General features: G+C 67.7%; 58 protein-coding genes, 1 tRNA gene and 2 pseudogenes (1 of these 61 running past the window's edge). 41 read left to right on the top strand and 20 right to left on the bottom strand.

What is annotated here, in order from left to right; genetic code table 11:
• The first annotated feature begins 236 nt into the window (after positions 1 to 236).
• Positions 237 to 662, top strand: coding sequence for a four-helix bundle copper-binding protein (locus tag Q4F19_RS19110; RefSeq protein ID WP_303546103.1), 426 nt, complete (start codon positions 237 to 239; stop codon positions 660 to 662).
• A 171-nt stretch (positions 663 to 833) separates the two neighbouring features.
• On the opposite strand, the gene def is transcribed toward Q4F19_RS19110, so the two are convergent.
• Positions 834 to 1364, bottom strand: a complete 531-nt coding sequence (gene def / locus Q4F19_RS19115) for a peptide deformylase (protein ID WP_303546105.1) — start codon at positions 1362 to 1364, stop codon at positions 834 to 836.
• Between the two features lie 127 nt (positions 1365 to 1491).
• Between def and Q4F19_RS19120 the strand changes: the two genes are divergently transcribed.
• Positions 1492 to 1911 (top strand): low affinity iron permease family protein, encoded by a 420-nt coding sequence (locus Q4F19_RS19120; RefSeq protein ID WP_303546445.1) that lies wholly within the window; start codon positions 1492 to 1494, stop codon positions 1909 to 1911.
• 85 nt (positions 1912 to 1996) lie between these two features.
• Positions 1997 to 3016, top strand: coding sequence for a thioredoxin-disulfide reductase (gene trxB / locus Q4F19_RS19125; RefSeq protein WP_303546106.1), 1020 nt, complete (start codon positions 1997 to 1999; stop codon positions 3014 to 3016).
• 31 nt (positions 3017 to 3047) lie between these two features.
• Here the strand turns inward: trxB and Q4F19_RS19130 are convergent, their stop codons facing one another.
• Complete coding sequence (locus Q4F19_RS19130) at positions 3048 to 3212, bottom strand: DUF2256 domain-containing protein (RefSeq protein ID WP_303546107.1); 165 nt, start codon at positions 3210 to 3212, stop codon at positions 3048 to 3050.
• 92 nt (positions 3213 to 3304) lie between these two features.
• Between Q4F19_RS19130 and Q4F19_RS19135 the strand changes: the two genes are divergently transcribed.
• Entirely contained in the window at positions 3305 to 3748 is a 444-nt protein-coding gene (locus Q4F19_RS19135; RefSeq protein ID WP_303546108.1) for a DUF3617 domain-containing protein, read from the top strand.
• On the opposite strand, the gene truA is transcribed toward Q4F19_RS19135, so the two are convergent.
• Together truA and fmt are read right to left on the bottom strand one after the other, a co-directional pair.
• A complete protein-coding gene (gene truA, locus Q4F19_RS19140) occupies positions 3745 to 4482 on the bottom strand; it encodes a tRNA pseudouridine(38-40) synthase TruA (RefSeq protein WP_303546110.1) in 738 nt (245 codons plus the stop codon). The two genes, Q4F19_RS19135 and truA, sit on opposite strands and share 4 nt — an antisense overlap.
• A 157-nt stretch (positions 4483 to 4639) precedes the next feature.
• Positions 4640 to 5539 (bottom strand): methionyl-tRNA formyltransferase, encoded by a 900-nt coding sequence (fmt, locus tag Q4F19_RS19145; RefSeq protein ID WP_303546112.1) that lies wholly within the window; start codon positions 5537 to 5539, stop codon positions 4640 to 4642.
• Between the two features lie 33 nt (positions 5540 to 5572).
• On the opposite strand from fmt, the gene Q4F19_RS19150 reads away from it, so the two are divergent.
• From Q4F19_RS19150 to Q4F19_RS19195, 10 genes are all read left to right on the top strand, one after another.
• Entirely contained in the window at positions 5573 to 5968 is a 396-nt protein-coding gene (locus Q4F19_RS19150; RefSeq protein ID WP_303546114.1) for a GIY-YIG nuclease family protein, read from the top strand.
• Positions 5969 to 6089: 121 nt separating this feature from the next.
• Positions 6090 to 6686, top strand: coding sequence for a recombination mediator RecR (gene recR / locus Q4F19_RS19155; RefSeq protein ID WP_303546116.1), 597 nt, complete (start codon positions 6090 to 6092; stop codon positions 6684 to 6686).
• Positions 6687 to 6888: 202 nt separating this feature from the next.
• On the top strand, positions 6889 to 7176 hold the full coding sequence (gene groES / locus Q4F19_RS19160) for a co-chaperone GroES (RefSeq protein ID WP_303546447.1): 288 nt from the start codon (positions 6889 to 6891) through the stop codon (positions 7174 to 7176).
• 85 nt (positions 7177 to 7261) lie between these two features.
• Positions 7262 to 8917, top strand: a complete 1656-nt coding sequence (gene groL / locus Q4F19_RS19165) for a chaperonin GroEL (protein ID WP_303546118.1) — start codon at positions 7262 to 7264, stop codon at positions 8915 to 8917.
• Positions 8918 to 9278: 361 nt separating this feature from the next.
• Complete coding sequence (gene ppc / locus Q4F19_RS19170; RefSeq protein WP_303546120.1) at positions 9279 to 11951, top strand: phosphoenolpyruvate carboxylase; 2673 nt, start codon at positions 9279 to 9281, stop codon at positions 11949 to 11951.
• Between the two features lie 86 nt (positions 11952 to 12037).
• Positions 12038 to 13867 (top strand): sensor domain-containing diguanylate cyclase, encoded by a 1830-nt coding sequence (locus tag Q4F19_RS19175; RefSeq protein WP_303546122.1) that lies wholly within the window; start codon positions 12038 to 12040, stop codon positions 13865 to 13867.
• Between the two features lie 137 nt (positions 13868 to 14004).
• Complete coding sequence (locus Q4F19_RS19180; protein WP_303546124.1) at positions 14005 to 14205, top strand: hypothetical protein; 201 nt, start codon at positions 14005 to 14007, stop codon at positions 14203 to 14205.
• Positions 14206 to 14255: 50 nt separating this feature from the next.
• The gene (locus Q4F19_RS19185; RefSeq protein WP_303546126.1) at positions 14256 to 15140 is read left to right on the top strand and encodes a diacylglycerol/lipid kinase family protein; all 885 of its coding nucleotides are present in this window, start codon (positions 14256 to 14258) and stop codon (positions 15138 to 15140) included.
• Positions 15140 to 15328, top strand: coding sequence for a DUF4169 family protein (locus tag Q4F19_RS19190; protein WP_303546128.1), 189 nt, complete (start codon positions 15140 to 15142; stop codon positions 15326 to 15328). The genes Q4F19_RS19185 and Q4F19_RS19190 overlap by 1 nt, the downstream gene beginning before the upstream one ends.
• A 98-nt stretch (positions 15329 to 15426) precedes the next feature.
• On the top strand, positions 15427 to 15774 hold the full coding sequence (locus Q4F19_RS19195) for an ArsC family reductase (RefSeq protein WP_303546130.1): 348 nt from the start codon (positions 15427 to 15429) through the stop codon (positions 15772 to 15774).
• A 175-nt stretch (positions 15775 to 15949) separates the two neighbouring features.
• On the opposite strand, the gene Q4F19_RS19200 is transcribed toward Q4F19_RS19195, so the two are convergent.
• Entirely contained in the window at positions 15950 to 17245 is a 1296-nt protein-coding gene (locus tag Q4F19_RS19200; protein WP_431312438.1) for a metal-dependent hydrolase family protein, read from the bottom strand.
• 39 nt (positions 17246 to 17284) lie between these two features.
• Between Q4F19_RS19200 and Q4F19_RS19205 the strand changes: the two genes are divergently transcribed.
• Together Q4F19_RS19205 and galE are read left to right on the top strand one after the other, a co-directional pair.
• Positions 17285 to 19465: a penicillin acylase family protein gene (locus Q4F19_RS19205; RefSeq protein WP_303546134.1), complete on the top strand. Its 2181-nt coding sequence runs from the start codon at positions 17285 to 17287 to the stop codon at positions 19463 to 19465.
• Between the two features lie 9 nt (positions 19466 to 19474).
• Positions 19475 to 20482 carry a UDP-glucose 4-epimerase GalE gene (gene galE, locus Q4F19_RS19210; protein ID WP_303546449.1) on the top strand — a complete coding sequence of 336 codons (1008 nt, stop codon included), beginning with the start codon at positions 19475 to 19477 and terminating at the stop codon, positions 20480 to 20482.
• 87 nt (positions 20483 to 20569) lie between these two features.
• On the opposite strand, the gene Q4F19_RS19215 is transcribed toward galE, so the two are convergent.
• Positions 20570 to 21262 (bottom strand): PEPxxWA-CTERM sorting domain-containing protein, encoded by a 693-nt coding sequence (locus Q4F19_RS19215; protein ID WP_303546136.1) that lies wholly within the window; start codon positions 21260 to 21262, stop codon positions 20570 to 20572.
• Positions 21263 to 21942: 680 nt separating this feature from the next.
• On the opposite strand from Q4F19_RS19215, the gene hemB reads away from it, so the two are divergent.
• From hemB to Q4F19_RS19230, 3 genes are read left to right on the top strand one after another with little or no spacing between them, the layout of a single operon-like run.
• The gene (hemB, locus tag Q4F19_RS19220; RefSeq protein ID WP_303546138.1) at positions 21943 to 22941 is read left to right on the top strand and encodes a porphobilinogen synthase; all 999 of its coding nucleotides are present in this window, start codon (positions 21943 to 21945) and stop codon (positions 22939 to 22941) included.
• Entirely contained in the window at positions 22938 to 23471 is a 534-nt protein-coding gene (locus Q4F19_RS19225; RefSeq protein WP_303546140.1) for a GNAT family N-acetyltransferase, read from the top strand. Before hemB ends, Q4F19_RS19225 begins: the two co-directional genes overlap by 4 nt.
• Positions 23468 to 24004, top strand: coding sequence for a GNAT family N-acetyltransferase (locus Q4F19_RS19230; RefSeq protein WP_303546142.1), 537 nt, complete (start codon positions 23468 to 23470; stop codon positions 24002 to 24004). Before Q4F19_RS19225 ends, Q4F19_RS19230 begins: the two co-directional genes overlap by 4 nt.
• On the opposite strand, the gene Q4F19_RS19235 is transcribed toward Q4F19_RS19230, so the two are convergent.
• The gene (locus Q4F19_RS19235; RefSeq protein ID WP_303546144.1) at positions 24001 to 24486 is read right to left on the bottom strand and encodes a hypothetical protein; all 486 of its coding nucleotides are present in this window, start codon (positions 24484 to 24486) and stop codon (positions 24001 to 24003) included. The two genes, Q4F19_RS19230 and Q4F19_RS19235, sit on opposite strands and share 4 nt — an antisense overlap.
• A gap of 99 nt (positions 24487 to 24585) precedes the next feature.
• On the opposite strand from Q4F19_RS19235, the gene Q4F19_RS19240 reads away from it, so the two are divergent.
• The 3 genes from Q4F19_RS19240 to Q4F19_RS19250 all read left to right on the top strand — a co-directional run bounded on the left by Q4F19_RS19240 (position 24586) and on the right by Q4F19_RS19250 (position 26433).
• Positions 24586 to 24662: transfer RNA gene (locus Q4F19_RS19240), tRNA-Arg, on the top strand.
• A 238-nt stretch (positions 24663 to 24900) separates the two neighbouring features.
• Positions 24901 to 25341 carry a response regulator gene (locus tag Q4F19_RS19245; RefSeq protein WP_303546451.1) on the top strand — a complete coding sequence of 147 codons (441 nt, stop codon included), beginning with the start codon at positions 24901 to 24903 and terminating at the stop codon, positions 25339 to 25341.
• 87 nt (positions 25342 to 25428) lie between these two features.
• The gene (locus Q4F19_RS19250) at positions 25429 to 26433 is read left to right on the top strand and encodes a L,D-transpeptidase (protein ID WP_303546146.1); all 1005 of its coding nucleotides are present in this window, start codon (positions 25429 to 25431) and stop codon (positions 26431 to 26433) included.
• Between the two features lie 7 nt (positions 26434 to 26440).
• On the opposite strand, the gene Q4F19_RS19255 is transcribed toward Q4F19_RS19250, so the two are convergent.
• Both Q4F19_RS19255 and Q4F19_RS19260 read right to left on the bottom strand, forming a co-directional pair.
• Positions 26441 to 26905, bottom strand: a complete 465-nt coding sequence (locus Q4F19_RS19255; protein ID WP_303546148.1) for a GreA/GreB family elongation factor — start codon at positions 26903 to 26905, stop codon at positions 26441 to 26443.
• Between the two features lie 32 nt (positions 26906 to 26937).
• A complete protein-coding gene (locus Q4F19_RS19260) occupies positions 26938 to 28182 on the bottom strand; it encodes an aminotransferase class V-fold PLP-dependent enzyme (protein ID WP_303546150.1) in 1245 nt (414 codons plus the stop codon).
• Here Q4F19_RS19260 and Q4F19_RS19265 point away from each other — a divergent pair.
• The gene (locus Q4F19_RS19265) at positions 28181 to 28513 is read left to right on the top strand and encodes a hypothetical protein (RefSeq protein ID WP_341850207.1); all 333 of its coding nucleotides are present in this window, start codon (positions 28181 to 28183) and stop codon (positions 28511 to 28513) included. The two genes, Q4F19_RS19260 and Q4F19_RS19265, sit on opposite strands and share 2 nt — an antisense overlap.
• A 162-nt stretch (positions 28514 to 28675) precedes the next feature.
• Here the strand turns inward: Q4F19_RS19265 and Q4F19_RS21540 are convergent.
• Positions 28676 to 28930: pseudogene (locus Q4F19_RS21540) on the bottom strand (flagellin); the annotation flags it as partial.
• A 1296-nt stretch (positions 28931 to 30226) separates the two neighbouring features.
• A pseudogene (locus tag Q4F19_RS21545) lies at positions 30227 to 30637 on the bottom strand (flagellin N-terminal helical domain-containing protein); the annotation flags it as partial.
• Positions 30638 to 30922: 285 nt separating this feature from the next.
• Here Q4F19_RS21545 and Q4F19_RS19275 point away from each other — a divergent pair.
• The 5 genes from Q4F19_RS19275 to Q4F19_RS19295 are packed head-to-tail and all read left to right on the top strand — an operon-like array spanning position 30923 to position 36051.
• Positions 30923 to 32191 (top strand): sigma-54 interaction domain-containing protein, encoded by a 1269-nt coding sequence (locus Q4F19_RS19275; RefSeq protein ID WP_303546154.1) that lies wholly within the window; start codon positions 30923 to 30925, stop codon positions 32189 to 32191.
• A 10-nt stretch (positions 32192 to 32201) separates the two neighbouring features.
• Positions 32202 to 32561: a flagellar hook-basal body complex protein FliE gene (fliE, locus tag Q4F19_RS19280; protein ID WP_303546156.1), complete on the top strand. Its 360-nt coding sequence runs from the start codon at positions 32202 to 32204 to the stop codon at positions 32559 to 32561.
• 1 nt (position 32562) lies between these two features.
• Positions 32563 to 34368 (top strand): flagellar basal-body MS-ring/collar protein FliF, encoded by a 1806-nt coding sequence (gene fliF / locus Q4F19_RS19285; RefSeq protein ID WP_303546158.1) that lies wholly within the window; start codon positions 32563 to 32565, stop codon positions 34366 to 34368.
• A gap of 5 nt (positions 34369 to 34373) precedes the next feature.
• Positions 34374 to 35399, top strand: a complete 1026-nt coding sequence (fliG, locus tag Q4F19_RS19290) for a flagellar motor switch protein FliG (RefSeq protein ID WP_303546160.1) — start codon at positions 34374 to 34376, stop codon at positions 35397 to 35399.
• Positions 35392 to 36051, top strand: a complete 660-nt coding sequence (locus Q4F19_RS19295) for a FliH/SctL family protein (RefSeq protein WP_303546162.1) — start codon at positions 35392 to 35394, stop codon at positions 36049 to 36051. Before fliG ends, Q4F19_RS19295 begins: the two co-directional genes overlap by 8 nt.
• Before the next feature lie 19 nt (positions 36052 to 36070).
• Here the strand turns inward: Q4F19_RS19295 and Q4F19_RS19300 are convergent, their stop codons facing one another.
• A complete protein-coding gene (locus tag Q4F19_RS19300; protein ID WP_303546163.1) occupies positions 36071 to 36490 on the bottom strand; it encodes a hypothetical protein in 420 nt (139 codons plus the stop codon).
• Positions 36491 to 36676: 186 nt separating this feature from the next.
• Between Q4F19_RS19300 and Q4F19_RS19305 the strand changes: the two genes are divergently transcribed.
• From Q4F19_RS19305 to fliR, 10 genes are all read left to right on the top strand, one after another.
• A complete protein-coding gene (locus tag Q4F19_RS19305) occupies positions 36677 to 38023 on the top strand; it encodes a FliI/YscN family ATPase (RefSeq protein ID WP_303546165.1) in 1347 nt (448 codons plus the stop codon).
• 62 nt (positions 38024 to 38085) lie between these two features.
• Positions 38086 to 38442, top strand: coding sequence for a hypothetical protein (locus Q4F19_RS19310; protein ID WP_303546167.1), 357 nt, complete (start codon positions 38086 to 38088; stop codon positions 38440 to 38442).
• A complete protein-coding gene (locus tag Q4F19_RS19315) occupies positions 38435 to 39946 on the top strand; it encodes a flagellar hook-length control protein FliK (RefSeq protein ID WP_303546170.1) in 1512 nt (503 codons plus the stop codon). The genes Q4F19_RS19310 and Q4F19_RS19315 overlap by 8 nt, the downstream gene beginning before the upstream one ends.
• 11 nt (positions 39947 to 39957) lie before the next feature.
• A complete protein-coding gene (locus Q4F19_RS19320) occupies positions 39958 to 40593 on the top strand; it encodes a flagellar basal body-associated FliL family protein (RefSeq protein WP_303546173.1) in 636 nt (211 codons plus the stop codon).
• Entirely contained in the window at positions 40590 to 41552 is a 963-nt protein-coding gene (locus Q4F19_RS19325) for a flagellar motor switch protein FliM (protein WP_303546174.1), read from the top strand. The genes Q4F19_RS19320 and Q4F19_RS19325 overlap by 4 nt, the downstream gene beginning before the upstream one ends.
• A 4-nt stretch (positions 41553 to 41556) precedes the next feature.
• A complete protein-coding gene (fliN, locus tag Q4F19_RS19330; RefSeq protein WP_303546176.1) occupies positions 41557 to 41877 on the top strand; it encodes a flagellar motor switch protein FliN in 321 nt (106 codons plus the stop codon).
• Positions 41874 to 42155 carry a FliO/MopB family protein gene (locus Q4F19_RS19335; protein ID WP_303546178.1) on the top strand — a complete coding sequence of 94 codons (282 nt, stop codon included), beginning with the start codon at positions 41874 to 41876 and terminating at the stop codon, positions 42153 to 42155. The genes fliN and Q4F19_RS19335 overlap by 4 nt, the downstream gene beginning before the upstream one ends.
• Positions 42145 to 43080 (top strand): flagellar type III secretion system pore protein FliP, encoded by a 936-nt coding sequence (gene fliP, locus Q4F19_RS19340; RefSeq protein WP_431312432.1) that lies wholly within the window; start codon positions 42145 to 42147, stop codon positions 43078 to 43080. The genes Q4F19_RS19335 and fliP overlap by 11 nt, the downstream gene beginning before the upstream one ends.
• Positions 43081 to 43220: 140 nt before the next feature.
• Positions 43221 to 43499, top strand: a complete 279-nt coding sequence (gene fliQ, locus Q4F19_RS19345) for a flagellar biosynthesis protein FliQ (RefSeq protein ID WP_303546180.1) — start codon at positions 43221 to 43223, stop codon at positions 43497 to 43499.
• 10 nt (positions 43500 to 43509) lie between these two features.
• Positions 43510 to 44292: a flagellar biosynthetic protein FliR gene (fliR, locus tag Q4F19_RS19350; protein ID WP_303546182.1), complete on the top strand. Its 783-nt coding sequence runs from the start codon at positions 43510 to 43512 to the stop codon at positions 44290 to 44292.
• 100 nt (positions 44293 to 44392) lie between these two features.
• Here the strand turns inward: fliR and Q4F19_RS19355 are convergent, their stop codons facing one another.
• From Q4F19_RS19355 to hisS, 5 genes are all read right to left on the bottom strand, one after another.
• Positions 44393 to 45229: a DUF4167 domain-containing protein gene (locus tag Q4F19_RS19355; protein ID WP_303546184.1), complete on the bottom strand. Its 837-nt coding sequence runs from the start codon at positions 45227 to 45229 to the stop codon at positions 44393 to 44395.
• Positions 45230 to 45553: 324 nt separating this feature from the next.
• The gene (gene prmC / locus Q4F19_RS19360; RefSeq protein ID WP_303546186.1) at positions 45554 to 46363 is read right to left on the bottom strand and encodes a peptide chain release factor N(5)-glutamine methyltransferase; all 810 of its coding nucleotides are present in this window, start codon (positions 46361 to 46363) and stop codon (positions 45554 to 45556) included.
• Positions 46360 to 46746: a hypothetical protein gene (locus tag Q4F19_RS19365; RefSeq protein ID WP_303546188.1), complete on the bottom strand. Its 387-nt coding sequence runs from the start codon at positions 46744 to 46746 to the stop codon at positions 46360 to 46362. Before Q4F19_RS19365 ends, prmC begins: the two co-directional genes overlap by 4 nt.
• Positions 46747 to 46750: 4 nt before the next feature.
• On the bottom strand, positions 46751 to 47833 hold the full coding sequence (prfA, locus tag Q4F19_RS19370; RefSeq protein WP_303546190.1) for a peptide chain release factor 1: 1083 nt from the start codon (positions 47831 to 47833) through the stop codon (positions 46751 to 46753).
• A complete protein-coding gene (gene hisS / locus Q4F19_RS19375; RefSeq protein ID WP_303546192.1) occupies positions 47830 to 49167 on the bottom strand; it encodes a histidine--tRNA ligase in 1338 nt (445 codons plus the stop codon). The genes prfA and hisS overlap by 4 nt, the downstream gene beginning before the upstream one ends.
• A 104-nt stretch (positions 49168 to 49271) precedes the next feature.
• Here hisS and ppa point away from each other — a divergent pair, with 104 nt between their 5' ends.
• The 3 genes from ppa to Q4F19_RS19390 all read left to right on the top strand — a co-directional run bounded on the left by ppa (position 49272) and on the right by Q4F19_RS19390 (position 52397).
• Complete coding sequence (gene ppa, locus Q4F19_RS19380; protein ID WP_303546194.1) at positions 49272 to 49841, top strand: inorganic diphosphatase; 570 nt, start codon at positions 49272 to 49274, stop codon at positions 49839 to 49841.
• A 69-nt stretch (positions 49842 to 49910) separates the two neighbouring features.
• Entirely contained in the window at positions 49911 to 51413 is a 1503-nt protein-coding gene (locus Q4F19_RS19385) for an amidase (RefSeq protein ID WP_303546196.1), read from the top strand.
• Between the two features lie 147 nt (positions 51414 to 51560).
• A complete protein-coding gene (locus Q4F19_RS19390; protein ID WP_303546198.1) occupies positions 51561 to 52397 on the top strand; it encodes a transglycosylase SLT domain-containing protein in 837 nt (278 codons plus the stop codon).
• Between the two features lie 113 nt (positions 52398 to 52510).
• On the opposite strand, the gene Q4F19_RS19395 is transcribed toward Q4F19_RS19390, so the two are convergent.
• The 3 genes from Q4F19_RS19395 to Q4F19_RS19405 all read right to left on the bottom strand — a co-directional run.
• Positions 52511 to 53467: a flagellar motor protein MotB gene (locus Q4F19_RS19395; RefSeq protein ID WP_303546200.1), complete on the bottom strand. Its 957-nt coding sequence runs from the start codon at positions 53465 to 53467 to the stop codon at positions 52511 to 52513.
• Positions 53468 to 53570: 103 nt separating this feature from the next.
• Positions 53571 to 54434, bottom strand: a complete 864-nt coding sequence (gene motA / locus Q4F19_RS19400; protein ID WP_303546201.1) for a flagellar motor stator protein MotA — start codon at positions 54432 to 54434, stop codon at positions 53571 to 53573.
• A gap of 112 nt (positions 54435 to 54546) precedes the next feature.
• On the bottom strand, positions 54547 to 54854 hold the 3' portion of the coding sequence (locus Q4F19_RS19405) for a flagellin N-terminal helical domain-containing protein (RefSeq protein ID WP_303546202.1). 613 nt of this gene lie beyond the right edge of the window; 308 of the gene's 921 nt are visible here — the last part of the coding sequence; its start codon lies off the right edge, out of view — the gene reads right to left on this strand; the stop codon is at positions 54547 to 54549.

A 54854-nucleotide genomic window follows, 5' to 3' on the forward strand; every position in this document is an offset into this window, starting at 1 on the left:
GGCGACCGCGGCGCGCTCGCCCGCCGCCGCCAGCGCGCCCGCGCGCAGCAGCCAGCCCAGCGCCGCGCCTATGGCGAGCGCCGCCACCACGATCAGGATCACCGAAACCGACATGCCACCTCGTCGAAAGAACAGAGCGCGAACTTGCCTTGGCGGCGGATCAAATGCAAGCTCGTGCGCAGGAACGGTACGCCGCGCCCGCTGTTGGGAAGAGATGCCGTCCGAGGAGAGCGCGTATGTCCGTCCGCAAGATGATTGGCCTTCACCCCAAGGTCGCCGGCCATGTCAACGAGCCGCTCGCGCTCGCCGCCAAGCACGCAATGTATTGCGCGCTTTTCACCACCTCCTGCGCGGACGCCTGCTCGGCCGAGGGCGCCTCCGCGAAGGGCGAAGCCGCAAGCGGCATCGCAGGGGACATGAGCCAGTGCATCCGCACCTGCATGGATTGCTCGGACGTCTGCACCGCCGCCGCCAAGGTCGCCACGCGGATGACCGGCGACGACGACGCGATGGTCCGCGCGACGCTTACCGCCTGCATCGAGGCCTGCATGATCTGCGCCGCCGAATGCGACAAGCACGATCACGAGCATTGCCGGCTGTGCGCGACGATGTGCCGCGAATGCGCCGACGATTGCCGCGAGGCGCTGGCGACGTTGCATTGAGCAGAGGTTGAGGGGGGCGGACAAACATGATGACCCCGCTCATCCTGAGGAGCCATTGAGCGAAGTCGAAATGGCGTCTCGAAGGACACGGACCGTCCTTCGAGACGGGCCTTCGCCAAGCTCAGTCCCTCCTCAGGATGAGCGGATCAAAGTTCCGTGCAAACGATCCGCCTAAGCCGCGCGCCGCATCCTGCGCGCTTTTTCCAACTTCTTCATCACCATGTCGCGCTTCAGCTTGGACAGATGATCGATGAACAGCACGCCTTCGAGATGGTCCATCTCGTGCTGGATCACGGTCGCGAGCATGCCCTCGATCCGCTCGTCATGCTCGGCGCCCTGCTCGTCCAGCCATCGCGCCTGGATCGCGACCGGGCGCTCGACATCGGCATATTGATCGGGGACCGACAGGCAGCCCTCGTTATAGACCGACACGTCGTCGGCGGGCTCGCGCAGTTCGGGATTGATGAACACGCGCGGCGCCTTGATCCGCTCGCCGTCGGGCCCGTCCTCCTGCAGATCGATGACGAGGATGCGCTTGGGCACGTTGATCTGGACGGCCGCCAGCCCGATGCCCGGCGCGTCATACATCGTCTCGAACATGTCGGCGATCAGCGCGCTCACCTCGTCGTCCACCGTCTCGACGGGGGTGGAGATGACGCGCAGGCGCGGATCGGGCGCCTCCAGGATCGGTCTTATGGCCATCCGCGCTATTTATGCGCGTGGCGCAGGCGCTTCAACCCGCCGCATCCGATCAGCGTGATCGGCTTTTCCGTTCGCATCCGGGCGGCGGCGGCGTTACGCCTCCCCAACGAATGAGGGAATGTTCATGCTGGACCGGGCGTTTACGTGGATCGCATCGCGGATCGCCTTCGCCACGGGCCAGCCCGCCGCCTTCGTCATCGCGCTCGCGTCGATCATCATCTGGGGCCTGACCGGGCCGATCTTCCATTATTCGGATACGTGGCAGCTCGTCGTCAACACATCGACGACGATCGTCACCTTCCTGATGGTGTTCCTCGTCCAGAATTCGCAGAATCGCGATGCCGCGGCGATGCAGGCCAAGCTCGACGAGCTGATCCGCGCGGTCGACGATGCCCGCGGCCAGTTCATCGGCATCGAACACAAGACCGAGCGCGAGATCGAGAAGATCCGCTCGGACCTCGAAAAGGAATGCGCGGACGATGAGGAACGCCTGACGGGCAAGCCGAGCAGCGACGAATATCTCGATCGCCTGATCCGCCGCCGCTGATCCGCGCGGTTTTCGTTCGGCGGTTGCCCAAATGGGGGGACGGTCCCTATCTCTGCCGCCACGATCCGCGCTTGATGAGGCCCCGATGACCGCCGTCCACTCCACCCGCATGCTTGTTCTCGGATCAGGCCCGGCCGGGCTGTCCGCCGCCATCTATGGCGCGCGCGCGGGCCTGTCGCCGATCGTCGTCCAGGGGCTCCAGCCCGGCGGCCAGCTGACGATCACCACCGATGTCGAAAATTATCCGGGCTTCCGCGATGTGATCCAGGGCCCGTGGCTGATGGAGGAGATGCAGGCGCAGGCCGAGCATGTCGGCGCGCAGATGATGTGGGACACGATCGTCGAGGTCGATCTGTCCGAGCGCCCGTTCCGTCTCAAGGGCGACGGCGGCACCACCTATGTCTGCGACACGCTCGTCATCGCGACAGGCGCGCAGGCCAAGTGGCTCGGCGCCCCCGGCGAGGCCGAACTCGGCGGCAAGGGCGTCTCGGCCTGCGCGACGTGCGACGGCTTCTTCTATCGCGGCAAGAAGGTCGCGGTCATCGGCGGCGGCAACACCGCGGTCGAGGAGGCGCTCTACCTCACCAACCACAGCCACGACGTGACGCTCATCCACCGCCGCGATTCGCTGCGCGCCGAGAAGATCCTCCAGGAGCGGCTGTTCAAGCATCACGCGATCAGCACGCTCTGGAACAAGGAGGTCGCGCGCTTCGTCGAGGGCGAGGGCGCCGCCGGCCTCGTCGCGATCGAACTGCGCGACACCGTGACGGGCGAGATCAGCCAATTGGAGGTCGACGGCGGCTTCGTCGCGATCGGCCACTCTCCCGCGACCGAGGTGTTCAAGGGCACCGGGCTCGATCTCGACGACGAGGGCTATATCAACGCGCAGCCGGGCACGAGCCTGACCAACATTCCCGGCGTGTTCGCGTGCGGCGACGTCATGGACAAGGTCTATCGCCAGGCGATCACCGCCGCGGGCACGGGCTGCATGGCTGCCCTGGACGCCGAGCGCTTCCTCCAGGCCGCCGATTTCCCGGTGCCCGAGGACGCGATCGCCGGCCATCCGGTCGATCCGCTGATCGAGCATGAGACGGTGGCGGGGTAAGCCGCTTTTCTTCTGTCATCCTGAACTCGTTTCAGGATGCCGGTGTTTTGTCCGTCTCGCCTTTCCCATCCCGCCGGCACCGTTCCGAACAATATTTCACGCTGTCCCAGTCGCGCGCCCACTTCTTGCGCCACGCAAACGGTCGCGCGCACGCGATGCAGGTCTTGGTCGGGAGCGTGAGCTTGTGGTGCGCCATCCGTGCCCAACGCTCGGCGCCGCATCCGGGCCGCGCATTTCCGAATGACGCCGATCCGGCATAGCATCCGACGACTCACATGGGAGATGGCGATGAACCTGCGCGTCTGGGGAGCCTCGCTCCTGCTCGTGGCGAGCGCGGCGCCCGCCGCCTCGCCGATCCAGCCCGGCCTGTGGGAGATGACCACGAAGATTGACACGATCAGCATGCCGGGCGCGCCGCCGGCGATGGCCGCGGCGATGCGCCGGCCGAAGACGATCCGCACCTGCATCACCGCCGAACAGGCGGCGCAGGGCCCCCGCGGGATCCAGCAGGCCGACAAGAGCTGCAAGATCGGCCGCTACGACTGGGCCGGCGGCAAATATGTCGCCGAGATCGTCTGCAGCCGCCCCACCGGCACGATGACGACGCGCTCCACCGGCACCTATACGCCGACCAGCTTCAACTCGAAGAGCCAGATGAGCAGCACCGGCCAGATGAAGATGGCGATGACGATGACCGCATCGGGCCGGCGCGTGGGCCTCTGCAAGCGCTAGTAGAGCGCCTCGACGAAGTAGAGCCCGTCGGGCGGCGCGTTGAAGCCCAAAGCGGCGCGGTCCTGCGCGTCGAGCGCCGCCTGCAGGTCCGCCGCGCTCCACTTGCCCTGGCCGACGAAGGCGAGGCACCCGACCATCGAACGCACCTGATGGTGGAGGAAGGAGCGCGCCGCCGCCTCGACCAGCACGACGTCGCCCTCGCGCCGCACGTCGAGCCGGTCGAGCGTCTTGATCGGACTCGCCGACTGGCAGTGGACCGAGCGGAAGGTCGTGAAATCGTGGCGGCCGACGAGGCGTTGCGCGGCCGCGTGCATCGCCGCGACATCCAGCGCGCGCGGAATACGCCAGGCCTTGCCCTCGTCCAGCGTCAGCGGCGGGCGCCGGTTGACGATCCGGTAGAGATAGGCGCGGCCGAGACACGAGAAGCGCGCATGCCAGTCGTCCGCCACCGTCTCGCAGTCGAGGATCGCGATCGGCTGCGGCCGCAGCAGCGCGTTCAGCCCCTCGCGCAGCCGGAACGGCGCGATCTCCCGATCGATATCGACATGCGCCGCCATCGCCAGCGCATGGACGCCCGCATCGGTGCGCCCGGCCGCATAGACCGTCGCCTGCGCTCCCGTGATCCGCAGCGCCGCCTCCTCGATCGCCTGCTGCACCGAGGGGCCATGCGACTGCCGCTGCCAGCCCATATACGGGCGGCCGTCATATTCGATCGTCAGCCGGAAGCGGGTCATGCCGCACCTCTTCGCCGGCAAATCCCGTTTGCTTCGAGTAGCGATCGAGCTTGTCGAGAGCGCGTATCGAGAAGTCGGTGCCGATGTCTCGATACGGCTTCTCGACTTCGCTCGAACCCTACTCGACACGAACGGATCGGGAGAGACTGGCGCGATTTCACAGCCGCGTCCCCACGGGAATCGCGAACCCGCGCAGCAGCTCGGCCGCGGTCATGATCCCCCGCCCGGCACGCTGGACGCGGATCGGGCGGAGCGCGCCGGTGCCGCACGCGATCGTCAGATGCTCGTCGAGCACCGTGCCCGGCGCGCCTTCGCCCGCGACCGGCTCGGCGGCGAGGATGCGGATGCGGTCGCCCGCCTGCTCGAACCATGCGCCCGGCGCGGGCGAGAAAGCGCGCACCTGCCGCTCGACCGCCTCCGCCGGCGCCGTGAAATCGAGCCGCGATTCGGCCTTGTCGATCTTGGCCGCATAGGTCGCGCCCTCGGGCTGGATCGCGCCCGGAAAGGCGGCAAGATCGCCGAGCACCTCGACCATCATCGCCGCGCCCATCTCGGCCAGCTCGGCGGTCAGCTCGCCCGCATCCTTCCCCGCGACCGACGTCGCGCGCAGCAGCCGCATCGGCCCGGTATCGAGCCCCTTCTCCATCTGCATGATCGTCACGCCCGTCTCGGCATCCCCGGCGAGGATCGCGCGCTGCACTGGCGCGGCGCCGCGCCAGCGCGGCAGCAGCGAGCCGTGGACGTTGAGGCAGCCGTGCCGGGGCGCATCGAGCACCGCCTGCGGCAGGATCAGCCCGTAAGCCGCGACGATCGCGACATCGAGATCCAGCGCCGCAAAGTCCGCCTGAGCCTCGGCGTCGCGCAGCGACACGGGCGAGCGCACCGCCAGCCCCAGCATCTCCGCGCGCCGCTGCACCGCCCCCGGCTGCGGCGCCTTGCCCCGCCCGGCCGGCCGCGGCGGCTGCGTATAGACGGCGATGATATCGTGCCCGGCCGCGACGAGCGCATCGAGCGTCGGCAGGGCGAAATCGGGCGTTCCCATGAAGGCGAGGCGCATGGCGGCCGCTTAGCGCCTCCCTCTCCTCCCGTCATGCTGAACTCGTTTCAGCATCCAAGACCCGCCCTTGCCGCGCACGCGACGAGGCTGCAGCATCCTGCCGTGGAACCCTGCGCCTACATCCTCGCCAGCGGCAAGCGCGGCACGCTCTACATCGGCGTCACCTCCGATCTGCCGAAGCGGCTCCACCAGCACCGCACGCGCGTCACCAAGGGCTTTGCCGATCGCCATAGCGTGAAGCGCCTCGTCCTGATCGAGGTCTGCCCCGACATGGTGACCGCCATCGCGCGCGAGGAGCAGCTCAAGAATTGGCATCGGGACTGGAAGATCGCGCTGATCGAGGCGACCAATCCGGACTGGCGCGATCTCGCGGTCGATCTCGGATTTGCACCGTTTCGCCAGCCGACGAGCGCGGGCCATGGATCCTGAAACAAGTTCAGGATGACGGCGGTAATAATTGTCATGCTGAACTCGTTTCAGCATCCATTACCCGCGCTTAGCCATAAGCGCGCCAGTCGACGAACACCCCCCGCCTCCCTATCTCCCCTCCATGGCCTCGCCCGAAATCGACGCGCTGACGCAAGCGCTCTCGCGCCTCCCCGGCCTCGGCCCCCGCTCCGCGCGCCGCGCCGTGCTCCACCTGATCAAGAAGCGCGAGGTCGCGCTCGCGCCTTTGCTGCGCGCGCTGGAGGCGGTGAACGACAAGCTCGTCACCTGCGCGATCTGCGGCAATGTCGACACCACGAACCCGTGCGCGATCTGCACCGATTCCCGCCGCGACATCCGCATGCTGTGCGTGGTCGAGGAGGTGGCGGATCTGTGGGCGCTCGATCGCACGCGGCTCTTCCCCGGGCGCTTCCACGTGCTCGGCGGGCGGCTCTCCGCGCTGGAGGGGATACGCCCCGAGGATCTCGGCATCGATCGCCTCGTGGGCCGGATCGAGGCGGGCGGGATCGACGAGGTCGTGCTGGCGATGAATGCGACGCTCGAAGGCCAGACCACCGCGCATTATGTCGCCGAACGGATCGAGCGCTTCCCCGTCCGCGTCACCCAGCTCGCGCACGGGCTGCCGGTGGGCGGCGAGCTCGATTATCTCGACGAGGGCACGCTCGCGCAGGCGCTGCGGGCGAGAAGGCCGGTGGGGTGACTCACTCCCCTCCCTCCAGGGAGGGGAAGCGTTGGTCGCGCCCCGGCACCACCTCGCACCACCCTGCTTGACACTCCCGGCAGCCCCACACATATGCGCCTTGGCACTCACGCAAGCGGAGTGCCAACAAGTTCATCGCAAAGGGTGGGAGCCGGGCGGCCAGGTCGCCTTATCCTGCCTTCATTGCAGGAAAGGGACAGATATGGGTTTCCGACCGCTGCACGATCGCGTGCTGGTTCGTCGCATCGAAGCCGAGGCCAAGACGGCCGGCGGCATCATCATCCCGGACACGGCCAAGGAAAAGCCGCAGGAGGGTGAGATCGTCGCCGTCGGCGGCGGCGCCAAGTCCGAGGACGGCAAGGTCACCCCGCTGGACGTCAAGGCCGGCGACAAGATCCTGTTCGGCAAATGGTCCGGCACCGAGGTCAAGCTCGATGGCGAAGACCTGCTGATCATGAAGGAAAGCGACATTTTGGGTATCGTCGGCTGACGCCAACGGGCTCGGGATCGCCGGCTCGGCCGGCGTTCGCAACCCTCAACTTCCTCAACTTCTCTCGTTTTAGAAAGGCAGTCACATGGCAGCCAAGGACGTAAGATTTTCCCGCGACGCGCGTGAGCGCATTCTGCGCGGCGTCGATATTCTCGCCGATGCCGTCAAGGTGACGCTCGGCCCCAAGGGCCGTAACGTCGTCATCGACAAGAGCTTCGGCGCCCCGCGCATCACCAAGGACGGCGTCACCGTCGCCAAGGAGATCGAGCTCAAGGACAAGTTCGAGAATATGGGCGCGCAGATGCTGCGCGAAGTGGCCTCGAAGACCAACGACAATGCCGGTGACGGCACCACCACCGCGACCGTCCTCGCCCAGGCGATCGTTCGCGAGGGCATGAAGTCGGTCGCGGCCGGCATGAACCCGATGGATCTGAAGCGCGGCATCGATCTCGCCGTGATCAAGGTCGTCGAGGACGTGAAGTCGCGCTCGAAGCCCGTCTCGGGCACCAAGGAAGTCGCGCAGGTCGGCATCATCTCGGCCAACGGCGACACCGTCGTCGGCGAGAAGATCGCGGAAGCGATGGAGCGCGTCGGCAAGGAAGGCGTGATCACCGTCGAGGAAGCCAAGGGCCTCGAGTTCGAGCTCGATGTCGTCGAAGGCATGCAGTTCGATCGCGGCTATCTCTCGCCTTACTTCATCACCAATCCCGAGAAGATGACCGTCGAGCTTCAGGATCCCTACATCCTGATCCACGAGAAGAAGCTGTCGAACCTGCAGGCGATCCTTCCGATCCTGGAAGCCGTCGTCCAGTCGGGCCGTCCGCTCCTGATCATCGCCGAGGATATCGAGGGTGAGGCGCTCGCCACGCTCGTCGTCAACAAGCTGCGCGGCGGCCTCAAGGTCGCGGCCGTCAAGGCGCCTGGCTTCGGCGATCGTCGCAAGGCGATGCTTGAGGACATCGCGATCCTGACGAAGGGCGAAGTGATCTCCGAGGATCTCGGCATCAAGCTCGAGAGCGTCACGCTGTCGATGCTCGGCACCGCGAAGCGCGTGACGATCGACAAGGACAATACGACGATCGTCGATGGTGCTGGCGAAGAAGCCAACATCAAGGGCCGCGTCGAGGCGATCCGCAAGCAGATCGAGAACACCACCAGCGACTATGACAAGGAGAAGCTCCAGGAGCGTCTTGCCAAGCTCGCCGGCGGCGTTGCCGTGATCAAGGTCGGCGGCTCGTCCGAGGTCGAGGTCAAGGAGCGCAAGGATCGCGTCGACGACGCGCTCCACGCGACCCGCGCGGCGGTCGAGGAAGGCATCGTCCCCGGCGGCGGCACGGCTCTGCTGTACGCCACGAAGGCCCTCGAAGGCCTTACCGGCGCGAACGACGATCAGACGCGCGGCATCGACATCATCCGCAAGTCGCTGACCGCTCTGGTTCGCCAGATCGCGCAGAATGCGGGCCATGACGGCGCGGTGGTTTCGGGCAAGCTGCTCGAGAGCAACGATCCGACGCTCGGCTTCAACGCGCAGACCGACACGTACGAGAATCTCGTCGAAGCCGGCGTGATCGATCCGACCAAGGTCGTCCGCACCGCGCTGCAGAATGCGGCATCGGTCGCAGGCCTGCTCATCACGACCGAAGCGGCCGTGTCCGATGCGGCCGAGGACAAGCCTGCAGCCGGCGGCATGCCCGGCGGCGGCATGGGTGGCATGGGCGGCATGGGCGGCATGGACTTCTGATTTCGCACCGGCGCAGCGTTTGCTGCGCCGGAGACGAAATCAGAACGGCCGGAGGGCGACTCCGTCGCTCGACCGACGACACGGAGCTTCGCTTCGTGTCCCGTTCCGAACAGACCGACAGAACGGGGCCGGGGGAGCAATCCTCCGGCCCTTTTCTTTTGGCCCTCGCTGTCCGTTGGGTTCGAGCAGCTTCGAGCTTGTCGAGAAGCGTCCGTCGAGAACTTCTCGACTGCGATCTCTACAGGCTCGATCTCCGCTCGAAGCAAACGGATGATGGGAGCGCAGCTCGACCAAAATTCCACCGCATTATGACAAAGCGCGCATTGACCCCGCTTACCTTGCGGCGCAGCATAATCGCATCATGGCTGACGCTCCCCCACCTCCCCCGATCGCCCAGAATCCCGACATCCGCTATCTCGGGCGCCTGCTCGGCGACGTGATCCGGGCTTATGGCGGCGACGCTCTGTTCCGCCGGATCGAATATATCCGCTCGGCCTCGGTCGATCGCGCGCGCGGCGTCTCGGGCGAGGTCGATAGCGGGCTCGACGCGCTCAGCATCGATGACACGCTCGCTTTCACGCGCGGCTTCATGCTCTTCTCGATGCTCGCCAATCTCGCCGAGGATCGCCAGGGCGTCGCGACCGATCCCGATGCCGATCTCGCCGCCGCGCTGGAGCGGCTCGCCGCGCACGGCATCGGCTCCGATCAGGCGCTCGAACTGCTCGATCACGGGCTGATCGTCCCCGTCCTCACCGCGCACCCGACCGAGGTGCGGCGCAAGAGCATGCTCGATCACCGCAACCGCATCGCCAATCTGATGCGCCTGCGCGACGCGGGCATGGCCGAGACGCCCGAGGGCGACGTGATCGAGGAAGCGATCGTCCGCCAGATCGCGCTTCTCTGGCAGACGCGCCCGCTGCGTCGCGAACGGCTGTTCGTCGCCGACGAGATCGAGAGCGCGCTCTCCTACCTGCGCGACGTGTTCCTGCCCGTCCTGCCCGTCCTCTATGCGCGCTGGGAGCGCGTGCTCGGCGCGCGGCCGCGCAGCTTCCTCAAGCCCGGCAGTTGGATCGGCGGCGATCGCGACGGCAACCCCTATGTCACCGCCGAGACGTTGCGCCTCGCGCTCGGCCTCTCGTCGGAGGCCGTGCTCGCCCATTATTGCGATCTGCTCCACAAGCTCGGCGGCGAGCTCTCGATCTCGAACGAGCTGGCGCCCGTCACCGCCGAGGTCGAGGCGCTCGCCGACCTCTCGCACGACGACGGCCCGGCGCGCGCCGACGAGCCCTATCGCCGCGCCGTCACCGGCATCTATGCGCGCGTCGCCGCGACCTACAAGGCGACCACCGGCAAGCTGCCGGCGCGCGCGCCGACGCACGCCGCAGACCCCTATGCGACTCCCGCCGAGCTGCGCCGCGATCTCGTCGATCTCGCGCATGCGCTGGCCGCAGGCGGCGGCGGATCGCTGGGGTCGAGCGGCGGGCTCGGCCGGCTGATCCGCGCGGTCGAGACGTTCGGCTTCCACCTCGCCACGCTCGATCTGCGCCAGAATAGCGACGTCCACGAGCGCGTCGTCGCCGAGCTGCTCAAGGTCGCGGGCGTCGAGGCTGATTATATCGCCTTGGACGAGGCGGCGAAGGTCGCGCTGCTGCGCCGCGAGCTGCGCACCGCCCGCCCGCTGACCGGCGCGCATCTTGCTTATGGCGAGGAGACGGCGGGCGAGCTCGCGATCGTCATCGCCGCCGCCGAGGCGCATGCGCGCTACGGCCCGGCGGCGATCACGACCTACATCATCTCCAAGACCGATTCGGTTTCCGATCTGCTCGAGGTGGATATCCTGCTGAAGGAAGTCGGCCTCTACCGGCCCGACGATCCCGCCTCCTCGACGATCATGGTCGTGCCCCTGTTCGAGACGATCGAGGATCTCGAAAACGGCCCGGCGATCATGAAGGCCTATTTCGATCTGCCCGAAGTCTCCGCCCGCGTCTCGGCGCGCGGCTATCAGGAGGTGATGGTCGGCTATTCGGACAGCAACAAGGACGGCGGCTATCTGACGTCGGTGTGGAGCCTCAACGAGGCGAGCCGCGCGCTGAAGCCGGTGTTCGAGAAGGCCGGCGTGGCGATGCAGCTGTTCCACGGCCGCGGCGGCGCGGTCGGGCGCGGTGGCGGATCGGCGTTCGGCGCGATCCTCGCCCAGCCCGCGGGCACGGTGAAGGGCCGGATCCGCATCACCGAGCAGGGCGAGGTCATCGCCGCCAAATATGGCACCAAGCCCGCCGCCGCGCTCAATCTGGAGGCGATGGCGGCCGCGACCCTGCTGACCAGCCTCGATCCGGGCGAAGTGAAGGGCGAGCAGCGCTTCCACGCGGCGATGCGCGAGATTTCGGGCAATGCGTTCCGCGCCTATCGCGGGCTCGTCTACGAGACCGAGGGGTTCCGCACCTTCTTCCGCCAATTCACGCCGATCAACGAGATTGCCGGGCTCAAGATCGGCTCGCGCCCGGCGAGTCGCACGAAATCGGACCGGATCGAGGATCTGCGCGCGATTCCCTGGGTGTTCAGCTGGGCGCAGGCGCGCGTGATGCTGCCGGGCTGGTACGGCGTCGGCCAGGCGCTCACCGATTTCGAGGACAAGGCGCTGCTGAAGGACATGGCCTCGCGCTGGCCCTTCTTCCAGACGACGCTCGCCAATCTCGAAATGGTGCTCGCCAAATCGGACATGGGCATCGCCGATCGCTATCTCGCGCTCGTCGAGGACAAGGCTGCGGGCGAGGCGATCTTCGCGCAAATCCGCCACGGATGGGACTTGGCCCGCGATGCGGTGCTCGATCTGACCGGCGAGAGCCGCCTGCTGGAGGGCAGCCCCAAATTGGAGGAATCCGTCCGGCTCCGCCTGCCCTATATCGAGCCGCTCAACCTGCTCCAGATCGAGCTGATCAAGCGCCACCGCGCGGGCGAGGACGATCCCCGCATCGCCGAGGGAATTCAGCTTTCTATCAATGCGATCGCGACCGCTTTGCGCAACAGCGGTTGACGCGGCCGGCACCAGGGGTAATGCGCCGTTAAGAGCCTTGCGGCATAATTGCCGCGAGGTGACCGATGCGTTTTTCATGGGGGGCCATGATCGAGGGGGGGATCGCTAGGCGCCGTTGGCGTCTGGCGTGCATCAGCGCATGTTTGTTCTTGCTCGCCGCCTTGGCGAGCGAGCTCGTCGCCTCGCAGGCTTCGGGCCTCACCTCCTTATGGCCTGCGAACGGCATCCTGCTCGGCCTGCTGATCGCCTCGGGCCGGGATGGCAAGGATCGCTTCGCGATCGTGCTCGGCGCGCTCGTCGGCGATCTGATCTCGTCCGTCCTGCGCGATCAGCCGCTCACGATGATGCTGCTCTTTCCGATCGCGAACATGACCGAGGCGGTCGGCGCGGCGCTGCTGATCCGTGTCTTCGGCGGGATCTCCGGCGCATTCGAGCGCACGCGCGACGTGCTGATCTTCGTCGCGGCCTGCACGATCGCCCCGCTCTTCTCGTCGATCATCGGCGCCATCGGGATGCACCTCGCGATCGGCGCGCCATTCCGCGAAGCCCTGATCAACTGGTATGGCGCCGCGGCCCTGAGCCTTGCGATCATCGCCCCCGCGGTGATCGTCATCACGCGCTTTTCCGAGACGATGGAATTGAGCGGGATATCGCGCCAGCGCATCGGCGAGAGTCTTATCCTGCTGGGGCTGGTTGCCGCCGTCGCCATCCTGATCTTCTACACCTCGCACCTGCCCTTGCTGTTCCTGATGCTTCCGGTCGCGTTGCTCGCGACGTTCCGGCTCCGCCAATTCGGCGCGGTCGCCTCGACGATCATCATCGCCGCCATCGCCGCACGCGCCACCGCCGAGGGCCACGGGCCGATCGCCGCGCATGGCGGGCCCCACGCCGCGGGCCACCTGCTGCTGCTGCAGTTCTTCCTCGCGGTGAACTTCCTCTCGTCGCTGCCGGTCGCTGCGGCGCTGACGCAGGGCGATCGCCGCGGCGAGGAGGCGCATCTGCTCGCCGATCACTTCAAGACCGTCGTCGAGAATATCGGCGAGGTCATCTTCCGAACCGATCGCAAGGGGCGCTGGACCTATCTCAACCCGGCCTGGCAGGCGCTGACCGGCTACCCCGTCGCCGAAAGCCAGGGCCGCTCGTGGCTCGACTGGATCGAGGAGGCCGAGGCCGCCGAATTCCGCGACTGGGCGCAGCCGGTGCTGGACGGCGACGTTCACAGCACGCGCCGGCTGCTGCGCTTCCGCATGCTGAACGGCGACATTCGCTGGATGGAGCTTTCGATCCAGACGCTGCGCGACACGAGCGGGCATGTCGTCGGCACCACCGGCACGCTGCGCGACATCGACGATCGCAAGAAGCTGGAAGAGCATGTGATGTCGGCCAAGCGCCGCGCCGAGGAGCAGGCGCGCGAGGCGACCTTGCTCGCCTCGACCGACGAGCTGACCGGCCTCGCCAACCGCCGCGCCTTCCTCCGCCATCTCGAACGGCAGGTGGAGGCCGCCAACGAATTCGGCTGGGCGCTCGCCGTCGCGATCTTCGACGTCGATCACTTCAAGCTGGTCAACGATTCGCACGGCCATGCCGTCGGCGATCAGGTGCTCCAGGTCGTCGCCGATCGCTCGGTCGGGGTCGTGCGCAGCGGCGATCTGGTCGGGCGGCTGGGCGGCGAGGAATTCGCGATCCTGATGCCGGGCGCGAGCCCCGAAGATGCGACCGCCGTCGCCGAACGGCTGCGCGGCATGATCGCGGGGCCGGTCGACATGGACGGGGTCGGACTGCCGCGCGTGACCGTCAGCATCGGCATCGCCGCGCATTGCCGAGAGCAAGGCGCGAGCGACCTGCTCGCCGGGGCGGATCGTGCGCTCTATGCCGCCAAGAGCGCCGGCCGCAACATGGTGAAGCTCGCCGCCTGACAGCCGCCGACCAAAGCGTTCGTTCCGCCGATTTTTCCGTCCGGCCCCGATTGCGTGCGGTGCAGCATTAACGCATCCTTGAGAGGATCGGCGTTAACCATGCGCCGACTCACCACAGCGATCCGGGGGGATCAACGATGCTAGAAGTTGCCGCGCTCTTTTACGGGCTGCTTGCGAGTTTCATCATGGCCAGCGCATCGCGCAACAAGCGCGAGGCACGCGGCCATCCACCGATCCTCACCTTGTTCGGATGGGCGATGCTGTCTTTCTCGGCAGTCATGGGCGCGATGCTGCTCGCTTATGCCGGCTGGCTGCTCCTGACCGGCGCCGTCGGCTGAGGCCGGCCGCGCCGACGCATCCTAAAGCCGCGGGCCGCGTTGAGAGCGGCATGGGCATCACCCCGCCGCGTCAGGCCGCTTTGATCGTCAACGGCAAGTCGCGGAAAGGTCGGGAGGCCTTCCGCGAGGCCTGCCGGCTGCTGAAGGGCGCCGGGATCGATCTCGTCTCGTCGGTCGCGGTGCGCGACCCCTCCAAGCTCGACGACGCGGTCCTTGCCGCGGTCAGATCCGGCGTGCCGATGGTGATCGTCGGCGGCGGCGATGGCTCGATTTCCTGCTCGGTCGATCATGTCGTCGCCGAGAAGACCGTCTTCGCGCTACTCCCGCTCGGCACCGCGAACAGCTTCGCGCGCACGCTCGGCATCCCGCTCGATATCGAGGGCGCGGTCCGCACGATCGTCGACGGACAGGTCCGCCGCATCGATCTCGGCATGATCGACGAGGATTATTTCGCGAATTGCGCCGCGATCGGCATTTCGCCGCTCATCGCCGAGACCGTGCCCCACGGCCTCAAGAAATGGCTCGGGCGGCCCGGTTACCTGACCTGGGCGGCGCTGCAGATGGCGCGCTTCAAGCCCTTCACGCTCACCGTCAGCTGGGATGGCGGGCGCGAGAGCCTGAGCGCGCTGGAGGTTCGCATCGCCAACGGCGCTTATCATGGCGGCACCGAGCTGGTGGAAACCGATGTCGAGAATGGCGAGATCGTGATCCAGGTCGTGACGGGCTCGGTGCGCACCAAATTGCTGTGGAGCTGGGGGCTGAGCCTCATCGGCCCGCAGACCGCGCGCGGCACGTTGCGCGAATTCCGCGGCAAGAGCTTCCGCCTCGAGACCGACACGCCGCTGCCGATCTCGATCGACGGCGAGGTGCTCGCACACACGCCGGTGACGGCGAGCGTCTCGGCCAAAGCGATCCGGATGTTGGTCCCGGCCTGATGGGCGAGATCGTCAACCTGCGCGCGGTGCGCAAGGCGAAGGCGCGGGACAGCGCGAAGGCACAGGCGGAGACCAACCGCGCGGTCCACGGCCGCACCGCCGCCGAGAAGAAGCGCGACCGCGACGAGGCGGCGCGGCTGGCGAAGATCGTCGACGGCGCGAAGCTGGAACGCGACGCGACAGACTAACCGCCCGTTCGTGCTGAGCCTGTCGAAGCACTGTCCTTCACCTAGGCCGCCGAAGTAGGACAGCCCTTCGACAAGCTCAGGGCAAACGGAGGCTGGTTTTGACCGTTACGATGTACGGAATCCCGAACTGCGACACGATCAAGAAGGCGCGTATCTGGCTCGACGATCACGGCATCGCCTTCGCCTTCCACGATTACAAGAAAGCCGGCATCGACCGCGCCACGCTCGCCGGCTGGGTCGCCGAGCAGGGTTGGGAGACGCTCCTCAACCGCGCAGGCACGACCTTCCGCAAGCTTCCCGACGCCGACCGCACCGATCTCGATGCGGACAAGGCGATCGCGCTGATGCTGGCACACCCCTCGATGATCAAGCGCCCGGTACTGGATCTCGGAGAGCGGCGGATCATCGGCTTCAAGCCGGAGGCCTATGCGGCCCAGTTCACCTGACCGCCGCTCATCCTGAGGAGCCACTGAGCTTGTCGAAGTGGCGTCTCGAAGGACGCGCGCAACGGTGAAGGTCCTTCGAGACGGGCCCCTTCGACGCCGCCTGCGGCGTCGCTCAGGACATGCTTCGCCTGAGCTCAGTCCCTCCTCAGGATGAGCGGGTTGGAGCTTGATTGCCTCAGTCCCGCACCACCACACCACCCTTCATCACGAAGCGCACCGCCTCAAGCGCCGTGATATCCCGCGTCGGATCGCCGCCGAGCGCGACCAGGTCGGCCAGCAACCCCGCCTTCACCGCCCCGACCCGGTCGTCGACCCGAAACGCCTTCGCATTGCCCGATGTCTGCGCGAGCATCGCCTCGCCCGCGGGCATCCCCGCCGCGACCATCTGCTCCGCCTCGCGCGCATTCGTGCCGTGCGCGAACACGCCGACATCGCCGCCCACGCACAACCGCACATGCGCCTTGAGCGCCTCGGCCAGCTCGCGCCGCTTGGCCAGCACCGCCGCCGGCGCGGGCTCGGCGCCGGTCCAGCCGCGATAATGCTGGATCGCGTCGGTCGCCGCCAGGGTCGGGCACAGCACGGTCCCCTTCGCCGCCATCAGCCGCATCAGCTCGGGCGTCGCCCCGTCGCCATGCTCGATCGTGTCGAAGCCGGCGAGGATCGCGCGGCGTATCCCCTCCTCGGTCGAGGCATGCGCGGCGGTCGTGCGCCCGGCATCGTGCGCGGCGGCGACCGCGGCCGAAAGCTCGGCCTGCGAGAAGGTCGCCCGGCGCGGCTCGCCTGGCCCCCACGCATAATCGGCATAGAGCTTCACGACATCCGCGCCCGCCGCGATCTGGCGGCGCACCGCGCGGACCACATCGTCGACCCCGCTCGCTTCCTCGGCGCCCTGCGGCACCGCGACACCCGGCTCGAACCCCTTCGGCCCATAAGCCCCGGTCGCGACGATCGCGCGCGTCGCCGCCAGGATGCGCGGCCCGGGGACGATCCCTTTGTCGATCGCCTGCCTGAGGCCGACATCGGCATAGCCCGCGCCTTCGGTGCCGAGATCGCGCACCGTCGTATAGCCCGCCATCAATGTCGCCTGCGCCTGCGCGACGGCGCGCGCGGTTCGCAGCGCGAGCGCCTCGTGCAGCACCTGATCGTCCCACGGAGTCTCGTTGTAGGGATGGAGGAACAGGTGGCTGTGCCCTTCGATCAGCCCCGGCGCCAAGGTCATCCCCGCCAGATCGATCACCCGCGCCCCCGCCGGCACCGCGAGCGCCGGCCCGACCGCGGCGATGCGATCGCCCTCGACCAGCACCTGCCAGCCGTCGTGCGGGCTTGCCGTCACGCCGTCGAACACGCGCGCCGGCTTGAGCAGGATCGCCGGCCCCGCCGCCGCCAGCGGAGAGGCCGCCAGCAGCGCCGCCAACCATCCCGCATATCTGCGCCACGTTCCCACTTTCGTCTCCTTGCCGCGCCGCACCATCGCCGGTAGCGAGAGCCGACCATAAAGGGGGCGCGACACATGGCCAGAGGCGGGTGGGCCGAAGGCAGAGTGCGACGGTGGCTGATCCTGTGCGCGCTCGGCGCAGCGCCCGCGTTCGCCGCCTCGCCCGATCAGGCGCGCTGGGCCGCGACCGCCGGGTGCGTGACGATCACCCGCGACGAATGGGGCATCGCCCATGTCCACGGCAGGACCGACGCCGATGCCGTGTTCGGCATGATCGGCGCGCAGGCCGAGGACGATTTCCCCCGGATCGAGGCCAATTATCTGACCGCGCTCGGCCGCACCGCCGAGGCCGAAGGCGAGAAGGCGATCTGGGCCGATCTGCGCCAGCGCCTCTACGTCGATCCCGCCCAGCTCCAGAAGGATTATGCCGCGAGCCCCACATGGCTGCGCGCACTGATGGACGCCTGGGCCGACGGGCTGAACCATTATCTCGCCACCCACCCGGCCGTGCATCCGAAGGTGCTGACCCATTTCGAGCCGTGGATGGCGCTGTCCTTCACCGAGGGGAGCATCGGCGGCGATATCGAGCGGATCGATCTGAAGGCGCTGGAAGCCTTTTACGGCGGCAAGCCCGAGGTCGCGCTGGCGACCGACCGCCACCTGATCGAGCCGACCGGCTCGAACGGCATCGCCATCGCGCCGGCAAACACCAAGGACGGCCACGCGCTCCTGCTGATCAATCCGCATACGAGCTTCTTCTTCCGCTCCGAGCTGCAGATGACGAGCGACGCGGGGCTCGACGCCTATGGCGCGGCGACCTGGGGCCAGTTCTTCATCTATCAGGGCTTCAACCCGCACGTCGGCTGGATGCACACGTCGAGCGGCGTCGATGCGGTCGACGAATATGTCGAGACGCTCGATCCCAAAACGGGCGGCGCGCTCTACGGCGGCAAGGTCCGCCCGCTGACGACCAGGCCGATCACGATCCGCTATCGCCGGCCGGACGGCACGCTCGCCGAGCGCAGCTTCACCGCCCGCTATTCGACGCACGGCCCGCTCGTCCGCTCGGAAGGCGGCAGGCCGGTCGCCTTCAAGATGATGTGGAGGCCCGTCCCCGCGCTCGAGCAGAGCTATCTGCGCACCAAGGCGCGCGACTATGCGGGCTTCCTCAAGATCGCCGCGCTCCAAGCCAATAGCTCGAACGACACGCTGTTCGCGGATGACAAAGGCACGATCGCCTATCTCCACCCGCAATTCGTCCCCGTCCGCGACGATCGCTTCGATTATACCAAGGCGGTCGACGGCAGCGATCCCGCGACCGACTGGCGCGGCCTGACCCCGCTCGCCAAGCTCCCGCAGGCGGTGAATCCGCCCGGCGGCTGGGCGATGAACACGAACAATGCGCCGTGGGGCGCCGCCGGCCCCGCCAGCATCCGCAAGGCCGATTTCCCCCGCTACATGGACATGGTCGGCGACAATCCGCGCGGCGAACATGCGACCAGATTGCTCACCGGCCGCAAGGATTTCGACGCCCCCGGCCTGATCGCCGCGGCTTACGACAGCTGGCTCCCGACCTTCGCGACCAACGTGCCGTTACTCGCCGCTGCGTGGGACAGGCTCCCCGCCGCCGATCCGCGCAAGGCCAAGCTCGCCGCGCCGGTGAAACTGCTCCGCGACTGGGACAGCCGCTGGGCCGCCGCATCCGAGGCCACCACGCTCGCCGTCTATTGGGGCACCGAAATGTGCACCGCGATCCTCCAGGGGCCCTGCGCCGCCGGCAAATCGCCGTGGGCGCGCATGGCGGCGCTCGACGATAGCGCGCGCCTCGCCGCGCTCGATCGCGCCACCGCCGAGCTGACCCGCCTGTTCGGCGGCTGGCGGGTGAAGTGGGGCGACATCAACCGCTTCCAGCGCAACGACGCCGCGATCCAGCAGACGTTCGACGACGCGAGGCCCTCCACCCCGGTCCCCTTCGCTTCGGCGCTGTGGGGCTCGCTCGCCTCGTTCGGCGCCAAGCCCTGGCCGGGCACGAAGAAATGGTACGGGACGAGCGGCAACAGCTTCGTCGCGGTCGTCGAATTCGGGCCCGCATTGCGCGCCTGGGCGGTCACCGCCGGCGGCGAAAGCGGTGACCCCACGTCACCGCATTTCAATGATCAGGTGCCACGTTATGCGGAAGGCCAGCTCCGGCCGGTCCATTTCCAGCCTGCCGACATCGCCGCGCACGCGCAGCGCACTTACCATCCCGGGGAGTAGAGTATGAGCATGCGTCCGAAACCCTTTCCCGTCCTCGTCACGGGCGGCGCCGGCTATATCGGCAGCCACGCCGTGCTCGCTTTGCTCGACGCGGGCTGGGACGTCGTCGTCCTCGACAATCTGACGACGGGCTTCCGCTGGGCGGTGCCCGAGACCGCGACCTTCGTGGAGGGCGACGTCTCCGACATGGAGCTCGTCGGCCGCGTGCTGGGCGAACACGGGATCGGCGCGATCCTCCATTTCGCCGGATCGATCATCGTCCCCGAATCGGTCACCGATCCGCTCAAATATTATCGCAACAACACCGCCGCGAGCCGCGCCTTGATCGAGGCGGCGATCGTCGCGGGCGTACCCCACTTCATCTTCTCCTCGACCGCCGCCACCTACGGCATCCCGGATGAAGTCCCGATCCGCGAGGACATGCCGAACCGGCCGATCAACCCCTATGGCCAGTCCAAGCTGATGACCGAGCATATGCTGCGCGACGTCGCCGCGGCCTTGCCGATGAACTTCTGCGCGCTGCGCTACTTCAACGTCGCCGGCGCCGATCCCGCCGGCCGATCGGGCCAGTCGACCGCGGGCGCGACGCACCTGATCAAGATCGCGGTCGAGGCGGTGACGGGCAAGCGGCCGCATGTGGGCGTGTTCGGCACCGATTATGCGACGCCCGACGGCACGGGGGTGCGCGACTATATCCACGTCTCCGATCTCGCCGAGGCGCATGTCGCCGCCCTCGAATGGCTGATCGAAAACCCGCAGGAGAGCCGGATCATGAATTGCGGCTATGGGCGCGGCTATTCGGTGCTGGAGGTGCTCGACACGGTCGATCGCGTCACCAACAATCCGATCGTCCGCAAGCTGGAGACGCGCCGCGCGGGCGATCCCGATCTTCTCGTCGCCGACAACAGCCTGATCCTGAAGACCTTGCCTTGGCGCCCGCAGCGCGACGATCTCGGCCTGATCGTCCAACATGCGCTGGCCTGGGAGCGCAAGCTGGCCGAGCGGGCGGAAAGCTAGGCAGCCCAGCTGCCGGAAGGCGCGCGACCATGAAAAAGCCGCCGGCATCGCTGCCGGCGGCTCTTCATTCGATTTCGTCGCGAGCGATCAGCCGAAGCTGACGCGCACCGGCTGGCGGCGACGCAGCGTCGCGCCGAGCAGGCCGAAGCCGCCGATGAACATCGCCCAGGTCGCGGGCTCCGGCACCGCGGCGGCGGCGACGCTGCCGTTGATCGAGACCGGCGAATTGGTGCCGCCCGAGACGTAATTCTCGACGCGGAAGGTGCCGCCGCTCGCCAGCGTTCCGCCATTGGCCGAGGTCGTGCCCGACGCGGTCAGGCGGAACACGATGCTGTTCGTTGCGGTCAGCGTCGTGAACGAAAGGCTCTGATAGAGATCGTTGGTCCCCTGCGCGAACGACGCGATGGTCGTGAACGCTCCGCCATCCAGCGAGGCGAGCAGGCTGATCGCGCCCGGCCCGGTGTTCGACGACCGGGTGCCAAGCAGGAGCTGGTTCACCGATGCGGTGAAACCGGAAGCGACGTTCAGGCCGAAGCTGACATAATCGGTCGCTTCGGCGTTGAAGCCGCTCGAGTTGATCGAATTGCCACCGGCGGGGGCGTTGAGCCCGGCGCCGCGCGTGAACGAGAGACCGGTCAGCCCCGTCGCGACATTGCTGGCGGCGGTGGAGGCCTGATTGCCCGTCGCGCCCGTGAAATCATATTGAACAAGCGTCGCGGCGCTCACCGGCGAAACGAAGAGAACGGCGCCAACCAGCGCCGCCGAAAATACGAGTTTCATAATGTGCCGCCCTGTTAATTCGTAATGACGAGGCCTTTTCCCCTAACAATGTGTAACCATGATGACTCGATTGGTCGAGACTGCACGCCGAGGTTAATATTCGCTGCATTTTCGATTCTTTTGGGGTGCGTGCGGCCAGCCCCCGGCCGTCCGGTCGAGCGGTCGCGCACCTCGCGGGCTGCGAGCGAAGCCGGTCGCGCCTCTGAATTTGCAAAGTCTTCGATCGCCTGAGCGACAGCCATTTGAGGCGCTAGCCGCCAATCCGCTCTCGGCGTCCACTATCGATAGGCCGAATGTCTGGAGGTGGTGGTTAGCGGTCATTTGGCTCCACTCCCTGGAAGGGAGGGGAGGTAACGGCGGCTGAGCAGTACAGCCGCATCGTGCTTCCCCCGAAAATATCCTTTTGCAATGTAGGATTTCATGTGATCCTTGGGCGGTCCGCACCACAGGGAGTCGGACGTCATGCCCCATCGCCAGCCCTTGCCGCCCGCCAGGCCATGCACCCTCGCGTGCGTAGGCGCGCAGATACGCGCGCGCACTGGTGCGACGTTCCAGTGACCTTTCGCACTCCGGGAACCCGCACCGGGGGGTGACGTAGTGTCAACTTTGTCAACTTCCGCGCCCGAACCGCTCCTCCCGCCGCGGTTCATTCCGCGCCGCTTTGGCGCTAGGCAGGCCGCATGACTCACCACGCTTCCTATCCCGCCCTTCGCCTCCGCCGCACGCGTCGCTATGCCTGGAGCCGGGCGATGGTCGCCGAACATGTCCTGACGCCCGCCGATCTGATCTGGCCGCTGTTCGTAACCGAAGGCACGCAGACCGAGGAGCCGATCGGCACCCTCCCCGGCGTCTCGCGCTGGTCGATCGACCTGCTCGTCCAGCGCGCGAAGGAGGCGGCCGCTCTGGGGATCCCCTGCCTCGCGCTCTTCCCGAACACGCCCCACGCATTGCGATCGGCGCGCGGCGAGGAAGCGCTCAACCCCGAAAATCTGATGTGCCGCGCCTCGCGCGCGATCAAGGACGCGGGCGTGCCCATCGGCATCCTCACCGATGTCGCGCTCGATCCCTACACCGCGCACGGCCATGACGGACTCGTCGACGCCGAAGGCCGCGTCCTCAACGACGAGACGATGGAGATCCTCGTCGAACAGGCGCTCAACCAGGCGCGCGCCGGCGCCGACATCATCGCGCCCTCCGACATGATGGACGGGCGCATCGGCCTGATCCGCGCCGCGCTGGAAGGCGAGCGCTTCGCCGACGTCCAGATCATGGCCTATGCCGCCAAATATGCCTCGGCATTTTACGGCCCGTTCCGCGACGCGGTCGGCAGCCGCGGCCTGCTGAAGGGCGACAAGAAGGGCTATCAGATGGACAGCGCCAATGCCGAGGAGGCGCTGCGCGAGGTTGCGCTCGATCTCGCCGAGGGCGCGGATACGGTGATGGTCAAGCCGGGCCTGCCCTATCTCGACATCGTCGCCCTCGTGAAGCGGCGCTTCGAGGTGCCGGTCTTCGCGTATCAGGTGTCGGGCGAATATGCGATGATCGAAGCGGCAGTCGCGGCCGGCGCGGGCGAGCGCGACGGGCTCGTCATGGAAACACTGATGGCGTTCAAGCGCGCCGGAGCGTCGGGCGTGCTCACCTATCACGCGCTCCACGCCGCGCGCCTCATGGGGGGATGATCGAGACCGAGCGACTGCTGTTGCGCCCGATCGGGCCGGACGATCGCGATGCTGTCGCGACGATGTTCGCTTCGCCATCCGGGCGACGCTATCTCGGCGGCCCGCGTCCTGCCGACGAGGCATGGGACGCGATCGTCGCCATGATGGCGTGTCAGGCTGCGTATGGCATGTCGTGCTGGGGCGTCGAACGGCGCGCCGACGCGCGCTTGATCGGCGTCTGCGGCCTGGCGCCGTTCGCGCGTGCGGACACGCCGATCGAGGGCGAGATCGAGATCGGATGGCAGCTCGCCGAGGAGTCCTGGGGACAGGGCTATGGTCTTGAGGCGGCGAAGGCGAGCCTCGCCTGGGGCTGGGGCCATCTGCCCGCACCGCGAATCGTCGCGATCACGGTTCCGGCCAATTTGCCGAGCGTGCGCCTGATGGCGCGGCTGGGAATGACGCCCCGCCCCGATCTCGATTTCGATCACCCGCTCTTCGCGGCCGGCGATCCTCTCCGTCGCCACGTCACCTACGAGGCGCAGCGACCATGATCGAGACCGAACGCCTGATCCTGCGCGACTGGCGCGACGCCGACACCGCGCCCTTCGCCACGATGTGCGCCGATCCCGAGGTGATGGCGCATCTCGGCGGCCCCCAGCCGCGCGCCGATGTCGAGGCGGCGATCGCCCGCCAGCGCGACATGCAGGCGCGGTGCGGTCATTGCTTCTGGGCGATCGAGCGACGCGAGGACGGCGCCCTGCTCGGCTTTTGCGGTCTGCGCGAAGGCGGCCATCCCGCCACCCCGGTGATCGACGAACTGGAGATAGGCTGGCGCCTGCGCCGCGATGCCTGGGGGCAGAGCTATGCGCGCGAGGCGGCCGGGGCGTCGCTCGTCTGGGGCTGGGCGAACACGCCGCGCTCGCGGATCCTCGCCTGGACCGTCCCCGCCAATGTCGCCTCGTGGACGCTGATGGCGCGGCTCGGCATGGTCCACCGCGCCGATCTCGATTTCGCGCATCCGGCCTTTCCGGCCGATCATCCGCTCTCCGCGCATATCGTCTATGCGGCGGAGCGCCCGTGCTAGCCGGTCAGCCCGTCCACCGCGTCGGCCTCGGCGGCCGCGAGCCCCGCAACGGCCGCCGCCGCCGCCTCGATCGCCTCGCGGTCGCCCGTCCCGACGAAGGCGGGATCCACGCGCAGCCCGTCGATCGCGCCCGCCGCATTGCGCACCGGCGTGCGCGCCGCCTCCAGCGCGCTCAACGCCTCCTGGCCCGCGATCCACGCTTCGCTGCCCTCGGCCGCCCCCTTGGCGCGGGAAATGGTCGCGGACACAGTCTTGCGCTCGGTCTCGAACGCGGCATGCCCGGCTTTGGCATCGCTGAGCAGCTGGGTGAGCTGACTCGTCAATGCGGGACTCGCGGCGGTCTGCGGCTCGCTTGCGGCATCGGGCGGCAGGATCGCCTGATGCTCGACGGGCCGGGAGCCGAGACTCGGCACGTCGGGCAAGGTCGCACTGCAACCGGCCAGCATCAGGCCACCGAACGCGAACAGGGGAGAGAAGCGCATGCAGGCGCCTTACCGGCCGCGCCCCCTGCCGACAATCGCGGCCGGGACGCGAACCGAGGGTTGCGCCCGCGCCGGCCCTCGACTAGGGGACCCCACCACGCACCCATAGCTCAGCTGGATAGAGCATCAGACTACGAATCTGAGGGTCGGGCGTTCGAATCGCTCTGGGTGCACCATTTTCTTTCCATGACGCGACGGCATAAGCCGTCTTACCTGGCGCACGCATCGCCGTGCAGGCCGCGGCGCGCCCGTTGCGCACGCCCGAGCGCAGCCTCGCCGCCGCGCTTTGCGTTAAGTTAACGTCCTGAACACCAAGCTTTTTTTGTCATCGGGCGTAACCAACTCGCTGCCTGGGCATTGTGTAGTCGATGTGGCGTTCGGCCATCGGCAGGCAAGGCGAGTGAGTTGACGAAGTTGCGTATTCTGGTCGTCGATGATTCGTTGACGATCCGGGCCCTGCTGGAAGGCATTTTCGAAAATGCCAGCAATTGCGAGGTGGTCGGTCTCGCCGCCGACGTCGATCAGGCGCGCCAGTTCATCGCATCGGAGGCGCCCGACGTGATCACGCTGGATCTCTCTTTGCCCGGAACCGACGGGCTGACCTTCCTCGACGAGCTGGGCCAGCACGCGCACGCCCCCGTCATCGTCATATCCTCATCGACCTCCCCGGGATCGTTCGAGAGCGGAGAGGCGATGCGGCGCGGCGCCGTCGCCTGTTTCGACAAGGCGCGCCTGATCCCGGACGCGGCGCGCCTGGTCAAGCTGCTGAAGCACTCCGCCCTGGAGCACCAGCGCATGCGCCTGGCCGATATGGAGAAATGCGCGCGAGCGGATCGGTTGCTGAGAGCCGCCTGAGCGGTAGCGGCCGTTTTCCGCGCCGCGAGAAGGCCGCGGCGGGCCCGTCGCTATCGTCCCGCGCGGGATTTCTGATAAGCACCGGCCATGAGCCCGTCTTCTCTTCTCCGCATTGCCGGCCTCGTCGGCGCCATCGCGGTCGCCGCCTCGCCCGCCTTGGCGCAAGGCTCCGCGGCCAGTTCGGCGCCGGAGCTTGCGCGCGTCGCCGAAACGCTGAAGCCCGGCCAATGGGTCTGGGCACCGCAGATCGCGCCGGCGGGGCCGCTGCTCGTCTATGTCGATCTCTCTCGCCAGCGCGCGACCGTCTATCGCAACGGTGTGCGCATCGCCGTCAGCACGATCTCGTCGGGCAAGCCCGGCTACGAGACGCCGACCGGCGTCTTCACGATCCTGCAGAAGGACGCCGATCACAAATCGAATCTCTACAATGCCGCGCCGATGCCCTTCCAGCAGCGGCTGACCTGGGATGGGGTCGCGCTCCATGCGGGCGGCCTGCCCGGCTATCCCGAGAGCCATGGCTGCGTCCATCTGCCCTACAGCTTCGCCAAGGCGCTGTTCGCGATCACCAAGCTGGGCGCGACGGTGGTGGTGCAGGACGGCAAGGCCGATCATGTCCGTTCCACCGCGGCGGGGCTGCTCCAGCCGATCCTGCCGACCGGCAAGCCCATCGCCGAGGTCCGGCTCGAGGAAGGCGAATATCGCTGGGCGCCCGAAAAGGCCGCCGCCGGCCCGGTCACGATCATCGTCTCCAAGCATGATCAGGCGATCGTCGTGCTGCGCAACGGCACCGAGATCGGCCGGAGTCGGGCGATCATCAAGGATGACGATCCCGGGAGCCACGTCATCAGCCTGACGACCGCAGCGGACGGCAAGCCGCGCTGGATCTATGTCGGCCTGCCCGGCCATGCCGAGGATGCCGGGCGCCCGCTCGACGAGGCGACGCTCAATCGCGTGCGGATGCCGCGCGCCTTCCTCGATTCGGTGAAGGCTGTGCTCGTGCCCGGAAGCACGATCCTCGTCACCCAATCGAGCGTCGGCGAGGATACGGGGCGCAAGATCACGATCATGGACGCGGTCCCGCCGAAGCTCTGACGCGCTCTCAGCGCGGCAGGCCGACCTCCAGCACTTCGATCGCATCCTCGCGGCCGGCGAAGGGCAACAGGTCGCCCTCCACCCCGCCGATGAGCGCCCGTGCGAGCGGCGCATCCTGGGAGACCGTGCCCTTGTCGCGATCGGCCTCGTCATGGCCGACGATCACGATCTCCTGCTCGCGGCCTTCGCGCCGGAAGCGCACGCGCGATCCGAACACGACCTTCTCGCTTTCGCGCGGCGCGACGATCTCGGCCGAGGCCAGGCGCGTCCGCCAGTAGCGCAGCTCGCGGACGAGGCCCTTGCGCCGCTCGTCGTCCGTCTCGACCTGCACACCGGCCTCGAGCAGCGTCACCTTCGCCTCGATCAGGCGATAGCCGCGCTCGGTCACCGGATTGGGGCCGGGCGGCACGGGCAGCTCGAATTTCGGCTCCAGATGTTCCTCGTCGCTCTCGCGACGAAAGGCGACGCTCACATTGTCTCTCCTTATGCCCGCCCGGCGGCGGATCAGCTCCGAACGAGCAACGCCGCGACCTGCTCCATCTCGGTGCGGCTGTTGTAGATGTGCGGCGAGAAGCGGATCAGCGCCGCGCCCTGTGCGCTTGCCTGCGCGGTCGCCAGCTTGTGATCCTTCCACAGCCGTGCGCGCAGCGCGGTGACGTCCTGGCCCGGGAAGGCGACGGTCAGGATCGGTCCCGACAAAGCCGGATCGCCGCTGCCGACGATCTTCGCGCCCGGCACGGCGGCGAGGATGTGCCGCATCTCGCTGCCCCGCGCCCGCGTCTCCGTCTCGATCCAGCGTTCGCCGAGCGCATCGAGGCGCACGAGCGTCGCCTCGATCGCCTCCAGCTTCGGATCGTCGCGCTGGCCGAGTATCTCGTAGCGCTGCGCCGTCTCCAGGTTACGCGTGTCGGTCAGCCAGTAACCGTGGCTCAGCATCGTCGGATTGAGCCTGTCCTGTCGATCGCGCCGCACATAGAGCAGCCCCGCCTCGAGCGGCCCCATCATCCATTTGTGCGTGCTACCGCCATAGGAATCGACGCCGAGCGCAGGCAGATCGAGCTGCATCCAGCCGAAGGTCTGCGCGCCATCGACGTGCAGCCACGCGCCGTGCTTGCGCGCGACCTCCGCGATGGCGGCGACCGGATAGAGCAGCCCGGTCACGTTGGTGATGTGGCTTAGGAAGATCGCCTTGGTCCGCGGGGTGGCGGCGCGCGCAAAATCGTCGGCCACCGCCTGCGGCGACGTCGCCGAGACCGGCGTCGGCAGGATCTTGAGCACGAGCCCGTCGCGCTTGGCGCGCAGCTTCCAGCTGTCGAGCGTCGACTGGTGATTATGCTCGGTGACGATCACTTCGTCGCCCGGCTTCAGATCGAGCCCCAGCACCGCGACCGTATTCGCCTCGCTGCAATTGCGGAGAAGCGCGATCTCCTCGGCGGTGACGCCCAGCCGCTTGCCGAGCCGCGCGCGCAGGCGATCCGCGGCGACGGGATATTTCTCGCGATATTCACGGCTCGGATTGGCCTGGAACGCGCGCAATTCCTTTTCCTGCACGTCGATGACGCTGCGGAAGGTCGGCGCGATGTTCGCGGCGTTGAAATAGAGGATGTCGGGTGCGAGCAAGAGTTGATCGCGAAGAGCGGCCGTTCCCGCTGGCACGACCGCCGCGGCGGCGGGCGCCAAAGCGGCCGCGACCACCCCCGCCTTCAGCATGCCGCGCCGTGTCAGCCCACCGTCGTTTCCGTCCGCCATGTTCACCCCCGTCGAGAAAGGCGACGGTAGCAGCGGCGCGAGCGGGGACAATGGCTGGCCCGCATCTTTGTCCTATCTTGATAGGGCGGAAATCGGTGCCAATATCGGCGGCATGAATATCCTGTCCGTGCTCATCGGCCTCATCACGCTGCCGGCCGCGCTGATCGCCTTCCTGCCGCTGCTTGGCTGGATGTACTGGCTGATCGTGCCCGTGGCGGTCGTCGGGCTCGTCTTCGGCCTGCTCTCGCGCCACGGCGCGGGTCGCGCACTGAACCTCGTGGTGATCATCGTCGGCATCGTCCGCCTCTCGATCGGCCACGGTATCATCTAAGCGCCGCACCGGCCCGCCCCCACCCGACCTCCCACAGCGTAATCTGATTGGGAGGTCGGGTGGGGGTGCGGGCCGGTGCGGCCTATCAAGCAAAAAGTAAGCCCCCGGCGCCGAGGGGAGGGAGCGCCGGGGGCTTTGGTTCGCCCGAAGGTTAGTCGGGGCTTACCCGCGCAGGAGGCTCAGAACGTTCTGGCCGCTCTGATTGGCCTGAGCCAGCATCGCCGTGGCAGCCTGCGAGAGGATCTGCGACTTGGCGAGGTTGGTCGTTTCCGCCGAGAAGTCCGCATCCTCGATCCGCGAACGGGCATCTTCGAGGTTGGTGGAGGTCGTCGACAGATTGTTGACGGTCACCTGCAGGCGGTTCTGGATCGCACCGAGATCACCGCGGCTCTGCGACACCTTGTCGAGGGCCTTGTCGATCACGGTCATCGCGCCGGAAGCCGAAGCCTGGGTAGCGATCGAGAGCGAGCCGGCGACGAAGTCACCCGAGCCACCCTGGTTGGCAAAGCCCACCTTGGCCAGCGAGGCCGTGGAGCCCTCGACCTTGATGTCCGCGCCGGCGTCCGACTTCAGCGAGATGCGGCCGTGGAAGGACGCAGCCGTCGAGAAGGTGGTCACCGCAGCCGAGCCGTCGTCGGTCGAAGCGGAGAGCGTGAGGCCCGCCGTGCCTTCCTTGATGGCGATGTCGTTGCCGCCGTCGGAGCTCAGGATCAGGTTGCCCGAGGTGTCCGTCGAAGCGACGACGCCGGAGATGCCCGCCGCGTTGATGTTCTTCACCACGTCGGAGATCGACATGCCAACCACACCGTCCGCGTCGGACAGGGTCACCGTGGCGCCGTTGATCTGGATCGTGGCGGCAGCCGCGATCTTCGAGGCATCCAGCTGAGCCGTGACGGTCGTCTTGGCGCTGGCCGAAACCCCCGACTGGCCGGTAACGGCGTTGATTGCAGCGGCCTTGGAAGCAGCCGAGGCATCGCTGGAGGCACCGACGGTGACGCCGTTGATCTTCAGATCGTCGCTCGAGAGGAGCGCGGTGCCGTTACCGGCGCCGCCGACGACGGTGGAGCCGTCCGACATCTCGTTCAGGCCCATCGCCAGGAAGTCGGCATGCGTGCCGGCCGTGCCGCGGGTGACCTTGATGTCGCTGCCATCCGCGCTGTTGAGCGCCACGAAGCCATGATAGGTGCCCGTGGTAAAGCCCGCTGCGCCCGGAGCCGAGCCGGCGATGACGATGTCGGCACCGGTGTCGTTCGAGAGCGCGATCGTGCCGTCGCCGTTCAGCTTGGCGGTGACGCCGGCGACATCGCGGTTGATGTTCTTGACGATCTCCGCACCGTTGGCACCGGTGACGGTCGTGCCGCCGATCGTCAGCTGGCCGGAGGTGACGCCGCTCGACGAGACCGCACCGCTGGTCAGCGTGTTATAGGCGGTTGCCGAGACGCCGGTCTGGCCGGTGTTCGTGTTGATCGCCGTGGCGAGCGCTGCGGCCGTGTCGGCGGTCGGGGCGGTGACGAAAGCGTTCTTGCCGTTGAGCAGGATGTCGCTGGCCGCCATCGTCGTCAGCGCCGTGCCGGTGCGGCCCGTCGTGACCTGGCCATCGACCTTGTAGCCGTTCAGGCCCAGCGAGTCGGCCGAGGTGTTGACCATCTTGATCGAGACCTGGTCCGAAGCGTTCGTGCCCGTCTGCAGGTTGATCGCCTTGGCCGAACCGTCCAGCAGCGCGATGCCGTTGAAGTTGGTCGTCTTGGAGATGTTGTCGACTTCCGAGACGAGCTGCGAGAGCTCGTTCTGGAGGCTGCCGCGATCCGTGTCGGAAAGCGTGCCGTTGGCGGACTGAACAGCCAGTTCCTTCATGCGCTGAAGCATGTTGGTGACCTGGCCGAGCGCGCCTTCCGCAGTCTGCGCCATCGAGATGCCGTCGTTCGCATTGCGGACCGCAACCGCCAGACCGCGGACCGTGCTGGTCATGCGGCTGGAGATGGCGAGGCCGGCGGCGTCGTCCTTGGCGGAGTTGATGCGCTTGCCGGTCGACAGGCGCTCCATGGCAGTCGCGCTCATGGCCGAGGCGGTGTTCGTACCCGCCTGGGCCCGGAGCGCCGCGATGTTGGTATTGATCACAGTCACAGGTTGGTTCCTTTCCCCGCTTAATCCCAGGCGTCGGACTGGGGGGTCCTTTGCCGCCTCGAAACCGGATAACGACCGTCGTCGCCGGGGCTTTAACCAGATTATTTTCGGGGGAGGCCGCGGAGGCCGAAAAGCGCGGTTCTTTCGCGCTCACACACGGGGCGCGGGCCGCGCGCTCCCGTGACACGCGGGTGCCTTTAAGGATTTGATAGTTAATTCGGGCGTAACCAGCCTTCACGAGAGGTGAACAGCACTTCTCGGAAATGTTCACGAGGGCTGTAGCGGATGACCGAGACAGGGTTGAGCGAGGGCGCGGCGAAGGCCAATCCGATGCTGGCGGCATGGCTGGCAGGCGTCGGACTGGCGGTGCCGCGCATCGATGCGACGGCGCCGGCCGGCCGCGACGCGATCCGCATCCTCGACACGGCTGAGCGCGCGCACGCCCGCTACCGCGACCTGATCGTCACGATCGCGGACGGCGAGCCCTCCTATCAGCCCGCCAGCAACGGCCTTCCGGCCGAGATCCGCTTCGGCATGAACGACGCCGCCTTCGGCCACGCGCTGATCGCCGAGCTCGTCCGCCCTGCTTATCGCCCCGCCGCCGGCGAGCCGGAAAGCGCCGCGTTTCTCACGCTTTCCGCCCGCATCGCCAAGAGCGACGCGACCGTGCTCGTGCTCGGCGAGACGGGTACCGGCAAGGAGGGCATTGCCCGTTTCATCCACGCGACATCCAAGCGCGCCGACGGTCCGTTCGTCGCGGTCAATTGTGCCGCGCTGCCCGATACGATGCTGGAAGCGATGCTGTTCGGCCACGCCAAGGGCGCCTTCACCGGCGCCGCCGGCGCATCCGAGGGCCTGTTCCGCGCCGCTGACGGCGGCACGCTGCTCCTCGACGAGGTCGCCGAGCTGCCGCTGCCGCTGCAGGCCAAACTGCTCCGCGCGCTCCAGGAGCGCGAAGTGCTCCCGGTCGGCGCGACCAAGCCGATCCCGGTTAACGTCCGTGTCGTCGCCGCCGCCAACCGCGAGCTCGCCGAGGAAGTCGCCGAAGGCCGCTTCCGCGCCGATCTCTACTGGCGCCTGAACGTCATGCCGCTGATGCTGAAGCCGCTCTCGCAGCGCCGCCTCGACGTCCGCGCGATCACCGCCACGCTGATGCTCCGCCATCTCGAAGCGGGCGAGACTTTCCCCTGGCCGACCAACGCCGCGCTCGATCGCCTGATGGCGCATGGCTGGCCCGGCAATGTCCGCGAGCTGGAAAATGTTCTCCAACGCGCGATGCTGCTCCGCCGCGGCGACCGCATCGAGGCCGACGATCTCGCGATCGAGGCCGGCACGCTCGCCGCCTGCCAGCAGGTCCGCGCGCAGCCGTCGCAGCAGCGCGCCGCCAACGGCCCGATCCGCCTCGCCGAGGCGGCCCGTCATTCGGAAGCCGCCGCGATCGAGGAAGCTCTGGATGCGTGCAACGGCCACCGCCTGCGCGCAGCCGAACGGCTCGGCATCAGCGAACGCACGTTGCGCTATCGGCTCGCCGATCTGCGCCGGCAGGCGGCGTGAGGGCTGAGCAATGACCGCCATCACCCCATCCAGCCTGCTCGCGATGCGCTCGGCGATCCTGCAGCAGAACAGCGCGCTGCAGAAGGCGGCGGGCTCGGCCGGCGTCGGCGGCGCATCGCCAATCGACGGCGTCAAGCCGACGACCGATGCGACCAGCTTCGCCGGTGCGATGAAGAGCGCGCTCGAGCAGGTCAACGGCCTCCAGGCCAATGCCGAGACCGCGACCACCTCGTACGAGCGCGGCGAGACCACGGACATCGCCCAGGTCATGCTCGCGCGCGAACATGCCTCGGTCGGCTTCCAGGCGACCCTGCAAGTCAGAAACAAACTCCTGTCCGCCTATAAGGACATCATGAGCATGCCGGTTTGATATGAGTGACGCAGCAACCCTCCCCGTCGCGGCCTCGTCGCGCCTTCCCGCCGCTTTGCCCACGGGCAATGTTCTGGAGCGGATCCGCAGCTTCACGCGCCAGCCGGCCGTGGCCAAGAGCCTGCCTGCCGTCGGCCTGATCGCCGCGCTGGCGATCGCCTTTGCCGCGTGGATGACGTTTGCGACCGGCCCCCAGCAAAGCCTCTTCTCGGGTCTCGGCGATGCCGACAAGGCCGCCGTCGCCGATCAGCTGACCAGCGCGGGGATCAAATATTCGATCGATCGCTCGACGGGTGCGGTCACCGTCTCGGAAGGCGATTATTATCGCGCCAAGATGCTGCTCGCGCAGGCCGGCCTGCCCAAGAGCGCGCCCGATGGCGACAGCGTGCTCGCTTCGCTGCCGATGGGTGCGAGCCGCGCGCTCGAGGGCGAGCGCGTCCGCGGTGCCCGCGAAATGGATCTCGCCCGCACGATCGAGGCGATCGACGCCGTCGAGAGCGCCAAGGTTCACCTCGCCGTCGAGCAGCAGAGCGTGTTTGTCCGTGACGCGGCCCCGGCCAGCGCCTCGGTCATGCTGCGCCTCCGCCAGGGCCGTGCGCTCTCGGACGGTCAGGTACAGGCGATTGTCAATCTGGTCGCCACCTCTGTGCCCGGCCTCTCGCCCGATCATGTCTCGGTCGTCGATCAGGCGGGGCATCTGCTGTCGCGCCAGGGCGGCGACGGCGGCGGCGATCGCCAGCTGGAGCTGCAGCAGCGCACGGAGCAGGGCTATCGCGACGCGATCACCAAGCTGCTGACCCCGCTCGTCGGCGCCGACGGCTTCACCGCCGAGGTCCATACCGATCTGGATTTCGCCGAAGTGCAGGCGACGCGCGAAAGCTATCCGAAGGACACGGCCGTCATCAAGGCCGAAGCCGGCGGCTGGAACAAGGATCAGGCCGGCGCCGCGGGCCAGGCTGGCGGCATCCCCGGCGCGATCGCAAATCAGCCGCCGACGACGGCGCAGGTCACCGCGACTCCGCCGGCGCAGGTCCAGCCGAACGGCGCGGTCGGCGCCCAGCCCGGCACCACCGCCGCGGCCGACGGCGGCAAGACCAGCGAAACCTACAATCGCACCTTCGAGCTCGGCCGCGAGGTTTCGGTCACGCGCAACCCGACCGGCACGATCAAGCGGCTGTCGGTTGCGGTCGCGCTCAAGCAGGGCGCCAAGCCGCGCAGCGTCGCGGAGCTTGCCCAGATCGAGCAGCTCGTGAAGGGCGCGGTCGGCTTCGACACGACCCGCGGCGATCAGTTCGCGCTGTCCAGCCGCGCCTTCGCCGATGTCGCTGCCGATAGCTCCGCCGCCAAATGGTATGAGGCGTCGTGGGTCGGCATCGCCGCCCGCAATGGCTCGGCCCTGCTGATCGCGCTCCTTGCCTTCTTCGGCATCGCCAAGCCGCTGATGAAGAAGCGCGGCGCGGCCAGCGCCAGCGGATCGGCCTCGGGCTCCTATGCCGGCGGCTCGGGCAGCAGCAGCGGAGCCGGCAGTTCTGCAGGCGGCCTTCGCGGTGGCGGGACGGGCTCGAGCGCCGATGCGGGCGTGCCGCCCAGCCCCGAAATCCAGCGCGAGATCGCCGCCGCCATCGCCTCCGAGGCGGTCGCCGATCCCAGCCGCCCCGTCACGCTCGACATGATCGAGGCGGCACCTGGCTACACTGATCGCGCTACGCTCATCCGCAATTTCGTCCGCCAGGATCCGGCCCGCGCCGCCCTGGTCGTCCGTGACCTCATCCGGGCCGACATGCCCGGCGCCGCGCAGAACGGATAAAGACGATGGCCGATATTACCGAGACGAGCGCCACCGGCGCGATCCCGACCGGCAGCCAGGCCGCCGCGATCCTGCTGATGCTGCTGGGCGAGCAGGAAGCCGCCGAAGTGCTCGGCCGGCTCGATCCGCCCGAGGTCGAACATCTCGGCGGCGCGATGTTCACCGTCGCCGACGTCTCGGAGCGCGAAGTGAACGGCGTGCTCGACGAATTCGTCAACCGCGCCAAGAGCCGCACGACGATCGGCTATGCGGCCGATCTGCAGATCCGCGGCATGATGGAGCGCGCGCTCGGCCCCGAGCGCGCCGGCACGATCCTCGACCGAATCACCCCGGCGACGCGCGGGCCTTCCCTCGATGCGCTCAAATGGATGGATCCGGTAACGATCGCGCTGCTGATCGAGAACGAGCATCCGCAGCTCATCGCGGTCGTGCTCGCGCATCTCGAGCCGCCGATCGCCGCCGACGTGCTCCAGCAGATGCCCGAAGAGATCCAGCCGCAGCTGATCCACCGCGTCGCCACTTTGGGGCCGATCAGCTCGGAGGCGCTGCAGGATGTCGAGCGCCTGCTGCTCCGCCCCGTCTCGCAGCCCAAGTCCGGCGCCGCGACGCGTCGCGGCGGCACCAGCGAGGCCGCGCAGATCGTCAACAACAGCCGCAAGGCGGCCGAGAGCCGCATCCTGAAGGCGCTGCAGAAGCTCGACAAGAATCTGGCGCGCACGATCGAGGACGAGATGTTCGTCTTCGACAATCTCAACGCGCTCGACGACAAGAGCCTCGGCACGCTGCTGCGCACGGTCGACAGCGACATCCTCGTCGTCGCGCTCAAGGGCGCCGAAGAACGGCTCAAGGGCAAGATGTTCGGCTGCATGTCCAGCCGCGCCGCGCAATCGATCCAGGATTCGATCGCTGATCGCGGGCCGATGCGCCTCGCCGAAGTGCAGGAGGCGCAGAAGGAGATGCTCTCGATCGCCCGCCGCCTCGCCAGCGAAGGCACGATCAACCTTGGCGGCAAGGACGATGATTATGTCTGATATGTCGGGCCATTGGGCCAAGGGCATTTTCGCCGACGCGCCCGCCGTCCCCGTCTGGACGCGCCCCGCGCCCGCGCGCTTCACCGCGAACCCCACGGGCGGCGGCACCGGCTTTTCGGCTTGGGCCAGCGATGCTGGCACGGATCAACCCCAAGCCGCGGGCGCCGCGATCAACGACAGCGAGGCGCAGCGCGCCGAGGCCTATGCGGTCGGCTTCGACGAAGGCCATCGCACCGCGCTCGCCGCGCTGGAGAGCGAGCAGGCCGCCTTCGACCGACTTGCCACCGCGCTCGCGGGCGTACAGGCCGAGCCACCCGCCGATCTCGCGCGCTTGCTGTCCGAGACCGTCTCGCGGCTCGTCCGCCAGGTGGTGGGCGAATGCGCCGCGGTCGATACCGATCTGCTCGCCGAGCGCACGCATGCGGTCGCCGCCCTCATCACCGAGGATGGCGCGCCCGCGCGGCTGCGTCTCAACCCCGCCGATCTCTCCCGCATCGACGGGCTGCGCCCCGATCTGAAACTCATCGCCGATCCGTCGATCCCCGAAGGCTCGGTCGTCGCCGAGACGGCCAGCGGCTGGGTCGAGGACGGTCCCGCGATCCGCCTCGAGAAATTGCGTGGGCTGCTCGATCAGCTAAGCACGCGCCGCTGAGGGCGCACACGCGGCGCGTCTACTGAATCGCGAGGCGGGCAGCCTCCCGGACGAGGACCGTATGCTGGTAGCGGTTCAGGCTTCGCGCCTGCCCGTTCACGGTATTAGCGATCGGAACAGCCCTGATCTCGCCCGATACCGTCACCGTCTTGCCGATGAGGGCGACTTCCGGCTTGGCGCCGAGACGCTTCTCCAATGTCTTCGCGGCCGAAGGCGTGAGATGGAACGTCACGTCGTCTGGCGAGCGATAATCGACCGACGAATTCAAGTACAGGGCATAGGGGGTCCGCTCGGCGGCGGCGACTTTCATCTTGAAGGTGCCGGGGCTGCCCCGTTCCCGGTGGACATCCGCCAGCGCGATCGCATCGGCCGGCTCCAGCAATCTCGTGTCCGCGTCAGCACCGCCCGCTGCCAGCAACAGGAAAAACAAGGGGATCATGGCCGTTCTCCGCGAGCGAACGACCAATCCTAACGATCGCCCGAGTGCGGATCAACGGCCGTCATATGCCGCGCGACCTTGATCCGATGGCGCGCGAGACCGCAGTCCCGATCGGCGACGAGTCGCCCGGAATGGCTAACCGGCCTTAACCATCCTTTTAAGGATTGCGGTCCAAAGCGGCGCCGCATGCACAACGCCCTCTCCCAAACCGGCCTCGCCGCGCGCGCGGCTACGCTCCTCGAAGGCCTCGACATCGGCCATATGAGCCCGCGCCGGATCGGCCGGCTCGCTTCCTATGACGGGCTGATGCTGGAGGCGACGGGCTTTCCCGAGCCGGTCGGTTCCAACGCGCGCGTGATCGATGCCGATGGCCGCGGCGCGCTCGCCGAGGTGGTCGGCTTTCGCGGCGATCGCACTTTGCTGATGGCGCTTGACGCCGACGCGCCCCACTCGGCCGGCGCGCGCGTCGAGCCTGATCGGCGCGGCACCACGGTCGAGGTCGGCGAAGGGCTGCTCGGGCGCGTCGTTGATGCGCTCGGCAATCCGCTCGACGGGCTCGGCCCGATCATGACGAAGGCGCGCTGGCCTTTGAACGGCACGCGCGCCAACCCGCTCGACCGCGCGCGCGTGACCGAGCCGTTCGACACCGGCGTGCGCGCGATCAACGCGCTGCTCACCGCAGGGGTCGGCCAGCGAATCGCGATCGTCGCGGGCTCTGGCGTCGGCAAATCGGTATTGATGGGGCAGATCCTCGCCGGCGCGGAGGCCGACGTGATCGTCGTCGGACTCGTCGGCGAGCGCAGCCGCGAAGTCTCCGACTTCCTGGAGACCAAGCTGACCGGCGATGTCCGCGCCAAGACAGCCGTCGTCGCCGTGCCTGCCGATCACCCGCCGATCCTGCGCCTGCGCGCGGCGATGCGCGCGACTGCGATCGCCGAATATTTCCGCGATCAGGGCAAACGCGTGCTGCTGCTCATCGATTCGCTGACCCGCGTCGCGCACGCGCAGCGCGAGATAGGGCTGAGCCTTGGCGAACCGCCGACGATGAAGGGCTATCCGCCCTCCGCGCTCGGCCTGATCCCGCGTCTGTGCGAGCGCGCCGGCGCCGATGCGCGCACCGGCGGTTCCATCACCGCGCTGTATACGGTGCTCGCCGACGGCGACGATACCGACGATCCGATCGTCGATACCGCGCGCGCGATCGTCGACGGGCACATCGTCCTCGCGCGCAGCCTGGCGGAACAGGGCGTGTTTCCCGCCATCCATGTCGGGCGGTCGCTGAGCCGCGTGATGACCGACATCGTCTCGCACGAGCAGCAGGAAGCCGCGCGCACCTTGCGCCGTTTGTGGTCCACCTATGACGAGAATCGCGATCTGATCCTGATGGGCGCCTATCGCCACGGATCCGATCCGATGATCGATGCCGCGATCGCGCACATGCCCTTGATCCTGGAATTCATCCGCCAGGGGCAAAAAGAACTCGTTACGCTTAACGAGTCAGTTACCACGTTGGTCGCAAACTTCGGGGCATGAAAGCTTTAGCCGATCGAAGAGCCCGAATCGCCCGCGTTCGGAAGGTCCAGCATCTCCAGGCGGTGGGCGCTGCGGCGGTTGCCGAGGGTAAGCTCGTCCAGCTCGAGGGCAACGCATCGCGCCTGCAGGGGCTGCGCGACAGCCTGTCGGGGCAGGCGGGCGTTACCAGCGGCGCCGCGCTTGGCCATTCGCGCGAGCTGGCGATGCGGCTCGACGATGTCCGCCACGGGCTCAATCGCGCGATCGGGTCGGCCAGGGAGGTGGTCGAGCTACGCTCGCAGGAGCGGATCGGCGCGCACATCGCGCGCGAAAGCGCCGAGCGGCTCCAGGTCCGCGCCGTCGCCAACATGCACAAGATGATCGAGGAACGGATGGCCGCAGCCTTCCGCCCCCGTCGCAAGGAAGCCGAGAATGACTGATATCGCCCTCGCCGCCTCGCCCATCCTCGCCACCACGAGCGTCACCGCTGCGACGCCCGCCGCCGCCACGCCGGGTGCTGCCGTCGGCGCACCCGCGACGGGCGACGCCGCGGTCGATCCCTTCGCCGCCTTGCTCGCCTCGCTGACGCCCGCCACCGATGCCGATAGCGCGACGCCCGCGCCCGCGACGCCGCCGACGCCGATCGCGGTCGCGCTGCCGACCGTGATCGTAGCGCCGAAGCCTGCCCTTCCCACGACCGCGACCGAGGAACCCATTCTCGCCGAGCCCGAGCGGGACGACACGGGCGACGCGCCCACCGATGACGACAAGGGCGACGCGACCAAAAGCGAGGACCCGCAGCTCGCGATGATGCTCGCGCTGGCCCCGCCCCCGCCGGCGCCGATCGCGATGCCCGTCGCGATAGTCTCGCCCGTTACGATCACGACCAAGCCCGCTGCCACTCCGGTCACGGCCGCCGCCGCAATCGCGCTGATCGCCGCCTCTCCCGCAACTACCTCCGCCGCGAAGGCAGCGGACGGTGCCAGCGCTCCAATCGCGGGCTCGCAGACTGCCGACGCCAGCTCGGCCGAGCCCACCGGCGAAGCCGAGGCCACCGTCGAATCGCTGCCCGCCACTCCCCGCCCCTCGCGCTTTGCAAGCCTCGCGGCGCGCTTGCTTGGCGGTACCGTGCCTACCGCCGCGGGCGCAGAGTCGGTCGCGCTGCCGCCACAGGGGCCGGCTCCGGCCGAGGCTCTCGACGCCGCGGCCCAGCCCGTGCTCGCCGACCAGCCGAAGCCCGTCGCCGCCCGTCCCGGCGTCCCGGACCAGGTGGCCGTCAACCAGCCGACCGCGCAGATCGCGCCCGCCTCGGCGGTCGCACCGCGGGTCGCCGATCTCGAGCGCCCGAAGGAGAAGCAGGCCACGCTCGATACGGTAGCGCCGCTCTTCACCGCACAGCCCGCGCCGAACGCGACCGCACCGGCCGATCCAGGATCCGCCACGGCCACTCTCGCGACCGCGCAGGCGCCCGACGCCGCCGTCACCCGCGAGCTTTCGGTTGCGCGTGACGGACAGTGGCTCGACACGCTCGCCCGCGACATCGCCGCGACCGCGGGCAAGGATGGGCAGCTGAGCTTCCGGCTCGACCCGCACCATCTCGGCAGCCTGACCGTCCACATCAATCACTCGGCCGAAGGCGCCTCAGTTCGCCTCAGCGCCGACACCGAAGCGGGCCGCGCGATGCTAGCCGACGCGCAGCCGCGACTCGCCGCCGAAGCGCGCGCGCAGGGTCTGACATTGCGCGAGACGAGCGTCGATCTCGGCGGTTCGGGCGCAGGCCAATCGGGTCAGCAGGGCGCGGCTTCAACTTTTGCGAGCCTCGCCCAGGAACAATCGCAGCGCCAGTCCGGGCGTGATCAGACATTTATTAACCTTGTTCCCGCAGAAGCGGATGAGCCGGTGCGCACGTCCCAGACGGACGCCCGATCCGATCTTTACGCGTAGGGAATCCGTTTATGAGCGACGCGGCTGAGCCGAAGCCCAAGAAGAAGGGCGGTCTGGTCAAGAAGCTGGTGATGTTCGGCGTGCTGCCGCTCGTCCTCATCGGCGGCGGTGCCGGCGCGGGCCTGTGGGCCGCCGGCAAGACCGGTGGCAGCGCGCACGAGAAGAAAGAGGATCCGAATCGCCCGAAGCTGATGCTGAAGAGCGAGGACGGCCACTCCGCGGGCGCCGAGGGCGGTCACGGCGAAGGCGGCGGCGAGAAGAGCAACATCTCCGGCGGCGGCGGCGTGCCCGATACGGGCCCCGAGCCTGCCAATCCCGATCCGTCGCAATATCAGGCGACCTTTTATTCGATGGATGCGCCCTTCACGTCGAACCTGGCGGATACGGACGGCTTCCTTCAGGTCGGCATCGGCGTCTCCACCTTCTACGACATGAAGGTCATCGACAATCTCAAGGCGGCGGACATGCCGGTGCGCTCGGCGGTGCTGCAGGTCCTCGCGCAGCAGAGCGCCGAGGCGCTCAACACGCCGCAGGGCAAGGCCGATCTGCGCAAGCAGCTGCGCGATGCGATCAACAAGACGCTCAAGGAAAATGAAGGCTTCGGCGGCGTCGGCGACGTCTTCTTCACAAGCTTCATCATCCAATGAGCGGATCGGGGGGCGACCAGTTCGGCGACGAGGACGTTCTGAGCGACGGCTTCGAGGAGGCGATCGCGCAGGCGACGCGGCCCGGACCCGAGGTGCTGACCTTCGCGCTCGGCAGCGACAGTTTCCGCCCGGCCGAGCGCCTCAGCGGGCTCGAGCGAATGGGCGAGAAGATCGCGCGCTCGCTGCGTACCGTGATCGAGCCCTTCGTCCAGGTCCGCACGCAGGTCGCCGCGGTGCCGCTCACGACGCGCTCGTTCGACGAGTGGCTGGAGGCGCAGCCCAATCTGATCAGCCTCAGCCACTATCGGCTCCAACCGATGAAGGGTGGGATGCTGATCGCGATCCCGGCCGATTTCGTCGCGGCCCTGATCGAGCGCTTCTATGGCGGAACGGCCGGCCCGACCGCGGCCAGCGCCAAGCGCCTCGAATTTTCCGCGAGCGAAGACTTGCTGCTCGCCCGTCTGCTGGAGAAGGTCTCGGGCCTGATGGTCGAGGCATGGCGCGACGTGATCCCGGTCGAGGCGACGCTCGCGCAGCGCGAGACGAGCCGCTTCCACATCCGCTTCATCCGTCCCGACGATCAGGTCGTCGTCCAGAATTTCACGATCACGCCCGCCGAAGGCCAGCCCGCGACGATCACCGTCCTCTATCCGCTCGCAATGCTGCGCCCGATCGAGGAGCAGATGTCGAAGCGCGTCCATGACGATGCGCCCTCGGGCAACACGGCCTGGAGATCGATGCTCGCCGCCTCGCTCGCCGAGGTGCAGATGCCGGTGCGCAGTATCCTCGCCCGGCCCGAAATCTCGCTCGCGCAATTGATGACGCTGAAGCCGGGGGACGTGATCCCGATCCAGATCCTGCCGCGCACGCCCTTGCTGATCGCCTCGCGCACCGTCGCCGAAGGCCAGATCGGCGAACAGGACGGGCGCGCCGCCATGCTGATTGAAAGAGTGGGTTGAGTCGATGAGCGATATGATGGAAGCCCCGATGATGAGCGCCGAAACGGGCCTGTCGGGCCGCAACTACCGGCTTCTGGCCGACATTCCGCTCCGCCTGTCGGTCGAGGTCGGCTCGACGAGCCTGAAGCTCGCCGAACTGATGGACCTGGCCGAGGGCTCGGTGGTCGAGCTGGATCGCGCCGCCAACGAGCTGCTCGACATCCTCGTCAACGGCACGCTCGTCGCGCGCGGCGAGGTGGTGACTGTCGGTGGCAAGTTCGGCATAAGGGTCGTCGATGTCGTCGCCGCAGAGGCACGACTGGGGGGGCTCGAACGCCGCAAATGATGTTGGATTACCTGGCCCGGCTCCTGCTGCTGGTGCCGCTGGTCGGCGGTCTCGCCTTCCTTTCGCTGTGGCTCTACCGCCGCTTTCAGCCGGGTATGGCGTTCGGCCAGCGCGAACGCGCGATCCGCGTCGTCGATGCGATGCCGATGGGGCCGATGAGCCGGCTCGCGGTCGTCGAATTTGCCGGCAAGCGCTATCTGCTCGCGGTCTCGCGCGGCCGCGTCGACAAGATCGCCGAGACCGACGCACCCACCTTCGTGGTGCCGGATGGCGAATAGGTCGGTCTCCCGCTTCCTTTTCCCCGTTCGAGCTGAGCCTGTCGAAGCACGTGCTCCGGGCGCGGCGCCGGCTGCCCGTCCTTCGACTTCGCTCAGGACGAACGGCTGGAAGGTCATCGCCCTCCTCTCCGTCCTCCTGCTCGCCTTGCTCCTTGCGCACCCCGTCTTCGCGCAGGCCGCGCCCGCAATAACCCCGCCCGCCGCGCCCAACCCCGCCGGCGGCATCGACCGCGCGATGCGGACGATCGGCGGCACGGGCCAGCCGCTCTCGCTGTCGCTGCAGATCCTGCTGCTGATGAGCCTGCTGACGGTGCTTCCGTCGCTGGTGCTGATGATGACGAGCTTCACGCGCATCATCATCGTCCTCTCGATCCTGCGCCAGGCGCTCGGCCTCCAGCAGACGCCGCCCAATCAGGTGCTCGTCGGCCTCGCGCTGTTCCTCTCGCTGTTCGTGATGCGCCCCGCGGTCGACCAGATCACGCAGACCGCCTACCGCCCGTATGGCGCGGGCCAGATCCCGATCGAGGAGGCGATCAGCCGCTCGGCCAACGTGCTGCACGGCTTCATGATCAAGCAGACGCGCCAGACGGACCTGAAGCTCTTCACCGACATGGCGGCAGGGACGGATCGGCGCGGCGGCGCGGCGGCGGGTCCGCTCAAATTCGCGCGGCCCGAGGATGTGCCCTTCACGATCCTGCTGCCCTCGTTCGTCACCTCCGAGCTCAAGACCGCTTTTCAGATCGGCTTCCTGATCTTCCTGCCTTTCCTCATCATCGATCTCGTCGTCGCTTCGACGCTCATGGCGCTCGGCATGATGATGCTGAGCCCGTCGATCATCTCGATGCCGTTCAAGCTGTTGCTGTTCGTGCTCGTCGATGGCTGGGCGCTGACGATGGGCAGCCTCGCGGCGAGCTTCCAGACGTGAGCTGCGCCGGCCGGCTCCCCTCCCTGGAAGGAAGGGGCTGGGAGTGGGTCGGCCGACAGGCCGGCGCAAGCGTCGAAAGGCGCGTCCCGCAGGACGGCAACCCACCCCCTCCCCCTCCCTTCCAGGGAGGGGAGTGAGACGTGGAACCAGCATCCCCCGATTATTTCATTGGCGTGGCCCAGCAGGCGCTCTGGATTCTCGCGCTCGCCTCGTCGCCGATCCTGATCCCGGCGCTCGCCGCGGGCCTGATCCTCGGCATGATCCAGGCGGCGACCTCGATCAACGAGCAGACGCTGTCGTTCGTGCCCAAGCTGATCGTCGTCGGCATCGCGCTAGCCTTGTTCGGCGGCGCGATCCTCTATCTGATCGCGGACTTCACACGCGACATCTTCGCGCGCATCCCCGATCTCGTCCGCTAGGCCGGGGCGCATGTTTCCGGCCGGCTTCGAACATGTCGAGGATCAGCTCTGGCTCTGGCTGGTCGCGATGATCCGGCCGGGTGCGGCCTTCTTCGCAGCCCCCATCTTCGGCATGGCTTCGGTCCCCGTCCAGCTTCGCCTCGTCGTCAGCCTCGCGGTCGGAATGGCGGGGCTGTCGGCGGTCCCCTTCCAGCTGCCGCCGGACGGCGTGACCTCGGTCGCGGGCGTCGTGCTGGTATTGGGCGAGATATTGGCGGGGCTCGCGCTTGGTTTCGCCGTGCAGATCGGCTTCTCCTCGGCCATGCTGGCGGGCGAGACGATCGGCAATACGATGGGGCTCGGCTTCGCGCAGATGATGAACCCGATGTCGGGCGCGTCCACGCCCGCGCTCGCGCAATTCCTGTCGATCATCGCGACCTTCCTGTTTCTCTCGATCGGCGGGCATCTCAGCCTCGCGACGATCATCGTCGACAGTTACCGCGCGCTGCCCGTCGGATCGGCGATGCCGGCCGCGGCGAGCCTGCGCGGGCTCGTGATGTTCGGCGGCGATCTCTTCGCGGCGGGGCTCGCGATCGCGCTCCCGGTCGGCTTCGCGCTGATCCTCGTTCAGATCGTGATGGGAATGCTGTCGCGCTCGGCGCCGGCGATGAATCTGTTCGCGGTCGGCCTGCCCGCGACCCTGCTCGCCGGCCTCGTCCTGATGGCGATCGCCTCGCCGAGCATGGGCGACGGGATCATCGCCTCGATCAATGCGGGACTGGGCGAGGCAAGGAAGATCGCGGCGGGGCGCTAGCTTGATATCCGTTCGAAACGAACGATGAGGTCGCGGGCGAAAGCACAAAAAAGGGAGCGGCCCGAAGACCGCTCCCTTCCTTGTTCACAAACCGGACCGATCAGGCGTCGATGGTCGCGGTCTCGCCCTTCGGCTTGCGCGGCGCGCGGGGTCGACGCACCCGGGGTGCCTCCTCGCCGCCGGCCTCGCCGTCCGCCGCGACCGGAGCCGGGGTGGTGGAGAAGCCCGCCGGCAGCCGATCGATCTCGATCCGCTCGGACACTTCGTTCGCACTCTCGTCGCGCGCAACATACGCGTTGCCGCCGTTGGGCGCGCGCTGGGCTTCACCATTGGGACGCTCGCGGCGCGGGCGGCGTTCGCCGCGCGGCTGGTTGTCGCTCCGCGGCTGGGCATCGACCCGCGGCTGGCCTTCGTCGGCCTGCACGAACTCGGCGCTCTGAACAGGCTGCTCGGCACGATCCTGCCGCTCGTAGCGACGCGGCGCCTGCTGCTGGCGAGGACGCTCGTCCTGCTGCTGCCGTGGCCGCTCGTCCTGCTGGCGGGGACGCTCGTCCTCGCCGTCCCAGCCATTCTGGTTCTGGCCGTTGGCCTCGAAGCCGTTCTGGCCCTCCTGCTCGTCGTCGGCGTCCTGGCCGAACTCGTCGCGGAAATCGTCGCGGCGCGCGGGCGTCGGGCGCGGCTCATCGAAGCGGCTGCGGCTCTCGCTCAGCACGCGGAAATAATGGTCCGCAAACTGGAGATAATATTCGGTGTTGACGCGATCGCCCTGCATCTGCGCGTCGCGCGCCAGGCTCTTATATTTCTCGAGGAGCTGGGCGGCGTTGCCGCGCGCGCGGTTGTCGATCCGGTTACCGCGATCCTGGCTGCCGGGCTGACCGTTGCGCGCCTGCTGACCGCCACGGCCGCGACGACGGCCGTTCTGACGATTATTTATCAACTTCGCCTGATCCTTCAGTCACTGGTGCTCCGCACCCACTCCCATTCCGGGCCCTTCCCGGAAGATCGGAACCGGGCATCCCGCCCGATATGTCGCCCCATTTCCAGGCCGGCGGCGCGAATGAGGCGCAGCACGGGCACTCACATTGCCGAGACGCCGCAAGACGGCCGAGCCTGGAGGTTTGGGGTTGAGGTGAGCGGCGCTTCTGCAGCCGGCTCGCCTATGTCCTGAACTCACATGTAGTGCGTCGCAGCGCGTCTGCCAAGGGGAATAAGGGTTAACGCGCGGTAAGATTTGGCGGTTCGTCGCAGTCTTTCGTCGCCGTCACCGCGTGACGACCAGACAACGATCGCGCCCGGCCAGATCGCGGCGGAGTTCGACCGCGAAACCCTGCGCGCGAAACAGCGCCGCTGCGGCCTCACCCTGCGCCGCGCCGATCTCGATCGCGGCCATCCCGCCGGGCGCGAAAGCGAGCAGGGGAGCGATCGCGCGATAGTCGTCGAGCCCGTCCGCGCCGGCCCACAAGGCGCTGCCCGGTTCATGATCGACGACGCCCGGCGGGAGGCTTTCGCCGGTGCCGATATAGGGTGGGTTGCACAGGACCAGATCGGCCGCCGCATCGCCGCGCCAGCCGCCTTCGACGAAGCAGGCGCGATCGGCGAAACCCAGCGCCTCGGCATTGGCCCGCGCCACGGCGAGCGCGGCCGGCGAGATGTCGATGCCGGTCCCCGTCGAGCCCGGCCATTGGGCGAGCGCGGCGAGCAGCAGCGCGCCCGAGCCCGTTCCCAGATCGAGGATATGAGTTGGAGGCGCGCGGCCGGCGAAATGATCGATCGCGGCCTCGATCAGCGTCTCGCTGTCGGGCCGCGGGATCAGCACGGCGGGCGTGACCGTCAGGCTGATCGTCCAGAAATCCTGCCGGCCGATGATGTAAGCGATCGGCTCGTTGGCAATGCGGCGCGCAACGAAGCCGGCGAAGGCCTCGGGGGCGGGCCGATCACGGTCGCCGAGCAGCAGAGCCTCGCGCTTTATGCCCAAGGCCCGCGCCATCAGCAGTTCGGCATCGAGCCGCGCGGTGAGCGTGACCGCGGCGAGACGAGCGGCAGCGTCGCGCAGCGCTGCGTCGATCGTCACTTGCCGCCCTGCGCCTGGCGCGCAGCGCGCTGGCGGCGCTTCCAGTCGCCCCAGTCGTTATAGTCGCGCTTGGCGCAGCCGAAGGCACCGCCCGCGCCGACCGCGCTGCACGATCCGGTGCCCGTGTCGCCGACGCCGTCGAGCGCCTCCTCGGTCGTCTTCAGCTTGGGATCGGTCTCGGCGAAGCGCGGATCGAGCTTGGGCAGGCGATAGGATTCGGCGATGCCGCGATCGCGCGAGCAGATCACGATCTCGTCGCCCTTGGATTCGGGGCAGGCACGGATCGCGTCGATCACCTTCTGGCGGATCTCCGCCGTCGCCGCGGCGACCGGCTCGGCCGGCGGATCGGCGGCGGCCAGAGCGAGGATCAGCAGGAGCGGCATGGCCTCATTCCGAGAGCAGAGCGAGCCGCTCGGCCTCGTCCTCCGAGATCAGGGCCGAGACCAGTTCCTCCAGCCCGCCGCCCTCGAGGATCTCGGGCAAACGATGCAGCGTCAGGTTGATGCGGTGATCGGTCACGCGGCCCTGCGGGAAATTGTAGGTGCGGATACGTTCGCTGCGATCGCCTGAACCCACCATGGATTTGCGCGCGCCCGAGCGCTCGTTCGCCAGCCGCGCGCGCTCCGCCTCGTACAAACGCGAGCGCAGCACCTTCATCGCTTTCTCTTTGTTCTTGTGCTGCGATTTCTCGTCCTGCTGGATCACGACCGTGCCCGTAGGGATATGGACGATGCGCACCGCCGAATCGGTGGTGTTGACCGATTGGCCGCCCGGGCCGGACGAGCGATAGACATCGATCCGCAGATCCTTGTCTGCGATCTGGACGTCGACCTCCTCGGCCTCGGGCAGGACCGCCACGGTCGCCGCGCTCGTGTGGATACGCCCGCCGCTCTCGGTGACGGGGACGCGCTGAACGCGGTGGACGCCGCTTTCGAACTTCAGCTTGGCGAACACGCCCGCGCCGGTGATCGAGGCGATGACTTCCTTGAAGCCGCCCATTTCGGCGGCGGAGGCGGACATCATCTCGACGCGCCAGCCGCGATCGTCGGCATAACGCTGGTACATGCGGAACAGGTCGCCCGCGAAGAGCGCGGCCTCGTCCCCGCCGGTGCCCGCGCGGATTTCGAGGATCGCCGAGCGCTCGTCGGCGGCATCCTTGGGGAGGAGCGAGAGCGCGAGCCTGCGCTCGGCAACGACGAGCTTGTCGCGCAGATCGGCCAGTTCCTCGCCGGCCATCGATTTCAGCTCGGGATCGGCCTCCTCGTCCTCGATCATGTAGGAGAGCGAGGCGAGCTCCTGCCGGTAGCGGCGGACCTCGGTCGCGGCCTGCGCGACCGGCTCTAGCTCGGCATAATCCTTGGAGAGCTTCACGAACTGATCGGCGGCGAGATCGCCGCGCGACATCTGCGCGGACAATTCGTCGCGGCGCGCCTCGATCTGGCGGATGCGCTCGAGGGGGATCGTGGTCATAGGGCAGGCAACGGGACCACCGTATCGAGCTGATTTGCTGTCGGTTTCAAAGGATCTTCAGTATCGATGATCTTGGCGCTCAGAGCATCAACGATAGTGTAGACTGCTTGATCTCCGCCTTCGTGATCGTGATTGGCTCGGATCGATATTCCGAAATTTCGGCTACCGTCTGGGTGCGATCTAGGCCCCGTAACCACCACCCTGCTACGCGATTGAGATTTCGCGGCCAGCTCGAAGCGCCGCTTGATATTGCCCTTGAACGCGATCTCCGCGCTGACCCCTTTCGCTCGTAGCGCCGCAACGATGGTAGAGGCGTTCTCTTCAGCAGCAGAGGATTCCGGTATGACGGTTGCGAAGGGGCGATCTGCCTCCGGTGCATCAATCAGCATCGCTAGCCGCTCGATCCCCGCCGCCCAGCCGACCGCGGGCGTGTGCGCGCCGCCAAGCGTCTCGATCAGCCCATCATAGCGGCCGCCGCCGAGGACGGTGCCTTGCGCGCCAAGACGATCGGTGACGAATTCGAAGGCGGTGTGGCGGTAATAGTCGAGGCCGCGCACGAGCCGGGCGTTGCGCGTCCACTGGACGCCGGCGGCGTCGAGCCCCTTCGTCACCGCCTCGAAGAAAGCGCCCGCCTCGCTCGACATATAGGCGTCGATTTCGGGCGCGGCGTCGGCGATCGGGCGGTCGCGGGGGTCCTTGCTGTCGAGAATGCGCAGCGGATTCTTGGCCAAGCGCGCGACGCTCTCCTCCGACAGCGCATCCTTGGCGCCCTCAAAATGCGCGACGAGCGCCTCGCGCCACGCATCGCGCGTCGCCGAATCGCCCAAAGTGTTGAGCTGGAGCGTCACGCCATCCGCGACGCCCAGCTCGTTCAGAAGCTGATCGGCGAAAGCGAGCAGTTCGACGTCGGCGGCAGGCTCGGCCGCGCCGATCACCTCGGCATCAAGCTGGTGGAACTGGCGGAAGCGGCCTTTCTGTGGGCGCTCGTAGCGAAACAATGCCCCGTGCGTGCCGACCTTCAACGGCGCATATTGCTGCCAACCCTCGGTCAGATAGGCCCGGGCGATGCCCGCGGTGAATTCGGGGCGGAGCGTCAGGCTATCGCCCCCGCGATCCTCGAACGAATACATCTCCTTGGAGACGACGTCGGTCGTCTCGCCGAGACTGCGCGAGAAGACCGCGGTCGCCTCGAACACGGGCACCTCGACGCGGCCGAAGCCGTAGAGCCGGCGGACGCGCTCGAACGTCTCGACGACCTTCGTGAAGCGCTGCGCCTCTTCGCCGAGCATGCTTTGGGTGCCGCGCACGGCCTTGGGTGTTTCGATCTTCGCCATAGACGCGCGGCCTCTAGTGGATTGGCCCGGCATCGTCACCTCTCACGGCGCGGCGCCAGAAGCCCTCTTGCCCCTGTTGCGTCGCACCATTACCAACCCGCGCCATGAACATCGATCTCATCCCCACGGGCGCGAACCCGCCGCACGAACTCAACGTCGTCATCGAGGTGCCGACCGGCGGCGAGCCGGTGAAGTACGAGTTCGATAAGAAATCCGGCGCCTTGTTCGTCGATCGCATCCTGCACACGCCGATGCGCTATCCGGCCAATTACGGCTTCGTACCGCACACGCTTTCGCCGGACGGCGATCCGCTCGACGCGCTCGTCATCTCGCGCACGCCCTTCATCCCGGGCTGCGTCGTGCGCGCGCGGCCGATCGCGGTGCTGAAGCTGGAGGACGAGGCCGGCGGCGACGAGAAGCTCGTCTGCGTGCCGACCGATTCGACCTTCCCTTATTATCACGACGTGCTGGAAAAGGGCGATCTGCCCGAGATCGTGATGCAGCAGATCGAGCACTTCTTCACCCATTACAAGGATTTGGAAAAGAAGAAGTGGGTCCGGATCGGCATGTGGGGTGACACGGCCGAGGCCAAGGAGATCATCCTCGAGGCGATCGAGGCGGCCGAGCGCAAGAAGGCCGAGACCGGCACCGACGCGGGCGCCAAGCAGCTCTAAACCGACCGTTTGCCCTGAGCTTGTCGAAGGGCCGTCCTTCTCCGATACCTCCGCAGAGGGAGAAGGACGGTGCTTCGACAGGCTCAGCACGAACGGAAATGGGGTTGGTCGGCGGCGATTGCCGCGCTGCTCCTCTCCGGGTCCGGTAGCGCCGCCGTCCCGCCGCCCGGCCCCGCCGAACAGGCCGCGACCGAGGCACTCGCTCGGATCGCGCGGAGCAATCCCCGCCTGAAGGCCGTCCTCGCGATCAATCCGCACGCGCCGGCGCAGGCGCGCGCGCTGGATCGGCAGCGCATGGCGCGCGGGGCCCTGTTCGGCCGTCCGATCCTGATCAAGGACAATATCGAGACGCAGGACCAGCCGACGACGGCAGGCAGCCTCGCGCTCATCGCTAACGATACGAAGCGCGACGCGCCGATCGTGACCGGGCTGCGCGCGGCGGGAGCGGTCATTCTTGGCAAGACCAATCTCAGCGAATGGGCCAATATCCGTTCGACCGCCTCGGTCTCGGGCTGGAGCGCGGTCGGCGGACAGACCGTCAACGCGCATGATCCGGCGCGGACGCCGAGCGGCTCCTCGGCCGGGAGCGGCGCCGCGGTCGCGGCCGGGCTCGTCGATCTCGCGATCGGCACCGAGACGGACGGATCGATCACCGGCCCGGCCGCGGTCAACGGCGTCGTCGGGCTCAAGCCCACGGTCGGGCTCGTCAGCCGGACGTATGTCGTTCCGATCAGCCACAGCCAGGATACGCCCGGGCCGATGACGCGCACGGTGCGCGACGCGGCACTGGTGCTCGCGGCGATCGCCGGGCGCGATCCCGCCGATCCCGCGACGGCGCAGGCCGACGCGCACCGCGCCGATTATGCTGCGGCGCTGAGGCCGGATGCGCTGAAGGGCGTCCGCATCGGCGTGATGCGCTTCGATACCGGCCTGTCGGCAGGGACCGACATCGTCTTCGAGGCAGCGCTGGCGGTGTTGCGCGCGCAGGGCGCGGTTCTCGTCGACATCAAGGAGAGCAGGTTCGATCCCACGATCGGCGCGGACGAGCATGTGGTGCTCATGACCGAACTGAAAGCCGACCTGAACGGCTATCTCGCCGGCGCCGCGCCCAAGGTAACCGCGCGGACTTTGGCGGATCTAATCGCGTTCAACATCGCCAATGCCGATCGCGAGATGCCGCTGTTCGGACAGGAAAGCTTCCTCGAAGCCGAGAAGACCAAGGGCCTAGACGATCCGGCCTATCTCGCCGCGCGCGACCGGGCGAAGCGCCATGCCGGGCCGGAGGGAATCGATCGGCTGCTCCACGAATATGACGTCGCTGCGCTCGTCGGCCCGACGCGCAATCCGGCGTCGCTGATCGATTCTGTAAACGGCGACAGCAGCCGGCGCGGGCCGGGAGCCGGCAGCATCGCCGCGGTCGCCGGCTATCCGCACCTGACCGTGCCGATGGGCGACGTGAAAGGATTGCCGGTAGGGCTGAGCTTCATCGGCACCGCATGGAGCGAGGCCAACCTACTCGGCTTCGGCGCCGCGTACGAATCGGCGCGGGGGGCGCTCGACCCGACTCGCTAGCGCCGGAAAACAGGCCAAATCGGCCGGTTAATCACGGTTACCAACTCTTAACCTTCCTAAACGAAAATAGAGGCGAGCCATTCGGAGCCTCGCTGACCCGTGTCGATCACCCGCCTTCCCTCCAGTATCGAGAGCGCACGCGATGACGTGCGGTCTGCGATCGGCGCGGCGGCGCAGCGGACAGGCGTGGATTTCTCGTATTTGCTGGCGCAGGCCAAGAGCGAGAGCGGGCTCAATCCGGGCGCGAAGGCGTCGGGATCGTCGGCGACGGGTCTCTACCAGTTCCTCGATCAGAGCTGGCTCGGCATCGTCAAGAAGCACGGCACCGAGCATGGCTATGGCTGGGCGGCGGACGCGATCAGCGCCAAGGCAGGCGGCGGCTTCACGGTCGCGCCGCAATATCGCCAGGCGGTGATGGCGCTGCGCGAGCAGGCCGGCCCCGCTTCGATGATGGCGGCGTCCTATGCGAGCGACAATGCGCAGAGCCTCGGCCGATCGATCGGCCGCGAGGCGAACAGCACCGATCTCTACATGTGCCATTTCCTCGGCCTCGGCGGCGCGACGCGCTTCCTGCAGGCGTGCAACGCCGCGCCCAATGCGAGCGCGGCCTCGGTCTTCCCGCGCGAGGCGCAATCGAACCGCGGCATCTTCTACGAGCGCGACGGATCGCCGCGCAGCCTTTCCGAAGTCTATTCGCTGATGGGCAGCAAGCTCGCCAAGAACGGCGCGGATACGGATGGCGACGCGCTCTCCGGCGCGTCCGATTTCTCGGTGCAGGCGGGCGATCTCGTCAGCGCACCGCCTTCCACCGGGATCAACGGCTTCCGTCTCGCGGTAGACGATACGGTCGCGACCGACGCCACGGCGACGGGCGAAGTCTCGCAGACCCTGGCCGCGCTGGAGCAGGGCCGGATGAACGTGCTGCGCCCGACCCCGGCGCAGGCGCGGCTGGCCTATCTCATGCTGTCCATGCCGACGGTGTGAGGGCCGCCTTGCGTCCCCTTTCCCGTTTGTCCTGAGCCTGTCGAAGGGCTGTCCTACTTCCTAAAAAGGACGGTGCTTCGACAAGCTCAGGACGAACGGGGAAAAATTGCGGATCAGTGCCCCGCCCCCTTGTGGCCGCTCTCGGCCACGACCGGCGCGTCCGCCCCGACCGAAATTTCCCCACCGCTCTCCGGCTTGTCCATGTCGTCGCCGTTCATATAGGCGAGCGTGATCGACATGCGGCGGTTGCGCGGATCGTAGCGGTCGGCCGGGATATAGGGTTCGCGATCGGCGACGCCCTCGATCCGGTAGAAGCGGCTCTGCGGCACGCCCGCCAGCGCCAGCGCTTGGCGCGTCGCCTCGGCGCGGCCGCTCGACAGCGTCCAGTTGTTGACCGACTGGCCGCGCGTATAAGGCAAAGCATCAGTGTGGCCGCGCAGGATCACCGGATTGGGCGCGGCCTCCACGACCTGGGCAACCTGCTCCATCAGCGTGCGCGCCTCGGGATTGAGCGTGTCCGTGCCGACCGCGAACATCGAGAAATCGGCCTTGTCGACGAGATCGATGCGCAGCCCCTCGCGCGTATCGGTGAAGCGGATATTCTCGGCGAACTTCTTGAGCGCGGGATTCTTCTGGATCTTCTCCATTAGCATCTTGGCGAGCACGCCGAAGCGGCGCTTCTCTTTCATGCGCTCGGCCTCGGACGGGCCGCCGACCGCACTCTTGGGGATCGTCAGGCTCTTGCTGCCGGTCTGCCCGGCGCGGTGCGGATAATTGTCGACCGAGGTGATAGAATCGCCGCCCATCATCCCGTTCGAGCCCGCGCTCTTCTGCTTGAGCTGGATCATCGTCGGGGTGAAATAATCGGCGATTCCCTTGCGCTGCTTCTCGGTCGTCGCGCCGAGAATCCACATCAGCAGGAAGAAGGCCATCATCGCCGTCACGAAATCGGCGTAGGCGACCTTCCAGGCGCCGCCATGATGGCCGCCATGCCCCTCGGCGATGATCTTCTTGACGATGATCGGACGGGGTTCGGGCTCGTTCTTCCCCCTCTTCGCCGGTGCCGCCATGATGAGTATCCCTTACCGTCGTGCTCCGGCGCAGGCCGGAGTCCTGCGTCACGAAGCGGTGCGCTTCCAAGTTCAGGGCTCCGGCCTGCGCCGGAGCACCGGATCACCGACCCCGCATGCCATCGAACACGTCGGCGAAGGCCGGCTGGTTCGAATGGGTGATGCCCGAGCGCGCGGCTTCGATGACCAGCGGCAGCGGATGGCCGTGGAGCGAGGCGACGATGATCTGCTTGACCACCCCGTAGATCGCCGCGTCCGCCTCGATCACCTGCTTGCAGCGGTTCGCGAAGGGTCCGACGATGCCGTAGGCGAGCAGGATGCCCATGAAGGTGCCGACGAGCGCCGAGCCGATCATCGCGCCGAGGATCGAGGGCGGCTTGTCGATCGAGCCCATCGTCTTGACCACGCCGAGCACGGCGGCAACGATGCCCAGGGCCGGCAACGCATCGGCAAGATTCTGCAGCATGTCTGCCGGGCGGATGTCGTCATGGTGGTGCGTCTTCAGCGCATTGTCCATCACGTCCTCCACCGCCATCGGATCCAGCGTGCCCGACGAGATGACGACGAGCCGCAGCGTATCCGTGATCATGTGGATGAGCGTCGAATCCTTCAGCAGCTTGGGATATTCGCCGAAGATCGCCGAGGACTTGGGATCCTCGATATGCGGCTCCAGCGCGACCGGGCCATCAGTGCGCAGCATTTTCATCAGCTTGGAGACGAGGAAGATCGTGTCGAGATAATCCTGCTTCTTGTATTTCGGGCCCTTGAAGACCTTCACGAAGCCGCCGCCGAACTGCTTCAGCTCCTTCATCGAATTGCCCGCGACGATCGCGCCCATCGCCGCACCGCCGATGATGATCATCTCGTGCGGGATGGCCTCCATGACGGGGCCGAGCGAGCCGCCGGTGAAGGCGAAGCCGCCGAACACCATGACCAGGAGGACGACGAGGCCGATACCTGCGAACATAAGAAAAGGCTTCCCCGGGACTGGATCGACCGGAGGCGCACCTGCCCCCGCTGTTTATGATTAACGGCCCGGTTCCCGTGCCTTTATGGTAAAGGCGGATTTAACCACGAATTCAGCCGAGCAGATCGAAGAGCGTGCTCTTGTGCGATTGCGCGAAGATCGTCTGCGCCGCCTGCAGCGCGAGGCTCTTCGCCTGATATTCGCTCACCGCCTGCGTGAGATCGGTATCCTCCAGCGACGACCGCTCGATCTTGAGATCGTCGGTGCCGCTGGTCAGGAGATCCTTGGTATCGTCGAAGCGCTGCGCGCGAAGGCCCTGATCGGTATGCGCTGCGACCGCATGATCATCGGCCGCGTTGACCGTGGCGACGCTGTAGGTGAGCGCCTGCGCCCGCGTCATCACCAGCGGCTCGCAGTCCG

Source organism: Sphingomonas natans, assembly GCF_030546695.1.
Classification (GTDB): domain Bacteria; phylum Pseudomonadota; class Alphaproteobacteria; order Sphingomonadales; family Sphingomonadaceae; genus Sphingomonas_I; species Sphingomonas_I natans.

Bases quoted from the DNA above. Each gene is read 5' to 3' on its own strand.
- Q4F19_RS19110 (WP_303546103.1), top strand. From the start codon at position 237: ATGTCCGTCCGCAAGATGATTGGCCTTCACCCCAAGGTCGCCGGCCAT.
- def (WP_303546105.1), bottom strand. From the start codon at position 1,364: ATGGCCATAAGACCGATCCTGGAGGCGCCCGATCCGCGCCTGCGCGTC.
- trxB (WP_303546106.1), top strand. From the start codon at position 1,997: ATGACCGCCGTCCACTCCACCCGCATGCTTGTTCTCGGATCAGGCCCG.
- Q4F19_RS19130 (WP_303546107.1), bottom strand. From the start codon at position 3,212: ATGGCGCACCACAAGCTCACGCTCCCGACCAAGACCTGCATCGCGTGC.
- Q4F19_RS19135 (WP_303546108.1), top strand. From the start codon at position 3,305: ATGAACCTGCGCGTCTGGGGAGCCTCGCTCCTGCTCGTGGCGAGCGCG.
- truA (WP_303546110.1), bottom strand. From the start codon at position 4,482: ATGACCCGCTTCCGGCTGACGATCGAATATGACGGCCGCCCGTATATG.
- fmt (WP_303546112.1), bottom strand. From the start codon at position 5,539: ATGCGCCTCGCCTTCATGGGAACGCCCGATTTCGCCCTGCCGACGCTC.
- Q4F19_RS19150 (WP_303546114.1), top strand. From the start codon at position 5,573: ATGCTGAACTCGTTTCAGCATCCAAGACCCGCCCTTGCCGCGCACGCG.
- recR (WP_303546116.1), top strand. From the start codon at position 6,090: ATGGCCTCGCCCGAAATCGACGCGCTGACGCAAGCGCTCTCGCGCCTC.
- groES (WP_303546447.1), top strand. From the start codon at position 6,889: ATGGGTTTCCGACCGCTGCACGATCGCGTGCTGGTTCGTCGCATCGAA.
- groL (WP_303546118.1), top strand. From the start codon at position 7,262: ATGGCAGCCAAGGACGTAAGATTTTCCCGCGACGCGCGTGAGCGCATT.
- ppc (WP_303546120.1), top strand. From the start codon at position 9,279: ATGGCTGACGCTCCCCCACCTCCCCCGATCGCCCAGAATCCCGACATC.
- Q4F19_RS19175 (WP_303546122.1), top strand. From the start codon at position 12,038: ATGATCGAGGGGGGGATCGCTAGGCGCCGTTGGCGTCTGGCGTGCATC.
- Q4F19_RS19180 (WP_303546124.1), top strand. From the start codon at position 14,005: ATGCTAGAAGTTGCCGCGCTCTTTTACGGGCTGCTTGCGAGTTTCATC.
- Q4F19_RS19185 (WP_303546126.1), top strand. From the start codon at position 14,256: ATGGGCATCACCCCGCCGCGTCAGGCCGCTTTGATCGTCAACGGCAAG.
- Q4F19_RS19190 (WP_303546128.1), top strand. From the start codon at position 15,140: ATGGGCGAGATCGTCAACCTGCGCGCGGTGCGCAAGGCGAAGGCGCGG.
- Q4F19_RS19200 (WP_431312438.1), bottom strand. From the start codon at position 17,245: ATGGTGCGGCGCGGCAAGGAGACGAAAGTGGGAACGTGGCGCAGATAT.
- Q4F19_RS19205 (WP_303546134.1), top strand. From the start codon at position 17,285: ATGGCCAGAGGCGGGTGGGCCGAAGGCAGAGTGCGACGGTGGCTGATC.
- galE (WP_303546449.1), top strand. From the start codon at position 19,475: ATGCGTCCGAAACCCTTTCCCGTCCTCGTCACGGGCGGCGCCGGCTAT.
- Q4F19_RS19215 (WP_303546136.1), bottom strand. From the start codon at position 21,262: ATGAAACTCGTATTTTCGGCGGCGCTGGTTGGCGCCGTTCTCTTCGTT.
- hemB (WP_303546138.1), top strand. From the start codon at position 21,943: ATGACTCACCACGCTTCCTATCCCGCCCTTCGCCTCCGCCGCACGCGT.
- Q4F19_RS19225 (WP_303546140.1), top strand. From the start codon at position 22,938: ATGATCGAGACCGAGCGACTGCTGTTGCGCCCGATCGGGCCGGACGAT.
- Q4F19_RS19230 (WP_303546142.1), top strand. From the start codon at position 23,468: ATGATCGAGACCGAACGCCTGATCCTGCGCGACTGGCGCGACGCCGAC.
- Q4F19_RS19235 (WP_303546144.1), bottom strand. From the start codon at position 24,486: ATGCGCTTCTCTCCCCTGTTCGCGTTCGGTGGCCTGATGCTGGCCGGT.
- Q4F19_RS19250 (WP_303546146.1), top strand. From the start codon at position 25,429: ATGAGCCCGTCTTCTCTTCTCCGCATTGCCGGCCTCGTCGGCGCCATC.
- Q4F19_RS19265 (WP_341850207.1), top strand. From the start codon at position 28,181: ATGTTCACCCCCGTCGAGAAAGGCGACGGTAGCAGCGGCGCGAGCGGG.
- Q4F19_RS19260 (WP_303546150.1), bottom strand. From the start codon at position 28,182: ATGGCGGACGGAAACGACGGTGGGCTGACACGGCGCGGCATGCTGAAG.
- Q4F19_RS19275 (WP_303546154.1), top strand. From the start codon at position 30,923: ATGACCGAGACAGGGTTGAGCGAGGGCGCGGCGAAGGCCAATCCGATG.
- fliE (WP_303546156.1), top strand. From the start codon at position 32,202: ATGACCGCCATCACCCCATCCAGCCTGCTCGCGATGCGCTCGGCGATC.
- fliF (WP_303546158.1), top strand. From the start codon at position 32,563: ATGAGTGACGCAGCAACCCTCCCCGTCGCGGCCTCGTCGCGCCTTCCC.
- fliG (WP_303546160.1), top strand. From the start codon at position 34,374: ATGGCCGATATTACCGAGACGAGCGCCACCGGCGCGATCCCGACCGGC.
- Q4F19_RS19295 (WP_303546162.1), top strand. From the start codon at position 35,392: ATGTCTGATATGTCGGGCCATTGGGCCAAGGGCATTTTCGCCGACGCG.
- Q4F19_RS19300 (WP_303546163.1), bottom strand. From the start codon at position 36,490: ATGATCCCCTTGTTTTTCCTGTTGCTGGCAGCGGGCGGTGCTGACGCG.
- Q4F19_RS19305 (WP_303546165.1), top strand. From the start codon at position 36,677: ATGCACAACGCCCTCTCCCAAACCGGCCTCGCCGCGCGCGCGGCTACG.
- Q4F19_RS19315 (WP_303546170.1), top strand. From the start codon at position 38,435: ATGACTGATATCGCCCTCGCCGCCTCGCCCATCCTCGCCACCACGAGC.
- Q4F19_RS19320 (WP_303546173.1), top strand. From the start codon at position 39,958: ATGAGCGACGCGGCTGAGCCGAAGCCCAAGAAGAAGGGCGGTCTGGTC.
- Q4F19_RS19325 (WP_303546174.1), top strand. From the start codon at position 40,590: ATGAGCGGATCGGGGGGCGACCAGTTCGGCGACGAGGACGTTCTGAGC.
- fliN (WP_303546176.1), top strand. From the start codon at position 41,557: ATGAGCGATATGATGGAAGCCCCGATGATGAGCGCCGAAACGGGCCTG.
- Q4F19_RS19335 (WP_303546178.1), top strand. From the start codon at position 41,874: ATGATGTTGGATTACCTGGCCCGGCTCCTGCTGCTGGTGCCGCTGGTC.
- fliP (WP_431312432.1), top strand. From the start codon at position 42,145: ATGGCGAATAGGTCGGTCTCCCGCTTCCTTTTCCCCGTTCGAGCTGAG.
- fliR (WP_303546182.1), top strand. From the start codon at position 43,510: ATGTTTCCGGCCGGCTTCGAACATGTCGAGGATCAGCTCTGGCTCTGG.
- Q4F19_RS19365 (WP_303546188.1), bottom strand. From the start codon at position 46,746: ATGCCGCTCCTGCTGATCCTCGCTCTGGCCGCCGCCGATCCGCCGGCC.
- prfA (WP_303546190.1), bottom strand. From the start codon at position 47,833: ATGACCACGATCCCCCTCGAGCGCATCCGCCAGATCGAGGCGCGCCGC.
- hisS (WP_303546192.1), bottom strand. From the start codon at position 49,167: ATGGCGAAGATCGAAACACCCAAGGCCGTGCGCGGCACCCAAAGCATG.
- ppa (WP_303546194.1), top strand. From the start codon at position 49,272: ATGAACATCGATCTCATCCCCACGGGCGCGAACCCGCCGCACGAACTC.
- Q4F19_RS19395 (WP_303546200.1), bottom strand. From the start codon at position 53,467: ATGGCGGCACCGGCGAAGAGGGGGAAGAACGAGCCCGAACCCCGTCCG.
- motA (WP_303546201.1), bottom strand. From the start codon at position 54,434: ATGTTCGCAGGTATCGGCCTCGTCGTCCTCCTGGTCATGGTGTTCGGC.